Source organism: Thioclava sp. GXIMD2076, assembly GCF_037949795.1.
In the GTDB taxonomy this organism is placed as follows: Bacteria; Pseudomonadota; Alphaproteobacteria; order Rhodobacterales; family Rhodobacteraceae; genus Thioclava; species Thioclava kandeliae.
The window spans coordinates 403701-461371 of the sequence record NZ_CP149934.1; the positions used below are offsets into that span (position 1 = coordinate 403701).

47 protein-coding genes (1 of these 47 only partly in view) are annotated in these 57671 nt (G+C 62.1%); 21 read left to right on the forward strand and 26 right to left on the reverse strand.

Translation table 11 applies throughout. The features are described 5' to 3' along the window. On the reverse strand, positions 1-522 hold the 5' end (the start) of the coding sequence (locus WDB91_RS18870; protein WP_339115209.1) for an ABC transporter permease. Its footprint begins 522 nt before the window's first position; 522 of the gene's 1044 nt are visible here — the first part of the coding sequence; the start codon lies at positions 520-522; its stop codon lies off the left edge, out of view. Positions 523-652: 130 nt separating this feature from the next. Then, on the reverse strand, positions 653-1627 hold the full coding sequence (locus WDB91_RS18875; RefSeq protein WP_339115210.1) for a sugar ABC transporter substrate-binding protein: 975 nt from the start codon (positions 1625-1627) through the stop codon (positions 653-655). Positions 1628-1778: 151 nt separating this feature from the next. Between WDB91_RS18875 and WDB91_RS18880 the strand changes: the two genes are divergently transcribed. Continuing rightward, positions 1779-2816 (forward strand): LacI family DNA-binding transcriptional regulator, encoded by a 1038-nt coding sequence (locus WDB91_RS18880; RefSeq protein ID WP_339115211.1) that lies wholly within the window; start codon positions 1779-1781, stop codon positions 2814-2816. 19 nt (positions 2817-2835) lie between these two features. Here WDB91_RS18880 and WDB91_RS18885 read toward each other — a convergent pair whose 3' ends face one another. From WDB91_RS18885 to WDB91_RS18900, 4 genes are all read right to left on the reverse strand, one after another. Continuing rightward, entirely contained in the window at positions 2836-3792 is a 957-nt protein-coding gene (locus WDB91_RS18885) for a sulfotransferase family 2 domain-containing protein (RefSeq protein WP_339115212.1), read from the reverse strand. Beyond that, positions 3789-6353 carry a glycosyltransferase gene (locus tag WDB91_RS18890; protein ID WP_339115213.1) on the reverse strand — a complete coding sequence of 855 codons (2565 nt, stop codon included), beginning with the start codon at positions 6351-6353 and terminating at the stop codon, positions 3789-3791. The genes WDB91_RS18885 and WDB91_RS18890 overlap by 4 nt, the downstream gene beginning before the upstream one ends. Before the next feature lie 28 nt (positions 6354-6381). After that, complete coding sequence (gmd, locus tag WDB91_RS18895) at positions 6382-7410, reverse strand: GDP-mannose 4,6-dehydratase (RefSeq protein WP_339115214.1); 1029 nt, start codon at positions 7408-7410, stop codon at positions 6382-6384. Between the two features lie 144 nt (positions 7411-7554). Beyond that, the gene (locus WDB91_RS18900) at positions 7555-10239 is read right to left on the reverse strand and encodes a DUF4214 domain-containing protein (protein ID WP_339115215.1); all 2685 of its coding nucleotides are present in this window, start codon (positions 10237-10239) and stop codon (positions 7555-7557) included. A 267-nt stretch (positions 10240-10506) separates the two neighbouring features. Between WDB91_RS18900 and WDB91_RS18905 the strand changes: the two genes are divergently transcribed. After that, a complete protein-coding gene (locus WDB91_RS18905; protein WP_339115216.1) occupies positions 10507-11484 on the forward strand; it encodes a glycosyltransferase in 978 nt (325 codons plus the stop codon). Here the strand turns inward: WDB91_RS18905 and WDB91_RS18910 are convergent. Continuing rightward, the gene (locus WDB91_RS18910; RefSeq protein ID WP_339115217.1) at positions 11481-12524 is read right to left on the reverse strand and encodes a hypothetical protein; all 1044 of its coding nucleotides are present in this window, start codon (positions 12522-12524) and stop codon (positions 11481-11483) included. The genes WDB91_RS18905 and WDB91_RS18910 overlap by 4 nt on opposite strands. A 104-nt stretch (positions 12525-12628) precedes the next feature. Between WDB91_RS18910 and cysD the strand changes: the two genes are divergently transcribed. Together cysD and cysN are read left to right on the forward strand one after the other, a co-directional pair. Then, a complete protein-coding gene (gene cysD, locus WDB91_RS18915; RefSeq protein WP_339115218.1) occupies positions 12629-13534 on the forward strand; it encodes a sulfate adenylyltransferase subunit CysD in 906 nt (301 codons plus the stop codon). Between the two features lie 66 nt (positions 13535-13600). Continuing rightward, positions 13601-15517, forward strand: a complete 1917-nt coding sequence (gene cysN / locus WDB91_RS18920; RefSeq protein ID WP_339115219.1) for a sulfate adenylyltransferase subunit CysN — start codon at positions 13601-13603, stop codon at positions 15515-15517. Positions 15518-15573: 56 nt separating this feature from the next. On the opposite strand, the gene WDB91_RS18925 is transcribed toward cysN, so the two are convergent. Continuing rightward, positions 15574-16587, reverse strand: a complete 1014-nt coding sequence (locus WDB91_RS18925; protein WP_339115220.1) for a LacI family DNA-binding transcriptional regulator — start codon at positions 16585-16587, stop codon at positions 15574-15576. Between the two features lie 346 nt (positions 16588-16933). On the opposite strand from WDB91_RS18925, the gene WDB91_RS18930 reads away from it, so the two are divergent. The 5 genes from WDB91_RS18930 (at position 16934) to WDB91_RS18950 (ending at position 21880) form a co-directional block, all read left to right on the forward strand. Then, positions 16934-17893 (forward strand): substrate-binding domain-containing protein, encoded by a 960-nt coding sequence (locus WDB91_RS18930; RefSeq protein WP_339115221.1) that lies wholly within the window; start codon positions 16934-16936, stop codon positions 17891-17893. Between the two features lie 75 nt (positions 17894-17968). After that, positions 17969-18994, forward strand: coding sequence for an ABC transporter permease (locus tag WDB91_RS18935; protein ID WP_339115222.1), 1026 nt, complete (start codon positions 17969-17971; stop codon positions 18992-18994). Between the two features lie 12 nt (positions 18995-19006). Next, the gene (locus tag WDB91_RS18940; protein WP_339115223.1) at positions 19007-19825 is read left to right on the forward strand and encodes an ATP-binding cassette domain-containing protein; all 819 of its coding nucleotides are present in this window, start codon (positions 19007-19009) and stop codon (positions 19823-19825) included. A gap of 73 nt (positions 19826-19898) precedes the next feature. Continuing rightward, positions 19899-20924: a Gfo/Idh/MocA family oxidoreductase gene (locus WDB91_RS18945; RefSeq protein WP_339115224.1), complete on the forward strand. Its 1026-nt coding sequence runs from the start codon at positions 19899-19901 to the stop codon at positions 20922-20924. Further along, positions 20921-21880 carry a sugar phosphate isomerase/epimerase gene (locus WDB91_RS18950; RefSeq protein WP_339115225.1) on the forward strand — a complete coding sequence of 320 codons (960 nt, stop codon included), beginning with the start codon at positions 20921-20923 and terminating at the stop codon, positions 21878-21880. The genes WDB91_RS18945 and WDB91_RS18950 overlap by 4 nt, the downstream gene beginning before the upstream one ends. 5 nt (positions 21881-21885) lie before the next feature. Here WDB91_RS18950 and WDB91_RS18955 read toward each other — a convergent pair whose 3' ends face one another. Further along, positions 21886-22776 carry a LysR family transcriptional regulator gene (locus tag WDB91_RS18955; RefSeq protein ID WP_339115226.1) on the reverse strand — a complete coding sequence of 297 codons (891 nt, stop codon included), beginning with the start codon at positions 22774-22776 and terminating at the stop codon, positions 21886-21888. 120 nt (positions 22777-22896) lie between these two features. On the opposite strand from WDB91_RS18955, the gene WDB91_RS18960 reads away from it, so the two are divergent. The 9 genes from WDB91_RS18960 to WDB91_RS19000 all read left to right on the forward strand — a co-directional run bounded on the left by WDB91_RS18960 (position 22897) and on the right by WDB91_RS19000 (position 32166). Continuing rightward, positions 22897-23697, forward strand: a complete 801-nt coding sequence (locus tag WDB91_RS18960) for a transporter substrate-binding domain-containing protein (protein ID WP_339115227.1) — start codon at positions 22897-22899, stop codon at positions 23695-23697. After that, entirely contained in the window at positions 23694-24479 is a 786-nt protein-coding gene (locus tag WDB91_RS18965) for an amino acid ABC transporter ATP-binding protein (protein WP_339115228.1), read from the forward strand. Before WDB91_RS18960 ends, WDB91_RS18965 begins: the two co-directional genes overlap by 4 nt. Continuing rightward, entirely contained in the window at positions 24476-25150 is a 675-nt protein-coding gene (locus tag WDB91_RS18970) for an amino acid ABC transporter permease (RefSeq protein WP_339115229.1), read from the forward strand. The genes WDB91_RS18965 and WDB91_RS18970 overlap by 4 nt, the downstream gene beginning before the upstream one ends. A gap of 3 nt (positions 25151-25153) precedes the next feature. Beyond that, on the forward strand, positions 25154-26581 hold the full coding sequence (locus WDB91_RS18975; protein ID WP_339115230.1) for an MmgE/PrpD family protein: 1428 nt from the start codon (positions 25154-25156) through the stop codon (positions 26579-26581). Positions 26582-26917: 336 nt separating this feature from the next. Then, on the forward strand, positions 26918-28519 hold the full coding sequence (locus WDB91_RS18980; protein WP_339115231.1) for an ABC transporter substrate-binding protein: 1602 nt from the start codon (positions 26918-26920) through the stop codon (positions 28517-28519). A gap of 67 nt (positions 28520-28586) precedes the next feature. Beyond that, positions 28587-29594: an ABC transporter permease subunit gene (locus WDB91_RS18985; protein WP_339115232.1), complete on the forward strand. Its 1008-nt coding sequence runs from the start codon at positions 28587-28589 to the stop codon at positions 29592-29594. Continuing rightward, a complete protein-coding gene (locus WDB91_RS18990) occupies positions 29591-30490 on the forward strand; it encodes an ABC transporter permease subunit (protein ID WP_339115233.1) in 900 nt (299 codons plus the stop codon). The genes WDB91_RS18985 and WDB91_RS18990 overlap by 4 nt, the downstream gene beginning before the upstream one ends. 3 nt (positions 30491-30493) lie before the next feature. Further along, entirely contained in the window at positions 30494-31330 is an 837-nt protein-coding gene (locus WDB91_RS18995) for an ABC transporter ATP-binding protein (protein WP_339115234.1), read from the forward strand. Then, entirely contained in the window at positions 31327-32166 is an 840-nt protein-coding gene (locus WDB91_RS19000; protein ID WP_339115235.1) for an ATP-binding cassette domain-containing protein, read from the forward strand. Before WDB91_RS18995 ends, WDB91_RS19000 begins: the two co-directional genes overlap by 4 nt. A gap of 11 nt (positions 32167-32177) precedes the next feature. On the opposite strand, the gene WDB91_RS19005 is transcribed toward WDB91_RS19000, so the two are convergent. The 13 genes from WDB91_RS19005 to WDB91_RS19065 form a co-directional block, all read right to left on the reverse strand. Then, complete coding sequence (locus WDB91_RS19005; protein ID WP_339115236.1) at positions 32178-33527, reverse strand: aspartate aminotransferase family protein; 1350 nt, start codon at positions 33525-33527, stop codon at positions 32178-32180. After that, entirely contained in the window at positions 33524-34594 is a 1071-nt protein-coding gene (locus WDB91_RS19010) for a phosphotransferase (RefSeq protein ID WP_339115237.1), read from the reverse strand. The genes WDB91_RS19005 and WDB91_RS19010 overlap by 4 nt, the downstream gene beginning before the upstream one ends. A 49-nt stretch (positions 34595-34643) precedes the next feature. Continuing rightward, positions 34644-36065 (reverse strand): amidase, encoded by a 1422-nt coding sequence (locus WDB91_RS19015; RefSeq protein ID WP_339115238.1) that lies wholly within the window; start codon positions 36063-36065, stop codon positions 34644-34646. Positions 36066-36069: 4 nt separating this feature from the next. Next, positions 36070-37452 (reverse strand): aspartate aminotransferase family protein, encoded by a 1383-nt coding sequence (locus WDB91_RS19020; RefSeq protein WP_339115239.1) that lies wholly within the window; start codon positions 37450-37452, stop codon positions 36070-36072. Positions 37453-37493: 41 nt separating this feature from the next. Continuing rightward, positions 37494-39104 carry an ABC transporter ATP-binding protein gene (locus WDB91_RS19025; protein WP_339115617.1) on the reverse strand — a complete coding sequence of 537 codons (1611 nt, stop codon included), beginning with the start codon at positions 39102-39104 and terminating at the stop codon, positions 37494-37496. Between the two features lie 14 nt (positions 39105-39118). Beyond that, the gene (locus WDB91_RS19030) at positions 39119-39958 is read right to left on the reverse strand and encodes an ABC transporter permease (protein WP_339115240.1); all 840 of its coding nucleotides are present in this window, start codon (positions 39956-39958) and stop codon (positions 39119-39121) included. An 11-nt stretch (positions 39959-39969) separates the two neighbouring features. Beyond that, on the reverse strand, positions 39970-40938 hold the full coding sequence (locus WDB91_RS19035) for an ABC transporter permease (RefSeq protein WP_339115241.1): 969 nt from the start codon (positions 40936-40938) through the stop codon (positions 39970-39972). A 60-nt stretch (positions 40939-40998) separates the two neighbouring features. Beyond that, positions 40999-42567 (reverse strand): ABC transporter substrate-binding protein, encoded by a 1569-nt coding sequence (locus WDB91_RS19040; protein WP_339115242.1) that lies wholly within the window; start codon positions 42565-42567, stop codon positions 40999-41001. A gap of 233 nt (positions 42568-42800) precedes the next feature. After that, complete coding sequence (locus tag WDB91_RS19045; RefSeq protein ID WP_339115243.1) at positions 42801-43760, reverse strand: LysR family transcriptional regulator; 960 nt, start codon at positions 43758-43760, stop codon at positions 42801-42803. A 176-nt stretch (positions 43761-43936) separates the two neighbouring features. Beyond that, positions 43937-45184: a Zn-dependent hydrolase gene (locus WDB91_RS19050; protein ID WP_339115244.1), complete on the reverse strand. Its 1248-nt coding sequence runs from the start codon at positions 45182-45184 to the stop codon at positions 43937-43939. A 168-nt stretch (positions 45185-45352) separates the two neighbouring features. Then, positions 45353-46666 (reverse strand): c-type cytochrome, encoded by a 1314-nt coding sequence (locus WDB91_RS19055; RefSeq protein ID WP_339115245.1) that lies wholly within the window; start codon positions 46664-46666, stop codon positions 45353-45355. A gap of 3 nt (positions 46667-46669) precedes the next feature. Next, entirely contained in the window at positions 46670-48454 is a 1785-nt protein-coding gene (locus tag WDB91_RS19060) for a GMC family oxidoreductase (protein ID WP_339115246.1), read from the reverse strand. 19 nt (positions 48455-48473) lie between these two features. Then, positions 48474-49211, reverse strand: a complete 738-nt coding sequence (locus WDB91_RS19065) for a gluconate 2-dehydrogenase subunit 3 family protein (protein ID WP_339115247.1) — start codon at positions 49209-49211, stop codon at positions 48474-48476. A gap of 441 nt (positions 49212-49652) precedes the next feature. Between WDB91_RS19065 and WDB91_RS19070 the strand changes: the two genes are divergently transcribed. After that, positions 49653-50681: a LacI family DNA-binding transcriptional regulator gene (locus WDB91_RS19070; protein WP_339115248.1), complete on the forward strand. Its 1029-nt coding sequence runs from the start codon at positions 49653-49655 to the stop codon at positions 50679-50681. Here the strand turns inward: WDB91_RS19070 and WDB91_RS19075 are convergent. Beyond that, complete coding sequence (locus tag WDB91_RS19075; RefSeq protein WP_339115249.1) at positions 50665-51714, reverse strand: LacI family DNA-binding transcriptional regulator; 1050 nt, start codon at positions 51712-51714, stop codon at positions 50665-50667. The genes WDB91_RS19070 and WDB91_RS19075 overlap by 17 nt on opposite strands. 88 nt (positions 51715-51802) lie before the next feature. Here WDB91_RS19075 and WDB91_RS19080 point away from each other — a divergent pair, with 88 nt between their 5' ends. Both WDB91_RS19080 and WDB91_RS19085 read left to right on the forward strand, forming a co-directional pair. Beyond that, entirely contained in the window at positions 51803-52972 is a 1170-nt protein-coding gene (locus tag WDB91_RS19080) for a phytanoyl-CoA dioxygenase family protein (RefSeq protein WP_339115250.1), read from the forward strand. A gap of 55 nt (positions 52973-53027) precedes the next feature. Then, the gene (locus tag WDB91_RS19085; RefSeq protein WP_339115251.1) at positions 53028-53840 is read left to right on the forward strand and encodes an SDR family oxidoreductase; all 813 of its coding nucleotides are present in this window, start codon (positions 53028-53030) and stop codon (positions 53838-53840) included. Positions 53841-53888: 48 nt separating this feature from the next. Here WDB91_RS19085 and WDB91_RS19090 read toward each other — a convergent pair whose 3' ends face one another. From WDB91_RS19090 to iolD, 3 genes are all read right to left on the reverse strand, one after another. Beyond that, positions 53889-54668, reverse strand: coding sequence for a TIM barrel protein (locus WDB91_RS19090; protein ID WP_339115252.1), 780 nt, complete (start codon positions 54666-54668; stop codon positions 53889-53891). Between the two features lie 28 nt (positions 54669-54696). Then, positions 54697-55623, reverse strand: coding sequence for a myo-inosose-2 dehydratase (gene iolE, locus WDB91_RS19095; RefSeq protein ID WP_339115142.1), 927 nt, complete (start codon positions 55621-55623; stop codon positions 54697-54699). Positions 55624-55718: 95 nt separating this feature from the next. Then, on the reverse strand, positions 55719-57581 hold the full coding sequence (gene iolD / locus WDB91_RS19100; RefSeq protein ID WP_339115143.1) for a 3D-(3,5/4)-trihydroxycyclohexane-1,2-dione acylhydrolase (decyclizing): 1863 nt from the start codon (positions 57579-57581) through the stop codon (positions 55719-55721). Positions 57582-57671 lie beyond the last annotated feature (90 nt).

Consider the following 57671-nt stretch of genomic DNA (forward strand, 5'->3'; position numbering starts at 1 on the left):
CAGCGGATCGGGCGACAGCGCGGTCGCGGTCGAGCCGGTCACGAGAACCGAAAGGCCCAGCGTCAGACCCATCACCCCAAACATCGACCCGATGGTCACGATCAGCGAGGGCACGGCGGTGCGGGTCACGACCAGACCGTTGACCAGACCGACCAGCACACCGAAGCCAAGGCCACAAGCGATACCGATAATATCGGGCAGACCGAAATAGCCGGAAACCACGGCGACCGTCAGCGAAGAGGCCGGAATGACCGAGCCGATCGAGAGATCCAGCTCGCCTGCGATCATCAGGATACCGATGGGCAATGCCACGATCCCGATCTCTGCGGCGACGTTCAACCAGCTGGCAAAGCCTGCAGGCGACAGGAAGGCCTGACCGGCGAAAATAGCGAAGAAGATAAACACGGCAAACATGCCGAAAAGCGACCCGGCCTCAGGACGACGAAGATGACGCCCCAACCCCGAAGATTTTGCGCTGCCACCGGACACTGCGGGTGCGGCTCCTTGAGTCTCGGAAACCATTCGATTTTCCCTGTACGAGGTTCGAAAGGAAGGCGGGTGGCCACCATTTTGGTGACGACAGGGCTGTCGCCCTTCCGCCTCTCGGGGTGCCGACCGGACAGTCCGGACGGCACAGTCTCACTGGCTTTGCTTAGCGGACGCCTTGCTTCAGGCCGTCCATGGTCGCATCGACATTTTCCGCGTCGACAATGCCCGGGCCGGTGAGGATCTCACGGGTCGGGATCGACAGGCCGAAATTGACATGCGCGTTCAGGATCGACGCGGCCATGTAACCTTGCATGTAGCCCTGTTGATCGATGGCAAACATCTGCTTGCCGGCCTTGATGTTGTTCAGGATGGTCTCGTTCATGTTCAGGCCACCGACCTGGACTTTGCCCGATTTACCCGACTGCATCACACCGTTGATCGAGGCATTCGCATCCACGTCCGACACAGTATAGATACCGGTAACTTCGGGATTCTGCAGAAGATAGGCTTTGACGGCCTGTGCCACAGCAGTCTGGTTGCCGAAGGAGGTCGCCGGAAGCGGCAGAACCTCACCGCTACCACCTGCTTCGGTGATCCCGTCGGTCAGGCCTTTGCAGTTCGCTTCGATATTTGCAGCACCCGGCAGGGTGTTGATGCAAACAACGTTCTTGATGTCATGTTTGGCAAAATAGCCGCCGGCCGCTTTGCCGTTCTCGTAATCATCCGAGCCGATATAGTTCATCGCGCCGAGCTTGTCGGCGGCGTCCAGACCACCGGCATTGATGATGATCAGCGGGATGCCTGCATCGACCACTGCCTTGAAGGCAGGATCCATCGCTTCCGGAACCCAATCGGGTGCCGCGATTGCATCGGCGCCCTGGCTGATCGCCTGACGGATCAGTTCGGCGGCGTCGACGCCGAGATTGTCATAGTTCTGCGGGCCGAGCCAGGTGACGGAACCGCCCTGCTCTTTAGCCAGCTTGCCGGCATCTTCCGCGCCACGCTTCACGATCGACCAGAAGGGATCGTCAGGCTTGCCACCCACCACGAAAATATCCGCAGCAAAAGCTGCACCAGCATAGCAACCCAAGGTCACGACGGTCGCGACACTTGCCGCGAGACGGCTGAATTTTGTCATAGATTGTCCTCCCTAGACCCCAAACCTCCTCTGGGGCCGAACATCCTTTTCTTACCCTTATCTCCGAGAAGGTGAAATAATATTCTTGAGTAAAAGAAACTTTTGTTTCATAACGTGTCATTCACGATGATATTCAGGCAACGGTGACCCTATGAACAGACCTACGATATCCGATCTGGCCAAAGCTGCGGGCGTTTCCGTGTCGACCGTCAATCGCATTCTGGCGGGCGCCGGAAATGTGCGCGACACCACGATCCAGCGCGTGCAGGAAGCCGCGGTAAATATTGGGTTTTACGGGGTCGAATCGATCAATCAGCAGCTGCGCAGCACCCTGCCCGGTATCCGTCTCGGGTTCCTCCTGCAGCAAGGCAATCGCGAGCTTTACCAGATCTTCGGGCGCGCCATTGTCACGGCCTGTCGCGCGAGGCGTGACGCGATCGTTGAACCGGATGTGGAATTTGTGGATGTGCTCACGCCAGATAATATCTCATCGCGCCTCACGGCTTTGGCAGAAAGATGTGATGCAGTTGCCATCATCGCCGCCGACCATCCCCTGATCGGCCAGACGATTCGAAGCCTGCACGAAAGGGGCAAACCGGTTGTAGCCTATATCACCGACCAGTCCGCACCCGAACGGGCAGGCTATGTCGGGGCGGATAACTGGAAACTCGGACGGACGGCGGGGTTCCTTATTGCCCAGACGACAAAAAACGCAGGCCGGGTTGCCGTCTTCAACGGCAACCACCGCTATCAGTGTCAGGATGTCGCCGATGCCAGCTTCCGCTCCTATATGCGCGAACATGCTCCGCATCTGCATGTCGATGAAAGCCGCGCGACACATGAGGAATCGGATGTCGCCTATCAGATGGTGACCGAGCTTCTGCAAGATAGCGACGAGGATCTGCGGGGGATCTTCATCGTCGGGGGCGGAATTTCCGGCGTTCTGCGGGCGCTGCGCGAGACAGCACCCGAACGACGCGCGAAAATTCAGGTCGTATGCCGCGATATGGGCCCCGAAATCCGAAGGGGATTGTCCGAGCGACTGATTACCGCAGCGCTTTGCCATCCGATCGGACCCATCTCCAACCTTCTGGTGCAGAGCATGCTCGATTCGCTGTCGCAACAAGGGTCCGGCACAACAACGCAATATGTGCTTCCGTTCGAGATCATCACCCCCGAGAACCTCTGACGGGGGCATGGCACGGCCACTACGAAATCGTCTCGGCCATCAGCGCGAAATCGCGCGCGTAATACTGGGAGATTCGTTCCTTAAGATCCTCCGTCAGGAAGGATTCCGCATCGATCATCGGCAGCCGGTCCAGCACTGCGGGCAGAAGCTGCTCGGCGCCGAAATGCGTCACCCCCTCGCCGCTCCCCGAACGGTTGACGGGCGGCTGGCTCAGCTCGATGCCCGACATGGCCTCCAGATCGCGCACGGCCTGCGCGAGATTGTCGAAATCATAGAGCGCGCTCCAGTGATGGTCGCCGAGATAGAGATATTGCGGCCGCCAGTGGGGATCGAGGGTTTCGGGCGGCTGTGCGGTAATATGCAGGATGAAATCCCGAAAACGGATGCCTCGCGCGAAATCCGGCCCGGGTAACCCTTGCGCCTTCTGTACAGCCTCGATGAGCGGGCCGGTGTGATAAGTCAGGTTGGCGCCATCCATGCGGTTCACCACGAATTTCTCGATATAGGCCGATAGCAGCCGCCGGTAGGGGTCGCGCAGGATCGCGAAGCTGTAGAGATCGGGATCGCGCCAGATCGCGGAAATCTCGCTCTCGGTGTAATCCGAAAGCTGCATACCGGTGCGGATATGGTCGGTCAGCTGGTGGATCGAGCGATCAAGGATGTGACGTCTGGGATGATCGGCAAGATGGACCATCGCGCGTTTGAAATAGCTGCAGGCGTTCTTGCCGATCGGACAGTAGAGAATTCCGAGCTGGCGGGCGATAAAATACTGCCGCTCGGGCCAAGCCAGATCGGTTTTCTGTGCCCGCTGCGATGTCAAGAACTCCTGCGAGCCGAACAGCGTCCCGAGCAGGCCACCGAAATCGCCGAATTGCGCCTCGGGATTGGGGTCGCGCGCAAGAAACAGCTGGAATGTGTCGCGCACCAGAGCATGCGGTAGGGCCGCGGGCAGATCGGTCGGAGCGGCAAGGGTCATTCTGCGGCCTCCCGTGAGGGGTGATCAAGCTGGTCAAGGATCTGCTCGAGCCGCACCTTATAGCGCGCAGCAATCGGCGTGATCGAGAAATGCGTCCTGATAAAGTCGAGCGCATAGGCGGTCTTGCGCTCGCGCGCCGCGGGATCCTCATAGACCTGCCGCAAAAGGCGCGCCGCCGTTTCGACATCCGGCTCGGCCCAGACCGCGCCCTTGGGCGTGAAGATATAATCGCCCTTCGAGAGCGCAGCCTCGGTGCAGGGCACGAGCCATGCGGTATCTTCAGTGCAGAATTCAAGATTGCCCGAATAGGCCGAACAGACGACCGGCACACCGAGGCTCATCGCTTCGATCATCCCGAACCCCCAGCCTTCCGAACGATGGAGCGACAGATAGCAATCCGCCCCTTTCTTCAGCCTCAGCAGGTCACGGTAACTGAGCGTCTCGTTCATCAGCAAGATCCGGGGATCGCGGGACATGATCGCCTCCATCTCGTCCCAAATCCGGATCTGCACGGGATCGAAGACCGAATGCCGGTTCTGGGTCTTAACGATCAGGCGTGCCTCCGGCACGCCCTCGAAGGCCTTCTGGAAGCTGCGCAGGGCATTCAGCGGGTTCTTGCGTTGCACGAAGGAGAAACTGTCAAAGGCTACAAGACAAACGAAATGCTTGCCCGACAGCCGGAACCTGCGTTCCACGAAGCGGCGCGCGCTCTGCCGATCGATATCGTCATTGGGCTCAAAACACATCCCCACATTGCGGATAGGGCCATCGAAATGCGGCCGATAGATCTGCACACCATAGTCCGAGGACAGCCAGATCTCGTCGAGCATCTGGAGCGCAAGATAGTGGCAGGCCGCCGGACGGTCGAGCTCCCAGTAGAAATAGCCAATATTATAGCTGTGGGAGAACACATCGGGTTGATAGGCAAAAGCCAGAGGCACCGATTCCGCATTGAGATGGATGAGATTGATCCTGGCCGGACCATAGCTTTCGATCAGCGTGCCATCGGTACTAAATCCTTCCGGTGCAGGATTATCCATATCGAAATCGACGCAGCGCAGATGCGTGCCGGTCTGCGCCAGAATGCTGGCCGAAAGCCGTGCGGCCTGCCCCAGCCCCGAGGCCTTCGCCAGAGGGCCGATCAGCTGGATATCGGCCAGCGCGCCCTTCGGCACCGGAAGCGCGGCCGCTTCCAGCCGGTGCCCGTCCTCCGTCAGGGTCAGGAAACGCAGGCTTTCAAGGTCGAAGCCCTTCTCGCGCAGTGCATGGGCATAGCGCTCACGCGCAAAAGCAACGCTATTGCGCCCCGTCACACGCGCGAGGAACGTCTCGAGTTCCGAACGCCCGCCCGATTCCACCGGTAGAAGCAGTGCATCACACAGCCGCCGCGGCATGTAGCGCAGGATATCGGGCCGCTTCAATGCCCTCACCAAAAGGATGAGATAAAGCTCCTTGCGGCTTTCGGCACTGCGCCCCGGCGCAAGGAAATGCAGAGCCACGCTCGCATTGAAGACCCTCTCGGCAAAGGTCGTCAGCGGCCAGTCGTCAAATTGGCGCGAGGGCGCAATGCTGCGTAACAGGTCAGCCATGCTATCGGTGACCAGACAGTCCTCGACCCCCAGATGCGCCGCGTCCTGCCATGCCCACCAGAACACGAGCCGCGTATATGAGCCGCGGTCATTGAGATCGAGTTCGGCCAGAAGATCGCGCCTCTGGGCAAGGCGCCACCACATCATTCGCGTAAGACGCTGCCGTGCCCCGCCCATCGAGAGCGTGGCATTGAGATAGGCAATATCTGCAGCACTAAGTGGGACGCGCTGGCGGCGGGTCGCGTTATAGGTGGTCAGATAGAAATACAGGAAGCGATCGCGCTCGGAACTGTCGGGCACAACCTGAAACTCTTCCTCGACCCTGTTGCGGTGGCGCGTAAATTCCTGATACGCGGGCAGGCCGCTTGGCACGCAATCAGCCACCGGAACCAGTGGGCGGGTCTCGAATAGAGCCTTATGGGGCACGAGATCCGGCACGCCTTCGGAGAAGGGCTCCGGCACGGGTGCCTCAAGCATCGCGTCGATATCGGCCAGATCCTCTGACAGGAACCGTGCGATGAGGGCGGTCAGATCGACAGGATCGGTGTCAGGCCCCGATTGCACCATCAGACCGAGCTGCCCGATCTCGCGCGGTTCGGGCCCGACGATACGGACGCTGACCACACCGCCCGCCTGCCGGATCGGCGCGATCAGCGCCTCGGACAGAGGAAAGGCAAATCCGCATCCCAAGGCACAGCCATGATGCGCGGCTACATCGGCGCGCGGTTGCTCGACCGTCACCACATCCAGTAACGCGCCTTGCGCATAGAGCCCGACCTGCAACCCTGTCGCACGGGGCGCGCGCTCATCGAAGACCCAGCCCCTGATCGTATCATCCGCGATATGCAGCCCCTCGAGATTGCCGATGAACGGCGCCTGAATGCGGCGGGTCTCGCGCCGGTCACGGAACCGGCGCAGACGGGACAGGATTTTGCGGACAACAAGCCGCAGGATGGAAAACAGGCGACGCATGGGCATCCTCCGCGCGTGAAAGTAAGGCTTAGCGCAGATGCTGCGCCTGTGCGTCGAAATCGGCCCGCGCCATCATCGCGGCCAGCGCCCGCACATCGGTGCGCGCCTCCCAGCCCAGCTCGATGCGGGCCTTGGACGGATCGCCCAGCAGCAGCTCCACCTCGGCCGGCCGGTAGAAGCGGGGATTGACCTGCATCAGCTGACGCCCCGAGCGGCGGTCATAGGCGGCCTCCTCCGCGCCCTCCCCTTCCCAGATCACTTCCATATCCAGCGCCTCGCCGACATAGGTGAAGAAGTCGCGGATCGTGGTGCTGGTCCCCGTCGCCAGCACGAAATCCCCGGGTTTGTCACGCTGCAGCATCCGCCACATCCCCTCGACATAATCGCCCGCAAATCCCCAATCGCGTTTGGCGGCCATATTGCCCAGTTCCACAGGCGCATTGGCCCCATGCGCCAGCGCCGCAAGCCCCATCGAGATCTTGCGCGTCACGAATTCCTTGCCGCGCAGCGGGCTCTCATGGTTGAAGAGAATGCCGGAAGACGCATGCATCCCGAAGCTCTCACGGTAATTCACCGTCATGTAATGGGCAAAGACCTTGGCCACACCATAGGGCGAGCGGGGGTAGAAGGGCGTGCTTTCCAGCTGTGGCACGGCGCGCACCTCGCCGAACATCTCGGAGGTCGAGGCCTGATAGAACCGGCAGTCGGGACGCAGGGTGCGCAGCGCATCGAGCATTCGCACCACCGCCATACCATCCACCTCGGCGGTATAAACCGGCACATCCCATGAGGCTCCCACAAAGCTTTGCGCGGCAAGGTTGTAGAACTCGTCCATTGCCACATCGCGGATCGTGCGGAAGATATTGTTGGCGTCACTCAGATCGAAATCATGCAGATGCAGATGCTGCGTGATTCCCAAAGTGTCGAGACGCATCATGTCCGGCTGTGAGATACGCCGCACACCGCCATGAACTTCATAGCCTTTTTCGAGAAGAAGACGCGCCAGATAGGCCCCGTCCTGCCCTGTGATTCCGGTAATGAAAGCGATCTTTGTCATTCGTCCCTCTTTGAAAAATCAAGGATGTCACACGAAGAATTGGCTTATCGAACGCTAGGGTAAGAATGGTTAACAAAACCTTTCTTAGTAAACACTTTTCTCCTTTTGGTTGTGTAAAAATACCCTCCGTCATAATCGGCCTGCTTAGTAGGAGAAGCTGTCATAGGCGATTTCGTTCACCGATATGTTACGCAGAACCACTTCGACATCTTGGTCGGCAAAGACCGCATCAGCACCGTCCTGCGTGAACTGGGCCTTGATATCGGCCACGCTCGCATAGCCGAACCCCTCGAAGGACAGGGTGTCCCAGGGCTGGTAATCGACCACCAGATGCGAACCGGGTGTCTCGGCCGAGAACACGAACCGGTCGGCCATCATCCCCCCGAACAGGATATTCTCGCCACTGCCGCCATCGAGCTGGTTCCACTCGCCCTGTGCCTTCATCCAGGCCTTCAGTGGCGCGGCCATCTGCGCCACGAATTCGGCACTTTGCGAAAAGCCCTCGACCACCTCGGCGCGGGTCCAGCCCTGATCCATACGGGCACACCAGTCACTCAGCCCCGCCGCATTCGGCGCACGACCCAGAACATTTTGGTAAAGAAGCGTCACGAAGCCCGCATCATCGACATTGCCATAGCTCTGCTGGAACTCGGGCGAGTTGACGAACCCGTCGACGACGTCCCCGAAGGATTTCCCCTGCGAGAGCGCCGTCGTCCAGACCGTCAGGCCGGCCAGATCCGGTGCGCGCCCGAGCGTCGCCTGATAGAGCCGGAACACGTCATCTGCCCAGCTTTCCTGATAGCCCGCGCGCGACATATCCAGCACTTCGGATTGCATATTTCGGCTGAATTCCGTGCTCTCGGAAAAGCCTACGACCACATCGGCACGGCTATTGCCCTCCTGCCCCAGAAACGTGGTCCAGCTTTTCAGACCGGCGGCATCGGGCGCCCGCCCCAACACGTTCTGATAGAGTTGGGTAACAAATTGCGCATTGGTCAGCTCGCCATAGGTGGACTGGAACTCGGCCGAATTCACAAAGCCCTCCGCCACTTCGGTGAGGGTCTTCTCGCCCGTCAGGATCTGGGTCGTCCAGTCCAGATGGCCCGCCACATTGGGCGCACGGTCGAGCGTCGCCTGAAAGATCCGCACCACCTGCGCCGAGGCCGCATCGAATTTCCCATCCTCGATCTCGCCCAGAAGGAGATCATCGCCAGCGCCCCCCAAGAGCGTATCGGCGCCGCGCCCGCCGGTGACCGTATCGGCCCCGCGATCGCCCTCGAGCCACTCGTCCTCCGCCGTGCCCACGATATGTTGCGGCCCGAGCGTGAGATAGCTGATATCGATATGCCAGATATCGCGCAGATCCTCGGCACTGAAATCGGACGCCTTCAGCGACCGCCCGTCCGCAGACATCACCGTCACCGTCTCCTCGCCCAGCGTGATCCTGGCGCCGCCCGTGATGGGGGTGATGGTCAGCGCATCGACCGTGTAGAAGCGCCCGATCTGCGACAGGTCGATCCGGTCGATCCCGACCTCGAAATCCTCGATCCGGTCGGTGGTGCCATCCTTGGTCAGAACAAATGTATCGGCCCCCGCGCCCCCCCACATCCGGTCGCTGCCCGCGCCGTCCATGAGGACATCATCCCCCGCACCGCCGCGCAGCGTGTCATTGCCCGCACCGCCCGAGAGGATGTCATCGACGCCTGCGCCGGTCAGCGCATCCGCCGCCTTGGTGCCGCTCAGGATCGAGCCCGGATCAACATCGATACTGAACAGCGAGAGCGCCGAGAGCCCGTCCTCGCCCTCGCCCTGTCCTGCCACATAGAGGCGCAACTCGCCATCGACCACCGCCAGCTCCAGCGCCGAAGGGTCCTCGAGCGCCATGCCTTCGGTATCGGCGACCGTTTCCAGATGCAGGAGCCGCCCGTCGGGCAATAGCGTCAGGAGCGAGAGCCCGTCATCCCCGCCCCCCGCCACGATATAGGCGCGGCCCTCGTATTCGACCGCCTCCAACACGGTCAGCTGGCCGAAACGCGTCGTCAGGTCATCATTCACCTGATCTGTCACCGTCAGCTGGCCCGCAGCATCGATCCTCGCAACCGTCACCGAGCTGGACCCCTGCGCGCCCACCAGCACATAGACCTGCCCCGCCAGCGTGACCTGCGTCAGCGCGACAGGGTTCGAGATCGCCAGACCATCGGCCAGATCAAGCCCCGCCTGCGCGCTGACCTTGCCCGTGGAGGAGAGCGCATAGCAGCCCAGTTTCGGATCGTCATCCGACAGGGTCAGCACATAGGTCGCACTGCCAACGGTCACCGTCTCGATATCGCGGAGAGTGCCCGCCGCAAGATCCGCCCGCGCCGTCACCGACAGCGCCCCGCTCGTGCCGAGCGTATAGACCGTGAACCCGTTTTCCTCGCGCCCCGCCGTAATCAGAAGATCGGTGCTGCCAATCGACACGGTTTCAAGGATATTGATCGCGTCGAGGCAACTATTCCCGAGCGTGAAGGCCTGATTGAGCGTGCCGTTACTGGCCACCCAATAGCCCGCCACGCCACTGATCAGCGGGCCTGAGGCGAGAAGGGCGAGCTTGCCGCCAACCTCGCAGAGCGCCAGATCGACCGTGCCGTAGAGGCCCGAGCCTGCGGGATAGAGCGCCAGATCGAGTAATTTGGCCCCCGTAGCCGCATCGCGCACGACGACGCCGCCGCCCTCGCCCGAGGCCTGATAGAGCACGCCCCCGTCGAGCGACAGGAGCAGGTCGTCGATCGAACTCATATACTTGGTGGCGCCCGTCGTCGCCATTCCCAGATGTGTCAGATAGCCCATCCGCCTCGCCCCAAACCTCCTTGCAGACGCGCCACCGGTTATCCTGTCCCGATACTTTGCCCGATGGCGCGCTGGCTGTTCCCACATGCGCAAGATGGACACAAAGCCTGCCCGAAAGCGGATCAAAATGGGAACAAAACATGGCTTTTACCGCCGATTTGGCTCAAATGCCAACGGTCGCGCCCTCGGCAGCATGCTGCCGCCCAGCCTTTGGAGATGTCGCAACACCGCTGGACAATCCGGAATGGGGCGCGCAAATATACCGGCATGGAAAACCCTGTTTCGTCCCTGATTTCGGCCACCCAGACGCCCCATATCCGCATCATCATGGCCTGCCGGAACGGCGCCGCACATCTGCCCGACCAGCTGGCCAGTTTCGAGCGCCAGACCCATCGCAACTGGTCACTCGATGCCAGCGATGACGGATCGAGCGATGCCACCACCGATATTCTCGAGGCTTTCCGCAAGCGCCATCCCTCTCGGGTGCGGATCTTTGACGGGCCCCGCGCGGGTGTGGCCCCCGCGTTTCTCACGCTGGCCGCCCGCGCCGCCAAGGATGCCCCCGAGGCGGCCCTTGCGCTCTCCGATCAGGATGATGTCTGGTCGAAGGTAAAGCTCGCGCGCTCGGTGCGCTGGATGAAGCGCGCAGGCGATCCCGCCCGCGACCCGCTCGTCTATGCCAGCAGAACCATCCTGACCGATACGCACCTCAAGAAGCTGGGCCTGTCGCATCTGCATATGCGCGGACCGTCCTTCCGCAACTCGCTGGTGCAGAACATCCTCGGCGGCAATACGATCGTGCTGTCGGCACCGGCTGCCGCCATTCTGGGCCAGTCGGCGCAAGCCGCGATCTCGGCCAGAGTGCCCTATCACGACTGGTGGATCTACATGATGATGGCGGGGGCAGGCGCGCAGATCTTCAACGATCCCAAACCCACGCTCTATTACCGCCAGCACGGTTCGAACCAGCTGGGCCATCACGGACCGGTGCGTGGCCGTCTCAAGCGGCTGGGCACAGTCGCCAAACGCCATTTTTCCGGCTGGCTGGATGCCAATATCGCGGCGCTCTTTGCCAACCGCCTGTCGCTGACCCCCGAGAACGACGCACTGCTGATGCGGTTCCTGTCGGCGCGCAAGATGGGCGGTGGCGCCTACGGGAGAGCACTGCGCGAGCTGGATATCCACCGCCAGACGCTACAGGGCGACCGCGTGCTACAGGTGATGGCGCGCACCGGACGGCTCTAGAGCCAGAGCCCTCCCGACCATAGGAGCCGCACGACAGCGGATTGCCCGGCAACGCCCAGTTTTGCGTAGAGCTGCTTGGAATAGCTACGCGCGGTCTCGCGCTGCCAGCCGAGCGCCTCGCCCGCCTCCGCCAGCGACAGCCCGTCCCCCAGACAGATCGCAAGCCGCGCCTCGCTACGGGCGAGCCCGTAATGCTGCATCAGATGGGTCTCGCCCATCTCCCCGATGGCGCGCGGCTGGCGCAGATAGGCCATGATCGCCCCCTCCTCCATACGCAATACCATCGCAAGCGGGCGCGTGTCGGAGAGATCGAAGGCGGCCCATCCCGCCGCGCTCCCCCCGGCTTCGGGTCTTTCCGCGGCGCCCAGTTCGGCCAGACGTGCACGGAACCGCCGCGCCAGATCGGGCGAGGTGAATGCGAGCCAGCCCTGCTCGGTCAGCGTCATGGCCGTGCCCTCCAGCCGCGCCGGAAGATCCGCAGATTGCGCGACCACCCGCCCCGCCGGAGAGATCTGCATCCAATACCCCCCCAGATCGCGCGCAATCCTGCTATCACGGGCGTGGCGGGCCCGTTCGGCCCGCAGCGCCTGATAGCTTTGCAACGCAGGCCCCAGATAGGGCGCAAGCCGAGACAACCCGACCCCGTCGCGCGCGCGGAAATCCGCAATGCCGTGATCCACACCATTACGCCCGATCCACACAAGCGCGTGGCTTGTCGCATCGATCCGGCTGCGCAGCGCCCGCAAGGGAAGGTCGGGATTTGCCAGATCGGAGAGCTCGCTCTGGCCATAGATCCGCCCGCTGCGCATCCTCTCGATGAGGGCGCGGGAAAAGATTGGCACCGGCCCGCCCCATGACCATGCGCCCGTGACCTCGCCACCCCGCAAGGACAAGAGCCCCGCCGCATCCGCGCCAGTCATCTGCGCCAGACCGCGCAGGAAATCGGACCACAATTCGGAGGGCGCTGCGGCCTCGCCCGCGCCATAGCCGGAGGAGGCAGAAAAAAGTGACGCGATAACAGCTTCTTCGCTGGACGCCATGGCGGAAAATCTCCGAAAAAGCATTTAGCCCCCATTTGGGGGGTGCTGCGACAAACTGACAGGCTTACCTCTGGTGTCAACACGAAGTTTGAACCGAGAGCATCATGACCAAGACATCTCTTACCCACCTTCAGCGGCTGGAAGCCGAGAGCATCCATATCCTGCGTGAAGTCGTGGCCGAGGCGCAGAACCCTGTAATGCTGTATTCCGTGGGCAAGGACTCGGCGGTCATGCTGCATCTGGCAAAGAAGGCCTTCTATCCCGCACCGCCGCCTTTCCCGCTCCTGCATGTCGACACCACCTGGAAATTCCAGGCGATGTATGCGCTGCGTGACAAGGCCGCAAAAGATGCGGGGATGGAGCTGCTGGTCCACCAGAACCCCGAAGCCATCGAAAAGGGCATCAACCCCTTCGATCACGGCTCGCTGCATACAGACATGTGGAAGACCGAGGGCCTGAAACAGGCGCTCGACAAATACGGGTTCGATGCCGCCTTCGGTGGCGCGCGCCGCGACGAGGAGAAATCCCGCGCGAAAGAACGTGTGTTCTCCTTCCGCACCGCCCAGCACCGCTGGGACCCGAAAAACCAGCGCCCCGAGTTGTGGCGTCTGTATAACGCCCGCAAGAACAAGGGCGAGTCGATGCGGGTCTTCCCGATCTCGAACTGGACCGAGCTGGACATCTGGCAATATATCCATCTCGAGGGCATCGAGATCGTGCCGCTCTATTTCGCAGCGCCCCGCCCGACCGTGGAACGCGATGGCATGCTGTTGATGGTGGATGACAACCGCTTCCGCCTGAAAGATGGCGAGGAGCCGGTCATGCGCTCGGTGCGTTTCCGCACGCTGGGCTGCTACCCGCTGACCGGTGCCGTCGAAAGCCAGGCCACCACGCTGCCGGAGGTCATTCAGGAAACCCTTCTGACCACCACCTCCGAGCGTCAGGGCCGTGCGATCGACCACGATCAGGCCGCCTCGATGGAGAAGAAGAAGCAGGAAGGCTACTTCTGATCGCGCGCGCAGGGGCCGCAAACGGCCCCGCTTCTCTCCGGATATATGAATTTCAGGTGCACTCACATGACTGCAAACCAACAAGACCCGATCTACAAGACCGACGCGCTGATCGCGGAAGATATCGACCAGTATCTGAAGGTCCACCAGCACAAGACCATGCTGCGCTTCATCACCTGCGGCTCGGTCGATGACGGGAAATCCACCCTGATCGGCCGCCTGCTCTATGATAGCAAGATGATCTTCGAGGATCAGCTGGCAACGCTCGAAGCCGATTCCAAGCGCGTGGGCACCCAGGGCCAGGAGATCGACTTCGCGCTCTTGGTCGATGGTCTTGCCGCCGAGCGCGAGCAGGGCATCACTATCGACGTGGCTTACCGCTTCTTCGCCACCGAGAAGCGCAAGTTCATTGTCGCCGATACTCCCGGCCACGAGCAATATACCCGCAACATGGTCACCGGCGCCTCGACCGCCGATCTGGCCGTGATCCTGATCGATGCGCGTAAAGGCGTGCTGACCCAGACCAAGCGTCACTCCTATCTGGTGAAACTCTTGGGCATCAAGAATGTGGTGCTTGCGGTCAACAAGATGGATCTCGTGGGCTATTCGCAGGAGACCTTCGACCAGATCGTGGCCGATTACACCGAATTCGGCAAAACCATCGGCCTGACCGATTTCGTGCCGATGCCGATCTCCGGGTATAAGGGCGACAACATCACCACGCCGTCCGAGAACATGCCGTGGTTCACTGGCACGCCGCTGCTGCCGCATCTGGAAACGGTCGAGATCACCTCGTCGCACGAACCCGTCGACGCACCCTTCCGTATGCCGGTGCAATGGGTGAACCGCCCCAATCTCGATTTCCGCGGCTTTGCAGGCCTCGTGGCCTCGGGCCGGATCGCACCGGGCGACGAGATCCGCGTGCTGCCCTCGGGCAAGACCTCCAAAGTGGCGCAGATCGTGACTTTCGAGGGCAATCGCGACGAAGCGATTGCAGGCGAGGCGATCACCATCACGCTCGAAGACGAGATCGACTGCTCGCGCGGTCAGGTCATCGTGGCGGCGCAAAGCCCGCTCGAAGTGGCCGACCAGTTCGAATCGACCATCATCTGGATGGACGAGGAAGAGATGATCCCCGGTCGCGCCTATTGGCTCAAGATCGGCACCCAGACCGTTTCGGCCACCGTTCAGGCGCCGAAATACGAGGTGAACGTCAACACGCAGGAGCATCTTGCGACCAAGACGCTGGATCTGAACGCGATCGGGGTGGCCAATATCACCACCGACCGCGAGATCCCCTTCGCGCCCTATGAGGAGAACCACGATCTTGGTGGCTTCATCCTCATCGACAAAATGACCAACCAGACGGTCGCGGCCGGCATGTTGCATTTCGCGCTGCGCCGCTCGACCAATGTCCATTGGCAGGCCACCGACATCTCGCGCGAGAGCCATGCGTCGATGAAGAACCAGAAGCCAGCCGTGCTCTGGCTCACCGGCCTCTCGGGCTCGGGCAAATCGACCATCGCAAATATCGTCGAGAAGAAACTGGCGCGGATGAACCGCCACACCTTCCTGCTCGATGGCGACAACGTGCGCCACGGCCTGAACAAGGATCTGGGCTTCACCGAGGCCGACCGGATCGAGAATATCCGTCGTGTGGGCGAGGTTGCCAAGCTGATGACCGATGCCGGTCTCATCGTGATCACCGCCTTCATCTCGCCCTTCCGTTCGGAGCGTGACATGGTGCGCGGGATGATGCAGCCGGGCGAGTTCGTCGAGGTCTTCGTGGATACGCCGCTGGAAGTCGCCGAAGAGCGCGATGTGAAAGGCCTTTATAAAAAGGCCCGTTCGGGTCAGCTGAAGAACTTCACGGGCATCGACAGCCCCTATGAAGCCCCTGACAATGCCGAATTGCGCATCGACACGACCGAGATGACGCCGGAAGAAGCTGCCGATCTGATCATCGCGCGTCTGATTCCCTGATCCGGTTCATAGCACCAACAAACGCCCCGCCCGAGAGAGCGGGGCGTTTTGTTGTGTCAGTTGCAGTTGTAACGGGTATGGATCAGGATCGAGGAGGGTGCGGGTTGGCTTTCGATACCGCGCAGACGCTCGTCGATGGCCCGCACGGCCTGGACCAGCTCGGCGGCCGAATCATGCGAGATGACGTAATCCATCGTGCCTGCCTCAAGCAGAACCCGCGTGAATGGCGTCAGCTCGTGACCGATAAAGACCGTTTTGCCACTCAGTCCCGCATGTTCGAGCGCAGCCCCTACGCCGCGATTGGCCCCCGCCACGTTATAGATCGCACCGGGCGGGCGGGCCGATGCCAGATGGCTCGCCAGAAGTTCCTCGGTGCGTTCGACATTGTCATTCGAGATCACCCGCTCCTGAATGCTCAGATGCGGGTAGTCCTGCCGCAGCACCCGGCGGAACCCCATCTCGCGCTCCTGCTGGCAACGGAACGGCACGCTCATCACCAGCAGGATATGTTGCGGAACCGGCGGGAGGATCTGTCCGATCAGCTGCGCGGCCACGCTACCCGCCGCATATTGGTCATTGCCAACATAGACCGTGCGCCGCGAACTGGGCAGATCCGAGGTCAGGCAGACCGTGGGCTTGCCGAGGGCCGCGATCTTGCGCAGCGCGCCGTTGATGGCCGGATGCTCGTAGGCAATGACGATCACCGCATCCAGCTCGCGCCCCGCCTGTTCCAGTGCCGCCGCAAATCGTCCCGGTTCGATCTCCTCGGTGGTAAAGAACTGCCCCGTTAGCTCCACCCCCGCGATAGAGGCATTCACCATCTGCATCGCCTGCATCATCTGTCCGTTGAAGGACGGACCGGAGATACAGAAAAACCCGATCTGACGCAGATCCTGCATCCGGTGATCGGCGGCCAGCTTGTCGAGTGCCGCCATCACGCGGTTTCGGGTCGTTTCTTTGACGCCGGGCCGGTTGTTGAGCACGCGGTCGACGGAGGCCGGCCCCACACCGGCAAGGGCGGCAATCTGCGCGATATTCGGGCCTTTCCAGTTCTTGCCAGCTTTCGGCATCCACAGCGTCCTTAATGATCCGTTTTACATCGCCGGCATACACCGCCCGATAAATAGGCAAATTTCAAACTTACATTGCAAGCGAAACAAACGACTAATTTTGATGTGAATAACATCGTATTATTATCACAAGCCCGCTAGCTTTGATTTAATAAGATCATTTATTACTCAGACAGGGAGATTTCGTTTCAGAAAATGAGCGTTGGCGGTGGAGGTCGCCATCAGCCTCATGGTGCCTAGCACGGGCAATTCTGAGGTGAAGAAAATCAAACTGCCGGAAGAGATGTGGTTTCGGCCACGCATGTCGCGCCGTCGGAGGAGACGGCGTCAGTGGAGGAGTGTCGACATGAAATTCAAATCTGCCCTGCTTGCAGCATCGGTACTGGCGCTAAGCGCCTCGGGCGCCATGGCCGCCAACATCGCGGTGATCGCGGGCTCCATCGAGGACGGGTTCTTCAACCTGATCAAGAAAGGCGTCGATGATGCGACGCTGGTCGTCGAAGCCAATGGCGGTCAGGTCAACTACCTGCGCACGCCCAATTACGACAATTTCGGCCCCGATCTGGTAACGCTCATTAATCAGGCTGTCGCACAGGGTGTGGACGGGATCGCGATCCCCGTCTGGGTACCCGAGGCACAGGTTCCTGCCTTGCAGGCAGCCGCCGATAAAGGCATCAAGATCATGATGTATAACTCGGGCTCGGATGTAAAAGAGGATGTCCACGGCATCAACTATTTCGGCTCGGATGAGTTTGTCGCCGGTGTTGCGGGTGGCGAATACATGGCCGAACATGGTGCCAAGAAGATCCTGTGCCACATCCACACGCCCGGTGCGGTGAACCACGAAGCACGCTGCGCGGGTGTGGTCGAGGGAGCCAAGAAAGGCGGCGCCGAGGTCAATATCCTGCGGACCCCGGCCAATCTTGATGGCGATGTGACCGGCACCGCCGAGTCGATCAAATCGGAACTGGTCGCCGACCAGGGCATCGATGCGGTCATCACCCTTGCCGCGTGGTCGGCAGATGCCGCGGCCAATGCCGTGGGCCAGATCGGCGCGCAGGACCGTGTGAAGATCGGCAGCTTCGACATGAACCCCGCGGTGCTTGACCGCATCAAGGGGGGCACCCAGACCATGGCGATCGACCAGCAGCCCTATCTGCAAGGCTTCCTCGCAACCTCGATGCTGGCGGCGCATATCGATTTCGGCACCGAACTGGCGACCGATCCCGTCCTGACCGGCCCCGCGATCATCGATGCCAGCAACATCGATACCGCCCTGCAAGGCGTCGCCAAAGGCGCGCGTTAATCCGTCTGACACCGCCTGACGGGCACCCCCGCGCGGGGTGCCCGATTGCCGCTTCTGTCGCATGAGGACCTGTCTATGCCCCCGAAACCCGATGCGCCCACATCTACCCCGTTTTCCGTCTCCGGCCTGTTCCGACGCCCCGAAATGGGCGCCTTCATGGGTATGGTGCTTGTTTTTATCTTTTTCAGTATCTTCGGATATGATCGTAACTTCCTCTCGCCCTTCGGCACGTCCAGCTGGATGAACGCGGCTTCGACCATCGGGATCATTGCTATTCCCGTTGGTTTTCTGATGATCGCAGGTGAGCTTGATATCTCCATCGGTGCTATGGTCCCCGCAGCCAAAATGGCGATGGCCATAAGTTGCGGCTATTACGGGCTGCCTTTCGTGGTGGGCCTTGTGCTGACCTTCGCGATTGCCGCAGCGGTGGGCACGGTGAACGGGCTTCTGGTCACTCGCACCAAGGTGCCCTCACTCATCGTGACGCTGGCCACACTGTTTTCCGTAGCCGGCCTGACGCTCTTCCTGTCGCTCTTCCTGACCGACACCACAAGCCAGGCCATGCCTTCGCCCGAATGGGCCAAATTCGTCTTCGGCTCCTATCATATTTGGGGTCTGCAATCCTCGGTCTTCTGGTGGTTTGCACTGGCCGCGATGCTCTATTTCTTCCTGCATCAATCGCCCTGGGGGAACTGGATCTTCGGGATGGGAGGCGACAAGGAAAGCGCACATAATGCGGGCATCCCTACCGACAAGTTGAAAATCGGCCTCTTCGTGCTGACCGCGATGGCCGCCGCCCTCTCGGGTATCTGCGAGGCAACGCTGGCAAACTCGGCCACCACCACCACCAACTTCGCACTGATCTTCAACTGCATTATCGCGGTCGTCGTGGGTGGCGTGCTGCTGACAGGCGGCTTTGGCACCGTCTCCGGGATCTTCTTCGGCACCGCGACCCTGGCCATCGTCCAGCAGGGCATCGGCTACACGCCCTTCGACCGTAATCTCAGCTCGCTGATCATCGGGGTCATGCTGCTGATCGCGGTTCTGATGAATGACAGTTTCCGCCGTATGGCGCTGTCGATGTCCGGCAAGAAGAAATAAGGAGATCCGCTCATGACTGCTCCCGTTCTGGAAATGCGCAAAGTCGACAAAAGCTTCGGGCCGATCGACGTGCTGCACGAGATCTCGCTCAAGGTGCATGCGGGCGAGGTGCTCTGCCTTCTGGGCGATAACGGTGCCGGCAAATCCACGCTGATCAAGACCCTCTCGGGGGTCCACCAGCCCAGCTCCGGCGAGATGCTGATGGATGGCAAGCCGGTTTTGTTCAACACGCCCCGCGAGGCGCAGGATCACGGCATCGCCACCGTCCACCAGTTCGGCGGCACCTATCCGCTGATGTCGGTGGGGCGCAACTTCTTCATGGGCGCCGAGCCCACCAAGGGTTGGGGTCCGTTCCGCCGCTTCGACCGCCATGTGGCCAATAGGATCGCCGTGGAGGCCGTGCAGAATTTCGGCATCACTCGGATCACCGATGGCGACCGTCTGGTGGGCGCGCTCTCGGGCGGCGAGCGCCAATCGCTGGCCATCGCACGCGCGGTGCATTTCGGGGCGCGCGTGCTGATCCTCGACGAACCGACCGCCGCACTGGGCGTCAAACAGGCGGCCCACGTCCTGCGTATCGTCAACGAGGCCAAGCGCCGGGGTCTGGCCGTGATCTTCATCACCCATCAGGTCATGCATGCGATGGCGGTAGGCGACCATTTCGCGGTGTTGATCCGCGGCGCGATTGCCGCAGATTTCCGCAAGGGAGAGAAAACCCGCGAGGAGATTGCCGATCTCATGGCAGGGGGAGAGTCCATGTCGGCTCTGGAGGCCTCGATCGAGGTCTATCAGGACACCCATGACGGGCACAGCCCGCAGACCGCCGGCTGATCTTCCTACTACCTGAACCGACAGGCCCGCCGCTCTGGCGGCCCTGTCCTCTTGCGCCAAGAAGGAGATTTCCATGACCATCCGATTAGGCCTGATCGGCGCGGGCCTCATGGGCGCGGACCACGCCCGCATCATCGCCCTCGATCTGCCTGACGCATCCTTGCAAGTGGTCTGCGACATGGACCCGACCCGTGCGCGCGCTGTGGCCGATGCCTGTGGAGCCGCCGATATCGCCAGCGACCCCGAGGCGATGATCGCCCGCGAGGATGTGGATGCGCTGATCGTGGCGAGCCCCGATTTCACCCACGCGCCCTTGTCGCTCGCCTGTATTCATGCGGGCAAGAAGGTGCTGATGGAAAAGCCTCTCTCGCAATCGCCTGCACAATGTCTGGAAGTGATCGGGGCCGAGACCCGCAGCGGCGCACGCCATGTCATGCTGGGGTTCATGCGGCGCTATGACCGCGCCTATGCAGAGATGCGCGCGGCTCTGGGCGCGGGCCGTCTGGGACGCCCGCTGATGATGCATAATTTCCACCGCAATGTCGAAACCCCGGCGGCGGATTTCACCGGCGCGATGGCGATCACCAATTCCGCCCCGCATGAGTTCGACGTGGTGCGCCATGTGCTGGGGTGCGAGTATACGAGCATCTCGGCTTCGCAACCGCGCCGGTCCGATAGCCGCGTGGCCCCTGTCGTGATGGTGCTGGAAACCGGAGACGGGCAAATCGTCACGATCGAGGTGAACAATAACGCAGCCTATGGCTATGATGTGCGCGCCGAGCTGGTGGGCGAGACGGCCTCCATTTCTATGAACCATGTGGCCTATACCCGCATGGAAGGCGCGCTTGCCAGCAGCGCCGCCTATGACGCCGATTGGCGCGGACGATATCACGAGGCCTATGTGGCACAGAACCGCGCCTTTCTGGGCTTTGTCGAAACCGGCCTCTTCCCCGAGATCGCCGCCGATTGCTGGGATGGCTATTGCGCCGCCCTCGTGGCCGAGACAGGAGCACGGGCTCTGGCCAGCGGTGCCAAAGAACCCGTAAACATGGCTTCCCGTCCTGCCTTTTATGAATCGCGTAAGGGAGACACCCTATGAAACTGGGATTTGTGACCGACAGTCTTGGTGGGATGGCATTCGGGGATGTGCTCGAGCACGCGCAGCGGATGGGGGTCTCGGGCCTCGAGATCAACACCTGCGGCTGGTCCACCGCCCCACATTTCGATCTGGCGCGGATGGCGGGGGATGCGGGCGTCCGCAAGGATTTCCTCAAACAGGTTACCGAACGCGGGCTCGAGGTGATCAGCCTCAATGCCAATGGCAACCCGCTCCACCCGACCGATCCGCGCCAAGGTGAGGATCTGAGGACCACAATCCGGTTGGCGGGTGAAATGGGCATCAAGACCGTCTGCACCATGTCGGGCCTGCCTGCCGGATCGCCCGAGGACCGGATGCCCAACTGGGTGGTGTCTTCATGGCCACCCGAGACCCGGGAAATTCTGCATTATCAGTGGCACGAGAAGCTATTCCCGTTCTGGCATGAAATCGCGGAGCTAGCCCGTGAAAGCGGGGTGGAACGGATCGCGCTCGAGCTGCATGGCAATCAATGCGTCTATAACGTGCCCTCGCTCCTGAGGCTGCGCGCCGAGATAGGGCCGGTGATCGGAGCAAATCTCGATCCTTCCCATCTGTTCTGGATGGGGGCAGATCCGCTTCAGGCCACCGAGGCACTGGGTGAGGCGATCTACCATGTCCATGCCAAGGACACCTTCCTCAATGCGCCGGTTCAGGCCACCACGAGCCTTCTGGAAAACGGTTCCCTGATGGATATTCCGGCACGCAGCTGGTCCTATATCACGCTGGGCTTCGGTCACGGGGAGGAGTGGTGGCGTCAGTTCTGCTACCGGCTTAAAATGGCGGGCTATGATGGCTGGTTATCTATCGAACACGAGGATGTCCTGCTGAACTCTCTGGAAGGGCTCGAGAAATCCGTCGCACTTTTGCAAGGCGTCATGCCGGTCGCTGCCTCGGATTTCAAACCGCAGGCAATCTGAGCCCTCTATCCGGCGGTGCCAAATTCCAGCCCGCCCAGTATGTCCAGCAATGCGCGCATTTCGGGGCGCTGCGCCGTGGTCTCGCCTATCGCCGCCAGAAGGCTGACCTCCATGCTGGGCGTGACAGGCCGCCACGCAAGCCCCTCCCTTGGGAGATCGAACGTAGTAAACCCGTCTACCAGTGTCATCCCCAGCCCCTGACGCACCAGATTGACCGCGATATTGTAACGGTTCGTCTCGAGGCTGCGCGAGCTGCGCCGGTCGAAACCCGGAACATTGCGCATCAGCATCGCCACGATATCGCGGTCGGTGGTGATGGCGACCAGATCCTGACCGGAGATATCTCCGGCCCCGATCTCGGCATGCGCGGCCAGAGGATGATCCTCGGGCATGATACAGATGATGTGGCCCCCTGCGATCTTGAGCGTGCCCGGCAACGGGTCCGCGCCCGCCTGCACCATCAGCCCCAGATCATATTGCCCCCGCTCCACCGCCGCCGTGATATCGTGATTGGGATGCATGTCGAAGATAAACCCCTGATCGCCATGCCTTTCGCGGTAAAGCCGCGCCAGCACCGGTAACAGACCCAGCGAAAGCGAGGGGGTCGCCGCCACGCGGATCAGACCAGGGCGCATCTGGCGGATCGTGTCCACATAGCGATCAAAGCGTGACAGCTCCGCCTCGAGCCGCGACGCCTCTCCCAGAAGCTGACGGGCGGCCTCTGTCGGGGTCAGCCGCCCCTTGTGACGCTCGAACAACGAGATGCCATGGCGACGCTCGATCATGGCGATGGCCTTCGAAACCGAAGGCTGTGCCATGTTCAAAAGGCGCGCCGCCGCAGACACGGATCCGAGTTGCATGACAGTGACGAATACCTCGATCTCGCGCCGGTCCATCTATTCCCTTTGGCTATAGGATACCTAAAATAAAGTATTAGACAGAATGAATTTTGCCGATCCATAGTCAAGCCTAAGAGAACCAAAATCTAAAAAACTGGTCCAACAGAGAGTAAGCACATGAAACTGAACAGACGTGCGGCGCTGATGGCGGCCGCAGCCACTGCCCTATTGCCCAAACAGCTTCTGGCGCAAGGCAAGACCGAATGGGCTGGGATTAAGGCGGCAGGCAAGGTGCGTGCCGGCGCGGTCGAGGCGAAACCCTGGTTCACACAGGATTTCGCAAGCGGTGAATGGAAAGGCCTCGTGCCCGATATCCTCGAGGCGGTGTTCGCGCCCGAAGGCATCTCCGTCGAATATGTCGACACCCAATGGGGCACTGCTGTGGCGGGCCTGCAATCGGGCCGCTTCGACCTGATGGGCGCTTATAATTCCACGCCCGAACGGGCCGAAGCCATCGATTTCACCAAGGCAATCGGCGGGTTGCGCCTGACGATCCTGACGCTGAAAGACAACGCCGCAAGCTTTGCCAGCTGGGACGCGATCGATAGTCCCGATGTCAAACTTGCCGTGATCGACGGCTCGGGGGCGGCCCGCATCCTGCAGCCCAAACTGACCAAGACCACATGGGTCGCCACGCCATCGAGCGATACCATGTTCCTCGAACTGGAAAGCGGGCGCGTCGATGCCATCGTGACCTCGGATGCGCAGGTCGCCGATTACATCGCCAGCCGCGACCGTGGCACTATGGTCATCCCCGAACCGGTCGAGCGTCAGCCCACCAATATCGGCCTGCGCAAATCCGAGGACCACGAGCTTCTTGACTGGCTCGATACCCGCATTGCCGCCCTCGAAGCCGATGGCACAATGGACAAGATCTGGGCGAAATACACCAGCGTCGAGGGTTCGACCAAGTCATGACCGGAACGGACCCCATTCTTCGTATCGAGGATCTCCGTAAATCCTACGGTGTCTTCGAAGTGCTCAAAGGTATCTCGTTTGATGTGTATCCCCGTCAGGTCGTGGGGCTTCTGGGGCGCAGTGGCTCCGGCAAGTCAACCTTGCTGCGCTGTCTGAATTTCCTTGAACAGCCCAATGCCGGACGAATTTTTCTCGAGCAGGAAGAAGTGGGTGTCCGCAGTGCCGCCGGAGGGCGCAAGCCTGTTCCGGCGGCACGCCTTGCCTATCAGCGCCGCCAGATGGCAATGGTGTTTCAGAACTTCAATCTCTGGCCGCATATGACAGTGCTGGAGAATATCACCGAAGGTCCCGTCAAGGTGCTGGGACTGTCCAAGGACGAGGCCGTGGCCGAAGCGCGCAGCCTCCTGGTCAAGGTCGGCATGGAAACGAAGGAAGACCAGTATCCGATCCGCCTGTCGGGTGGTCAGCAGCAGCGTGTGGCCATTGCCCGTGCGCTGGCGATGCGACCCAGGCTGATGCTGTTCGACGAGCCGACCTCCTCGCTTGATCCCGAACTGGTGGCCGAGGTGCTCAAGGTCATGCGCGATCTGGCCGATGCGGGCACCACCATGCTGGTTGTGACCCACGAGATGGCCTTCGCGCGTGACGTCTGCGACCGCGTCCTTTTGCTGCATGAGGGCCAGCTGATCGAGCAGGGCCCGCCCGCCGAGGTCATGCTGCAATCGCAAAACCCTGTCGCCGCGTCCTTCTTCGCCGGACTGCGCGAGGAGGCCGCACAATGAGCTATGATTGGGATTTCGGCGTCTTGTGGGAATATCGCGGACTTCTGGCACAGGGTGTGCTGATGACCGCCAAGATCGTGGCGCTTTCGGTCGTGCTCGGCATCCTGATCGGGATGCTTCTCACACCTCTGCGCATGTCGGAACGGATCTGGTTGCGCTGGCCCGCCACCGCCATGATCGAAGTGTTCCGCTCCTGCCCGCCTCTGGTGCTGGTCGTCTGGACCTATTACTGCCTGCCGATCATCGCAGGGCTGACACTGCCTGCCTACTGGACCTGCGTCTTCGCGATCTCGGTCTATTCGGGCGTCTATTTCGCCGAGATCTTCCGCTCGGGGGTGCAGGCCGTTGATCGCGGGCTGGTCGAGGCCGCACAATCGGTCGGCATGCCGCGCTGGCGTATCCTGCACCGGATCGTGCTGCCGCTTGCTTTCCTGCGCATCATGCCGCCCTTTACCGGCCAGTGCATCATGGCGATCAAGAACTCGGTTCTGGGCAGCTATATCGCGGTGGGCGAGATCCTTTATGAAGGACAGAGGCTCAGCACCCATAGTTTCCGCCCGCTGGAGGTGCTCAGCTTCGTCGCCTTCTTCTTCATCTGCACGATCATGCCGCTCTCACTGATTGCGGGCGCCATAGAGCGCAAGATCCACCGTCGGTATTTCAGGCGCTAAACGATGACCCTTCCCTTCGATCCGCCAACGGGGCTTGCCCCGCGCCTGAGCCTTTTTGCCAGCGAGACGCCCGCCGAGGCGATTCCCGATAGCGTGATGCAGTCATGGGTCCTGCATCTGATCGACACGCTGGCCTGCGCGGCAGCCGGTAGCAGGCTCCCCCTTGCGCAGAGTGTGGCCACCTATGCCCGCCAGCAGGGATCGGGTCGCCCGCTCATCGGTGGCGGATCGAGCGGGCCGATGCTGGCGGCCTTCGCCAATGCCTTCGCGGCCAATCTTCTCGATTTTGATGACGGGTTCGAGCATGATGGCAAAGGTATGGGCCATCCGGGAGCCTCGCTAGTGGCCGCAGGGCTCGCGGCTCTGGGCGATGCGCCGGTGACGGGGCGCGCATTTCTGACCGCTCTCGTATTGGGGGCAGAGATCAACAACCGACTGATCCTCTCGGTCCAGCCGAGTGCCAAACGCTTCGTGGAAGTCTACGGCATCGGACAGCATCAATCGGTGGGTGCTGCGGTGACCTATGCGCGGCTCAAGGGGTTGGGCGCGCCGCAGATGTCCAACGCGCTCAACCTCGCGGCCAGCCTCAGTGCGGTGCCGAGCCTGCACAAATATAACTGGTTCACCCGCCCCATCATCAGTCTGAAGGATTTTGTGGCCCCATCCGCTCAGGCGGGTGTTCAGGGCGTCGACCTTGCGCTGGCGGGTCTGCAAGGCCCTGCGGATATTTTCGAGGGACCGCAAGGGTTCTGGCGGATGGTGGGCTCGGACCACTTTGCGCCCGACCTGCTGACCGAGGGATTGGGCCACGACTGGTATGCTGGGGACGGTGCGGTCAAGACCTATCCCGCCTGCCGCTGGATCGCGCCTGTGCTGGAGGCGTTCGATACAGTTCTGGCCGAAAGCGGCGCGCCTTTTGACCGGATCGCCCGTATCGAGGTCCATTCCTTTGCCGATGTGGCCGCCAAGATGGCTCATACATCGCCTGCAAATGCCATCGATGCCCAGTTTTCCCTACCGCATCTGATGACCTGTCAGGCTCTGGGGCTCGAAGCTGGACTGCCCTGGTTCACGCCAGACGCCCTCGACCAGCCCGAGACCGCCCAACTGGCCACCCGGCTCTCCTTCCATACCGATCCGGAGATGGATGCCGCCATGCGCGGGGTCGGTCGCAGACCACAGGCGCGCGTGGAGCTGACCCTGACCGATGGCGGTCACCATAGCTGCCGGATCGACGCGCCCCTAGGGGGAGCACTACGTCCTGTCAGCGCCGAGACGGTCCATGCAAAGGCCGCGCGTCTCATGGCACAGGCGGGTATACCACATCCCGAAACCCTGCTCACCTCGCTCGCGGACATCTCAGAGGTCGAGGATATTCGCCCGCTCATTGCACCTTTCTTCACCCAGCCAGACGCGCCACGGTTCTCCTAAGCGCCCGACGGATTCTCCGCCATGCGCCGCGTCCTGTGAGCGCGGTTGATCTCCCCCTTCCCGACGCTAACTGGATATCATGCGCATATGGAGAGGTTCCGTTTGAACGGAAATTCCCGAAATCTTGTCAAATTGGCAAGTTTTGTGATGACCTGCTGCAATATGTCGCAATATAAAATTTTCTTTCACAAAATGCCCCTTTGTAAGCAGATACTCCCTTGCCAGCTTCGATCGAGCCGATATTTTTCCATTGTTGACCGGTAAGTCAAAAAACCGCGAGACCGGACCGCCCCCGCCAATGAGGGACAGGTTCGTCAACGACAGAGAGGGGAAATTATGTCGAAGATGACGCGTAGCCTTTTGGCTGCTTCTGCACTCATGCTCGGGCTTTCGGCACCGGCATTCGCAAAAACCTTTGTATATTGCTCGGAAGCCTCGCCCGAAGGCTTCGATCCGGCGCCCTATACCGCCGGCACCACCTTCGATGCCTCGGCGCATCCGGTCTTCAACCGTCTGGTGGAATTCAAGAAGGGCACGACCGAGATCGAGCCGGGTCTTGCGACCTCATGGGATGTCTCCGATGACGGGCTGACCTATACGTTCCACCTGCGTCCCGATGTGAAATGGCAGTCGGTGGATGGTTACGCGCCCACTCGCACGATGAATGCCGATGACGTTATCTTCAGCTTCGACCGTCAGGGCAATCCCGACAATCCGTGGCATGATTACCTGCCCGGCATCACCTATGAATATTACTCGGCGATGGAGATGGCCGATCTGATCAAGTCCATCGAGAAGGTCGATGACATGACGGTCAAGATCACCCTGACCCGCCCCGAGGCCCCCTTCCTTGCAAACCTCGCCATGCCCTTCATGTCGATCGTATCGAAAGAATATGCCGATACGCTGGCCGAAGACGGCAAACAGGCGCAGTTCAACCAGGTGCCCGTCGGCACCGGCCCCTTCCAGTTCGTGGCCTATCAGCAGGATGCCGTCATCCGTTACAAGAAGAACGCCGACTACTGGGGCACCGCGCCCAAGATCGACGATCTTGTCTTTGCCATCACGCCCGAGGCCTCGGTCCGTCTGCAGCGTCTGCAGGCCAATGAATGCCAGCTGATGCCCTATCCCTCGCCTGCCGATCTGGACGCGATCAAGGCCGACAGCAATCTCAAGCTCGACCAGCAACCGGGCCTGAACGTGGCCTATCTGGCCTATAACACCACCATCGCACCTTTCGATAAGCCCGAGGTCCGCAAGGCCCTGAATATGGCGATCAACAAACAGGCGATCATCGATGCCGTCTTCCAGGGCGCGGGCGAAGTGGCCAAAAACCCGATCCCGCCGACCATGTGGTCCTATAATGACAGCATCCAAGACGACCCCTATGACCCCGAAAAAGCCAAGCAGATGCTGGCTGATGCGGGCGTGAGCAATCTGGATATGGAGATCTGGGCGATGCCCGTCCAGCGCCCCTATATGCCCAATGCCCGCCGTACCGCCGAACTGATGCAGTCCGATCTGGAGAAGGTGGGCGTGAAGGCCTCGATCGTCTCCTATGAATGGGGCGAGTATCTGAAACGCTCCACCGATCCGGCGCGCAAAGGGGCGGTCATCATGGGCTGGACCGGCGATAATGGCGATCCCGACAACTTCATGGGCGTGCTCCTGAGCTGTGCGGCCACCGGTGATGGCGGCTCGAACCGCGCACAATGGTGCAACGAGGACTTCTCGGAGCTGCTGACCAAGGCCAAAGCCACCACCGATCAGGCCGAGCGCGCCAAGCTCTACGAGCAGGCGCAGGTGATCTTCAAGGAACAGGCCCCGTGGGACACGCTCGCGCATTCCACCCAATATGTGCCGATGCGCGCCAATGTTGAAGGCTTCCAGATGAGCCCTCTGGGGGATTTCACCTTCGAGACCGTCGACCTGAAATAAGCCTCGCGTAAATCCACATCAGGCGCGCGGGAGACCCCTCTCGCGCGCCTCTTTGCAAGGCGATGACATGATCCGCTTCTTCTTCAACAAGCTTCTCTACCTGATCCCGACCCTGATCGGCATCACCATCGTGGCCTTCGGCTTCGTGCGGGTGCTGCCGGGCGATCCGGTCACCCTTCTGGCGGGCGAGCGCGGGATCACCCCCGAACGCCATGCCGAGCTCGCGGCCCAGCTGGGCTTCGACCGGCCCGTCTGGGCGCAATATCTCGATTTCCTCTGGCGGCTTCTGCATGGCGATTTCGGCAATTCGATCGTCACCAAACAGCCCGTGCTGAGCGAATTCCTGCAGCTCTTCCCTGCCACCGTCGAGCTGTCGCTCTGCGCGATTATCCTTGCCACGCTGATCGGCGTGCCGGTGGGGGTGCTGGCGGCCGTCAAACGCGGCAGCTGGTTCGACCAGATCTCGATGACCACGGCCCTTGTGGGCTTCTCGATGCCGATCTTCTGGTGGGGTCTTCTGCTGATCATCTTCTTCTCGGGAACGCTCGGCTGGACGCCCGTTTCGGGCCGGATGTCGCTGATGTTCTATTTCGACACGCCCACGGGGTTCATGCTGATCGATAGCCTCCTGTCGGGACAGGACGGCGCGTTCACCTCGGCGCTCTCGCATCTGATCCTGCCCTCTGTCGTGCTGGGGACCATTCCGCTGGCGGTCATCGCGCGGCAGACCCGCTCGGCCATGCTCGAGGTGATGGGCGAGGATTATGTCCGCACCGCCCGCGCCAAGGGTATGTCGCGCCGACGCGTTGTCATGGTCCATGCGCTGCGCAATGCGATGGTGCCGGTTGTGACCACGATCGGGCTGCAGATCGGGTTGTTGATGGCCGGTGCCATCCTGACCGAGACGATCTTCAGCTGGCCCGGTGTGGGCAAATGGATGATCGATTCCATCTCGCGGCGCGACTATCCGGTCGTGCAATCGGGTCTGCTGCTGATCGCGGGGATCGTGATGATCGTGAACCTGATCGTCGATCTGACCTATGGCCTCATCAATCCGAGGATCCGTCACAAATGAGCACAACTCTCCAGATGACCGACGGCCAGATCCGTCGGAAAATGATCGCGGATTTCTGGCATGATTTCCGCCGCAACAAGGGCGCGGTGATCGGGCTTTGCGTCTTTGCGCTGATGGTTCTGATTGCCGTCTTCGCGCCGCTGATCGCGCCCCATGACGCAACAATGCAATATCGCGACGCCCTTCTTGTGCCGCCCTCATGGTCCGAAGGCGGCCAGTCCGAATTCCTTCTGGGCACCGATGCCGTGGGACGAGACATGCTCTCGCGCCTGATCTACGGCTCGCGCTATTCGCTGTTCATCGGCGTGGTTGTGGTGCTGGTCGCGCTTTCGGGCGGGATTATTCTTGGCCTTCTGGCCGGCTTCTTCGGCGGTTGGGTCGATACCGTGATCATGCGGATAATGGATATCATCCTGGCCTTCCCCTCGCTTCTGCTGGCACTGGTGCTGGTGGCAATCCTGGGGCCGGGCCTGACCAATGCGATGATCGCCATCGCCATCGTCTACCAACCGCATTTCGCCCGCCTCACTCGCGCCGCGGTCATGGGCGAGAAATCGCGTGATTATGTAGTGGCGGCGCGGATGGCAGGCGCAGGGCCTCTGCGGCTGATGCTGAAAACCATCCTGCCCAATTGCCTCGCGCCCCTCATCGTGCAGGCGACGCTGTCATTTTCGTCCGCCGTGCTCGATGCCGCCGCCCTGGGCTTTCTTGGCATGGGCGCACAGCCGCCCTCGCCCGAATGGGGCACCATGCTGGCCGAGGCGCGCGAGTTCATTTTGCGGGCATGGTGGGTGGTCACCTTCCCCGGTCTGGCGATCCTGATCTCGGTGCTGGCGATCAACCTGATGGGCGACGGGCTGCGCGATGCCCTTGACCCGAAACTGAAACGGAGTTGATCCATGGCACTGCTATCCATCAAGAACCTGACGGTCAGCTTCGCCACCTCATCGGGGCCCTTCAAGGCCGTGGACGGGATCGACGCCTATGTCGATGCCGGCGAGGTTCTGGCCATTGTGGGCGAGAGTGGCTCGGGCAAATCGGTCTCGATGCTGGCAGTGATGGGGCTTTTGCCCGACACCGCCACCGTCACCGCCGACGAGATGACCTATGACGGGCGCGACCTGTTGCATATGTCAAAGGCCGAACGCCGCCGCCTGATCGGGCGCGAAATCACGATGATCTTCCAGGAGCCCATCGCCTCGCTCAACCCCGCCTTTACGGTGGGCTTCCAGATCGAGGAAGTGCTGCGGATCAACAAGGGTCTGGGCAGGCGCGAGGCGCGCGCGCAGGCAATCCACCTGTTCGAACAGGTGGGCATCCCCGAGCCGGAGGTAAAAATCGACGCCTATCCGCACCAGATGTCGGGCGGCCAATGCCAGCGGGTGATGATCGCGATGGCGATCGCCACCGGCCCGAAGCTGCTGATCGCCGATGAGCCGACGACCGCGCTTGATGTGACGATCCAGAAGCAGATCCTCGATCTGTTGATGGAGTTGCAGGAGGCGCATGGGATGGGGCTGATCCTGATCACCCATGATATGGGGGTGGTGGCCGAGACTGCCGACCGCGTGATGGTGCAATATAAGGGGCGCAAGATGGAAGAGGCCGAGGTGCTCTCGCTCTTCGAGGCGCCGCAACATCCCTACACGAAGGCGCTTCTCTCGGCACTGCCGGAACTGGCCACGGGCGACAGGCTGCCCACGGTCTCGGATTATTATACGGAGGCGGGCGCATGAGCACAGTCGTTGCAGGGCGCGGCCTGACACAGGATTACCATGTGTCGGGCGGTCTTCTAGGCCGCGCGAAGACCGTGCGCGCCGTGAAAGGCGTCGATTTCGCCGTCGAGAAGGGCAAGACTCTGGCCATCGTGGGCGAGAGTGGCTCGGGTAAATCCACCTTGGCGCGGATCATCGCGCTGATCGATGCGCAATCGGGTGGCACGCTGGAGATCGGCGGAGAGGCTGTCGACATCTCGAAACGCAAGCCCGATCACCGCCTGCGCTCGATGGTGCAGATGGTCTTCCAGAACCCCTACGGGTCTTTGAACCCGCGCCAGAAGGTAGGCGATTGCCTGACCGAGCCGCTTCTGCTGAACACCAAATTCAGCGGCAAGGAACGGCGCGAGAAGGCCGAGGCGATGCTGGAAAAGGTCGGGCTGCAGGCCGCGCATTTCAACCGCTATCCCCATATGTTCTCGGGCGGACAGCGCCAGCGGATCGCCATTGCGCGGGCGCTCATGCTCAACCCCGAGCTACTGGTGCTGGACGAGGCGGTCTCGGCGCTCGATCTTTCGGTGCAGGCGCAGGTGCTGAACCTGCTCGCCGATCTGCAGGAAGAGCTGGGCCTGACCTATGTCTTCATCAGCCACGATCTGTCGGTCGTGCGCTATATCGCCGATGAGGTGATGGTAATGAACAAGGGGGAGGCGGTCGAGCAGGCCTCGCGCGATGCGATCTTTACCGACCCACAGCATCCCTACACCCGCCAGCTCTTTGCCGCCACGCCCGTCACCGATCTGGAGGCCATTCGGGCACGGGTGGCGCGCAGGAAGGCCCGCGCGCCCGCCCTGTGACCAGATTATGATCAGATCTCCCTCAGCGCGGCCTCGACCGTGCTGAGGAGCCGGTCCACATGGCGCGCATTAAAAATCAGCGGGGGGCGGATCTTGAGGATATTCGCCCCCGGCCCCGTTGAGGAAATCAGCACGCCCTTCTGACGCATCAGATTGACGCAGGCGGTCGCCGTCGCGGCATCGGGGGTCTTGGCCGCGTGATCGGTCACGAACTCGCAGGCCACATACATCCCCGCCCCCCGCACATCACCGATACGCTCGTCCTTCAGGCTGCGCAGGCCATCACGGATGGCGTCCCCCATGGCAACCGCATTGGCCATCAGGTTGTCGTCACGGATCGTGTCGAAGACGGCGCGGGCTGCCGCCACCGCCACGGTATTGCCGCCGAAGGTGTTGAAATAGCGCAGATCCTGCCCGAAGGGGGCCACGACCTCGTGGCGCACGGCAATGCCGGCCACCGGATAGCCATTGCCCATCGGCTTGCCCATGGTGACGATCTCGGGGTCGATGCCAAGGCGCTGATAGCCCCACATCGCCTCGCCCGAGCGGCCAAAGCCCGATTGCACCTCATCGGCGATCATGATGCCGCCATGGGCGCGCACCACCTCGGCCACGGGCGCCAGAAGCCCCTTCGGGTCGGAATAGATGCCATCGGAGGAAAATAGGCTGTCGGCGATGAAACAGGCGATGCCATCGCCATGGCGCTCCAGATCCTCGATCTGCGCCTTCACCTCGGCAGCCATCTGCGCACCCAAGGTTGCCACATCGCGGCGGTAGCTGTCAGGCGCGGCCACGCGGCGCACCCATGTGCCCAAGGGCGATTTCGCGCCCAGCGAGGGCGAATAGCCCGCCGTCAGATGCGAGGTGCCGTGATAGGCCTCGGAGGTGATGATCACCCCGCGCTTGCCGGTTTTGTGCATCGCGATGCGGGTTGCCAGATCATTGGCCTCGGACCCCGTGCAGGTGAACATCATATGGCCGTTCTCCGCGATCTGCCCGCCGAAGCTCGGCAGCATTTCCTCGGCCAGATCAAGGATCCCGTCCTGCACATAGCGCGTATGGGTGCATAGCCGCCCCATCTGGGCCGAGACCGCCTCGACCACGCGGGGATGGGCGTGGCCCAGCGAGACCACATTGTTATAGGCGTCGAGATAATCGCGCCCATCGGGGTCATAGAGATAGGCGCCCTCGCCACGTTCGACCGTCAGGGGATCTTGATAGAACAGCCGGTAGGCCGGGCCCAGCAGGCGCGCGCGGCGCTCGATGCGCTCGGCCAGCGCGGGGGCGAGACCGGCAGCTTTGGACGGGTCGAACCCGTTGACCATGCCGATGGCGGGTTTGGATAGGGTATCGATGCTCATGAGCCTCTCCGGAATTCGGGACGGGCGCGCAGGATCGCTTCAACCTCAGCGGTCGGGCGCGCAAGAAACCATTGGAGCTGCGCCCAGCTGGGCGCGGCATTGCGTAGGATATAGGGGGCATTCTCGGGCATGAGCGCTGCGCGATACTGGGTCATTACCGCCCGCACCAGCACCCGCGCCATGACCATATGCGGGATGATGGCCAGCTCTTCATCGCTCAACGGCGCCCGTTCCAGATAGCCCGCAAGCACCGGATAGGCGTTGGCGAAGATATCCTGATCGGGGGTGAACGCCTTCAGGATCTGCCCCATCAGCGCCACCGCAAGATCAATCGCCACCGCCGATTCCACAACATCTCCGAAATCGATCACCCCCGTCACATGGCCCGTTTCGGGATCGGCCACGATATTGGAGGCGTAGAAATCGTTATGCACCACCTGCCGCGGCAGCGCCGGAATGCGGTGTGCCACCTCGGCCAGCCGCGCGAAGGCCTCACCGGCCAGTGCCTGATGACGGGGCGGCAGGCTGACCTCGCCCAGAAGGGGCCTCAGCCGCATCACATGCTGCACATCCCAAACCAGCTGGCGGCTCTGATGGGGATGGCGGAAGCCACCTAGGGCAAGACGCAGCTCGGCCAGCACCCGCCCGATCTCGGGCAGGGTCTCGGTACGGGTTTCCATCATGTCCAAGGGTGTGCCTTCAACGAAACTGAGCAGCCGGTAGAACCGCCCCGAGGCCGGCTCGCGCAGCATCCCCTCGCCCGTTCTGGCACGGATCACACGCGGCGCGGGCCGGGTAAAATGCTCCGCAAGATGATCCAGTACCGCGTTCTGCAGATCAAGTTCACCCTGCGTCTCGTCGGGATTGGCGATCTTCAGGATATAGCGGGCGTCTGGAGCCGTGATCAGATAGGTATCGTCCTTCTCGGTCTCGAGCCGCTTCATCGCCCCCGAGATCCCGTAAGCCTCTTGGCACAGGCGGGCGGCCTCATGGGGGCCGATACGGGTAAAGCGCGTGGCCAGCCCCCCCTGCCCCGCAAAGCGAAGCGCGTCATTCAGATCTGTCATGTCACTCTCCGGCTCCGGCCCGCCCCGCATCGGGACGGGCCAAGAGCTATCAGCTTCGCGGCGCGCTCACAAATGGTGTCGGATGAGCGGACTGATAGGCAGCCGCCAACGCCAGCACCACCTCGTCCTCGAACCAGCGGCCCACGAATTGCAACCCGATCGGCAGGCCATCGGCATCGAAGCCGCAATTGACCGATACGGCAGGCTGCTCGGTCATGTTGAACGGATAGGTGAAAGGCGACCAGTCGGTCCATTCCGTCATCCCCGAGCCGGGCGGCACATCGACACCCGCCTCAAAGGCGGTCAGCGGCATGGTGGGCAGCATCAGCGCATCATAGCGTTCATGGAACTTGGCCATGGTCACCTTCAGCTGGGCGCGGACCTGATCGGCAGCGATGAAATCGCGCGCGCTCAGGAGGCGGCCCTGTTCGGTGATCGATACGAAACCGGGATCCATTCTGGCGATCTGCTCGGGGCTAGGGTTGACCTGCTCGACCGCCCAGGCCTGAGCGGCATACCACAGATCCAGAAGCGCCTGCTGAGGGCTGGCAAAACCGGGATCGGCTTCTTCGATAATCGCACCCAGATCGGCCATGGCCCTCGCGGCAAGGTCGACGGCCTCGGCCACGGCAGGGGCCACGGGCGCGCCATCCAGCGTGCGGGCATAGGCGATACGCATCCCCTTGATCGAGCGGCGTGTGGCGGCGGCGAAATCGGGCACATCCTTGGGCGAGCGGCCATAAAGCGCATTCACCGAAGGGCCGGACACCGCATTGAGAAACAGCCCGCTATCCTCGACGGTGCGGGTCAGCGGACCACGATGGGCAAGCTCGAAAAGGCCTGTGGGTGCGGTCGAAGGCACCCAGCCGAAGGTCGGCTTGATCCCGAAGACCCCGCAGAAGGACGATGGGATACGGATCGAGCCCGCCCCGTCCGAGCCCTCATGCAGCACGCCCATATTGAGCGCCGCAGCCACGGCCGCACCGCCCGAAGAGCCCCCCGAGGCACGCGCGGTGTTCCACGGGTTGAGCGTATTGCCGCCCTCTGGTCCATGGGTCAGACCTTTCCAGCCGAATTCCGGCGAGGCGGTGGTGCCAAGGATCGGCGTGCCTGCCTGACGCAGCTTGGTGACGATCTCCAGATCGGTCGGAGACGGGTCCTTCTCACCCAGAACCGAGCCCTTGCGGAACGGAATGCCCTTCACGCGGGTGAGTTCCTTGATGGTGGCAGGCACCCCGTCGATGGGCGAGAGCGGCTCGCCTTTGGCCCAGCGGGCCTCCGAGGCGCGCGCCTCGGACAGCGCCTCCTCGGCCACCACATAGACGAAGGCGTTGACGTCGCCGTCAAACCGTTCGATCCGGTCGAGCGCGGCCTGCACCGCCTCGACGGGCGACGCCTCTTTGGCCGCATAAGCGCGGGTCAGTTCGGTGGCGCTCATCTCGCCCAGATCGGTTTTGTCGATCACATCCATAATGTTACGCCTCCTCAAGCACGCTGCGGGCCAGATCGGTCTCGGCCAGCGCATCCAGCGCGCGTTTCATCGCCGCCATCATCTCGTCCACCTGCTCGACGGCAATGATCATCGGCGGGCACAGGCAGATCGCATCCCCGATGGCGCGCACGATCAGCCCTTCTTCCAGCAGGCAGGCCTGCGCCGCCTGACCCATCTGGCCGACCTTGGCCGTGCCCTTCAGCTCGAGCGCACCGATCAGGCCCACACCGCGCGACCAGAGCGCCATCGGATGGCTCTCGAGCGCCTTCAATCCTGCCAGAAACTGGCCTTCAAGGCGGGCGGCATTGCCCACCAGATCGCGCTCCTCGATGATCTTGATATTCTCGAGGCCCACAGCCGTGGCAACGGGGTGGCCCGAGGCGGTATAGCCATGGCCGAACACGCCCAGACGGTGGCTTTCATCCGCGATGGGATTGTAGAACTCATCGCTCATCAGGATCGCGGAAAGCGGCATATAGGACGAGGAGATCTGCTTCGAGGTCACCATCACATCGGGAGTGATCCCGAAGGTCTCGCAGGCAAACATCTTCCCCGTCCGGCCAAAGCCGCAGATGACCTCATCGGCCACCAGCAGGATGTCATATTTGCGCAAAACCGCCTGAATGGCCTCCCAATAGCCTTCGGGCGGCACGATCACGCCACCTGCGCCCATCACCGGCTCGCCAAACATGGCGGCAATCGTCTCGGGGCCTTCTTTCAGGATCAGCTCTTCGAGCGCCTCCGCCATACGGGCAGAGAATTGCTCTTCGGTCTCGCCATCCAGATGGTCGCGCGGATAATCGGGCGTGAGCGTATGGATCATCCGGTCGAGCGGCAGATCGAAGCTGCCGTGATTGGCCGGAATACCGGTGACCGAGCCTGCCGCGATCGTCACCCCGTGATAGCCCTTCACCCGCCCGATGATCTTCTTCTTCTCGGGCAGACCCAGCGCATTCGAGCGATACCAGATCATCTTCACGACCAGATCATTGGCCTCGGACCCCGAGGAGGTGAAATGCACCTTCGTTAGATGCGCGGGCGAGATCTGCACAAGTTTCTCCGCCAGATCGACCGAAGGGCCATGCGCCTTGTAGTTGAAGCTGTGGTAATAGGGCAGTTTCTGCATCTGCGCATAGGCCACATCGGCCAGACGCTTCTCGTTGAAGCCCACAGCCACCGACCAGAGCCCTGCAAGCCCCTCGATATAGCGCTTGCCCGACTGGTCGAAGACATAGATGCCCTCGCCACGGTCGATGATCAGGCCGCCTTTTTCCTCATAGACCCGCAAATCGACCGAGGGGTGGAACTGATAGGCAATATCGCGGGCCTCGATGGAATTGGGCGCAATGGTTTTCGATTGAGACATCTTTGTCGTCCTTGGTTCCGGCGCCTTAGCGCCATAAGAGTTCAGCTGAAGGCCAGATCCCAGTCCTTGCCGGGAATGGCCTCGATCAGAGAGCGTGTGTAGGGGTGCTGGGGGGCGTCGAACACCTGCGCGCCCGGCCCGATCTCGACGCAACGGCCCTTTTGCATGACCATCACCCTATCACAGATCTGGGCGGCCACGCGCAGATCATGGGTGATGAACACAAGGCTGAGGCCCAGCTCGCGTTTGAGCTCTTCCAGCAGCTCCAGCACCTGCGCCTGAATCGACACATCAAGCGCCGAGACCGCCTCATCGGCCACGATAATCTCGGGTTTCAGCGCAAGTGCGCGGGCAATCCCGATCCGCTGGCGCTGCCCGCCCGAGAATTCATGCGGGAAGCGTTTCGCCGATCCGGGAAGGCCCACGCGGGCCAGAAGCGCCTCGGCCTCGGCCAAAGCCTGTTTGGGCGGCGTGCCATGGGCGATGGGGCCATCGGCAATCGTCTGCCCCACGCGGATACGCGGGTTGAGCGAGGAAAACGGGTCCTGAAAGATCATCTGCACACGGGCGCGCAGCTCTTGCAATGCGGGGCCTGTGGCATGGGTCATATCCTGCCCGTCCAGCACCATCCGGCCCGCATCCAGATCCTGCAGCTTCACGAGGCAGCGCCCGAGCGAGGATTTCCCCGAACCGCTTTCGCCCACAATCCCGAGGGTCTCGCCGCGCCCGATGGTGACGGTGATATCCTTTACCGCCTCGACCACGCGGGCCTTGCTGAACATGCCACCGCCTGTGCGATAGGTCTTGCACGCGCCTTCCACCTGCATCAGGGGCGGGCGTTCGGGGCATGCTGCCCGCCCTGCGCGCAGCTTCGGGATCGCATCGATCAGCCCGATCGTATAGGGGTGCTCGGGGTGGTGGAGAACCTTCTCGGCGGGGCCTTCCTCGACCACGCGGCCCAGTTTCATCACCGTCACATAATCGGCGATCTCCGCCACCACGCCAAAATCATGGGTGATGAACATCACCGCCATGTTGCGGCTTTTCTGGAGATTGCGGATGAGTTCCAAGATCTGCGCCTGTGTGGTCACATCGAGCGCGGTGGTCGGCTCGTCAGCCACCAGAACCTCCGGCTCGAGGGCCAGCGCCATGGCGATCACCACCCGCTGGCGTTGCCCGCCCGAGAGCTGGTGCGGATAGGCCCTCGCTGCGCGTTTGGGGTCGGGCAGACCCACCTCGGTCAGCAGATCCAGCGCACGGGCGCGGCGTTCGGAAGGGCGCAAGAGGCCATGAGCCTCGAAGACCTCGGCGATCTGATCCTCGATCCGCATGAGCGGATTGAGCGCCGACATCGGTTCCTGAAAGATCATCGCGACGCGCTTACCGCGCAGGGCGCGCATCTCGGCCTCGGTGACACCCACAAGATCCTGATCGCCCAGCCGGATGCGACCATCATTGACGCGCAGCCCCTCGGGCAGGAGCCCCATCAGCGCATTGGCCGACATCGATTTGCCAGAACCGCTTTCGCCCACCACGCACAGGATCTTGCCGGGCCAGAGATCGAAGCTCACGCGGTCCACCGCATAGAGACGGTCGGCCCCTTCGGGCAGCGCGATCTTCAGCCCCTCGATGCGCACCGCAGGTTTGGTCATGGTTGCATCCAGCATCACGCTCTCCTTTTGGCAAGGCGCGGGTTGAGGGCGTCGTTGAGGCCCTCGCCGATCAAGTTGAAGGCAAGAACCGTCAGCAGGATTGCCACTCCGGGGAAGAAGCTGATCCACCAAGCCTGATTGAGCACGGTCCGCCCCGCGCCGATGATATAGCCCCAGCTCATGATATTCGGATCTCCCAAGCCCATGAAATCCAGAGCGCTTTCCGTCAGGATCGCGGTGGCCACCATCATCGAGGCCAGCACGATTACCGGAGAGATGGTGTTGGGCAGAATCTGGCGGCGGATGATGGTCAGACCCGACTGGCCCGAAAGCTGCGCGGCCTCGATAAACTCCCGGTGGCGCAGCGCCATGACCTCGCCGCGCAAGAGACGCGCCACGGGCGGCCAGCTGACAAGGGCGATGGCGGTGATGATCGACCAGATCGAGGGCTCGAAGATCGCCACAAGCACAACGGCAAAGGCGAAGGACGGGATCACTTGGAAGAACTCGGTGATACGCGAGAGGACATCATCCACCCAGCCGCCGAAATAGCCTGCCAGCGCCCCGATCGGGATGCCGATGGCGAGGCTAACTACCGTCGAGATCACGCCCACGAGGAGCGACACATAGGCCCCATGGGCCAGCCCTGCGGCGATATCGCGGCCCAGAGTATCGGTGCCCAGAGGCGTCATCTGGTCCTGGAACGGCGCCACGAAGGGCATGTTGACCATATCCCAGGGCGAGGTCGGAAAGAGGAAGGGCGCAAGGATCGAGCCCAGCAGCACCACGGCCAGAATGACGAGCCCCACAACCGCGCCGCGATTGCTTGCATAGGCTTTCCAGAAATCTTTCATCGCATGCTCCTTCAGGCCAGCCGGATACGCGGATCGACCACGCGGTAGACGAGATCGGTGAAGAGGTTGAACAGCAGCACCAGCGCCGCCGAGACGGTGAACACGCCCAGAAGCAGGTTGTAATCGCGGCTCTGGAGCGCCTCGAACATCAGCCGCCCGATGCCGGGCCAGGCAAAGACCGTCTCGATCAGCACGGCGCCACCGACCAACTGGCCCGCATGCAGACCCGCGAGTGTCACCACCGGCAGGATCGCGTTGCGCAGCACATGGCGGCGCTGGATCACCGAGGACTTCAGCCCCTTGGCGCGGGCGGTTTTCACGAAATCGAGCCGGTTGACCTCGAGCATCGAGGCGCGGGTGATACGCACATAGGTCGCCATGAAGAACAGCCCCAGCGTCACCGCAGGCAGCACGAGGTGTTGGGCGATATCCCATGCGCGGGCGAGACCCGTGTAGCTTGATGCCGCCGTCTCGTAACCGAAGGCCGGAAACCAGCCGAAATTAACAGAGAAAAGCAGCACCGCCATCAGCGCCATCCAGAAGAGCGGCGTGGCATAGAACAAAAGCGCGACGGTGGAGATGATGCTGTCGGACCAGCGACCCTGACGGGCTGCGGCCACCACACCTGCCAACACACCGAAGGCCAGCGAAATGACGAAGGCCGAGATCGACAGGATCAGCGTGGCCGGCAGCCGATCGAGGATCAGCGAGGCAACGCTCGCCTGCTGGCGGTAGGAATAGCCCAGATCGCCTTGCGCGAAATGCGCCAGATAGGTCCAGAGCTGCACATAGAACGGCTGGTCCAGCCCGAACTGGCGGCGCAGATCCTCGATGAATTGCGGGTCGGCGTCACCGGCCTCGCCCGCCATCACCAGCGCGGGATCGCCGGGGGCCATATGGATCAGACAGAAATTCAGGACGGTAATGGCGAAGAGGATGATCACGATCTTCACCACGCGCCCGATCAGGAAACGTAGCATGAGAGGGAGGCTCGTTTTGGTCGGGGGAGGTCCGGGCGCGCGCGGCGCCCGGAAAATGCGTTACTTCTCGATCCAGGTATCGCCCAGCGAATTGCCGATACCGAGGCCGGTATTCACCAGATCATGGACCTTGCAATCATAAAGCGTGGGGAAGCTGAGCTCCTGCAGCCATGCCACCGGCACATCTTCCTGCAGCTTGGTCTGGATCTTGGTGTAAAGCGCCTGACGCTCGTCGTCACTTGCCGCGACCGCCGCCTCATCGAACCATTTGTCGATATCGGCATTGGAATAGCCCTCGACATTGGCAAAGGGATTGCCCTTTGTGATCTGGCTCGTGATGTAGTTACGCGCAACCCCCAGAGCCGGATCGCCATTCTCGTAGAGATAGGTAAAGGCGATATCGTAATCCCATTGCGAGGTCTTCTGGTTCCAGCCCGCCACATCGGTGGATTCGATCTCGACCGGAATACCGACCGCCGAGAGGTTCTGTTTCACCACCTCGGCCCAGCGTTGCCACGTCTCACCGTAAGGCAGCGGCAACAGGCGCAGCGGCTTGCCGTCATAGCCGATCTCCTTCAGGAGCTCTTTGGCCTTTTTCGGATCGTAGTCATATTGCGGATCGACCTTGTCATAGAAGGGGATCGTCGAGGTGATCGGGCCGCTGGCCACCTTGCCATAGCCGTTCCAGACGACTTTCTGCATCAGGGGGCGGTTGAGCGCATACATGACCGCCTGACGGAACTTCACGTTATCCATCGGCGCGGTTCGATTATTGAGCCACAGGAAGGACATGGGCGCGTTATATTCCCACCCCTTCTCGGTGGTGCACACGCCCTCTTCCTTGGCCAGACGCGGAATGTCGAAGTTTTCCACCGAGCCCCCCGGCAGGACCGAAACGGTGCGGGTCTCGAAGGCCGTCGCACGCGAGGCGGCATCGGGGACAACGTGATAGACGACCTCATCCAGATGCGGCTTGCCCGCCGCCCAGTAATCGGGGTTTTTCACCAGATCGATATAGGCGCCCTTTTTCCATTCCTTCAGCTCGAACGGACCGGTGCCCACGGGGTTGTCGTTATTGGGGTTCTTGGCGAAATCGGTGCCCTCGTAGAGATGGGCAGGGATCATCGGCGCCAGCGTATAGGCGAAGGACCGTATGAACGGACCATAGGGCGCATTCAGCTTGAAGACCACCGTATGGTCATCGGGAGCATCGATAGTCTCGACATGGCGCATGACCTCGCGCCATTTCGGGTTGGTCTCGGGGAGAAGCTTGGTGAAGGTGAACATCGCGTCCTTCGACGAGAAGGGTTCGCCATCCGAGAATTTCACGCCCTGACGCAGATGGAACGTATAGGTCAACGCGTCATCGGAGACCTCCCAGCTCTCGGCCAGAGAGGGCATCGGCTCGAGTTTGTCATTATAACGCAAGAGGCCTTCATAGATCGAACCCGCCACCAGAAGGCTCGGACCATTGGTAGTAATGCCGATAAAGAGGCTGGGCGGTTCGGGCTGCACGACCAGATCGAGACGTCCACCCTCGACGGGGGTATCCTGCGCGGTAGCAACACCGGCGCTCAGGCAAAGCAATAGCGCCAACGCTCCTCGGCGGAGCGCAGTAGAATAAATCATGGTTTGGACCTTCCTGTTGATATGGCCGTGTGGTCCGGCCTTAAATAGGGGCGGCACATACGCACCTGTCCCCGAGGGTCATTCCCGAATTGCTGTCAGGGCGATGGGCGTCACCCTGGAAGAAAGCTTGCGATGGCCCATCCGCGTTGTCGAATTATATCGGGCGATCCGTCCCATTAGTCTGCGCTATGGGGGATCGGATGCGGTTATGGGCCGGTCGTAAAAGGCCCCGATCACAGGACGGAACGGCCATAGACACGATCCTCGGGAGGACGGGTCTCGACCTGTTCGGTGAAGATGCGGTGCAATTCCTCGGCGATGCGTGAACGCAGCGGGGCTGGCTGTGTTACAAAATAGACCCCCGCCTGCGGGGTGCTTTCATAGGGCGGCAGCCGCCAGAGCCTGCCTGCCGCGCAGTCGCGCTCGACCACATGCACGGGCAACGGGCCGATACCGAAGCCCGCAATCACCATGCGCTTGATCTCCTCGAGATTATGCGAGCGCCCTACCAGATCGAGGTTGAGCCCGCAGCGCTGGCGCAGCGCCGTCAGTTCGTGGAGCGCACGGTTGCTGCTTTCGGCAAGATAGCCCACCGAGGAAAACCCCTCGAGATCGCTGACCGACAGGCCCTCGCGCCCGAAAAGCGGATGGGTCGGACCGCAATAGAGCCCGAAATGTTCCTGAAAGAGCAATGTATAATCGAGCTGCATATTATTACTATCACCCACGACACAAACGCCCATATCAGCGCGTTTGGCCGCGACCATGGCCAGCCCCTCGCGCGAGGCCTCGACCTGAAGCGTCAGCCGCACTTGAGGGTGGCGCTGATGGAAGGTTGCCAGGGCTGCATCGAAATCGGGGCTTTCCACATGCGAGGCCAGAACGATGGTCGCGTCTCCACTCAGCACTTTCTCGGCCTCGCCCAGAGAGGCAGGCAGCCGCGAGACGGTGGCTGTGATCTCGAGCGCCTCGCCCAATAGCGCACGGCCGGCCTCGGTCAGCTCGAACATGGTCGAGGACCGCTCGATCAGCCGGTAGCCCACCTGTTCCTCGAGCCGCTTGAGGCTGCCCGAGACGGCGGGCTGGGTCAGGCACAGCCGCTGCGCGGCATCGGTAATCGAACTGGATTGCGCGATGGTGACGAAACTGCGCAGCAGGTTCCAGTCGAGATGCGAAAAGCCGATATCTTTCATCCGGAAAATCCCCTTCTGCTCCGGCGCGGTAGCACCAGAGCCTGCAATATGCTCAAGGGCGCCAAAGAGCGGCACTCCGGTCAAGGGGATCCTGTATACAACCCGAGGGCAATCAGCGCCGAAAACGGATCTGCTTAACGAAGAGGCAGCGCTCGGGGCTGACTGCGCTTAATCCATCACTCGGACTCAGCCGCCTCCTGCACCAGATCCAGCAGGATATCCGCCCCCTTCGCCGCCTGATCGGGGCTGCACCATTCGGCCTCGCTATGCGAGATCCCGCCCCTGCAGGGCACAAAGACCAGCGCGGTCGGGCAAAGCGCGCAGAAACTCAGCGCATCATGGGCGGTCAGTGTGGGCATCCGGGTGGCGGCATATCCGCGGGTCGCGGCGGCGGCCAGCCCCTTGCCGATCAGAGCCTCGTCAAAGAGGCAGGGCTCGCGGTAATGGCGGTGATCCAGTTCGATCACCAGCCCCGTCTCGGTCGCGATCCCGGCGCAGGCGGCCTCGATCCGCGCAACGGTTGCCTCGCGGATTGCCGGATCAAACCCCACGATCGCCCATGACAGCTTGCTCAGATGCGGGATATTCACACGGTTATTGGGCCAGTTCTCGATAACCGAGGCGCTGACCATCCCATGAGGTTCGATACTGGCACCGATCGCATCAATCGCCAGCACCAGCTTCGCTGCCGCGGTCAGCGCATTACGCCGTTTGGACATGGCTAGCGTCTGGGTATGGCCGTTCTCGCCACGGATCGTGGCATAGCCCGAGCACATGGCCGAGGAGCGCGTGACCATCGCGATGTCGAGGCCCGCCTCTTCCAGCTCCGGCCCCTGCTCGATATGCAGCTCGAAATAGCTGTGCGGCACAGCGCCCGGCACGGGGGTCGTGCCTGCCGCGCCGATCCGTGCCAGTTCGCCCTCAACGCTCGCACCCGTCGGATCGGTCCGCGAGAGCGCCTGCGTCAGATCCAGCGCGCCGGTATAGACCGCCGATCCCATCACGCCCGGCTGGAACCGCGCGCCTTCCTCATTGGTCCAGTTCACCACCTCGATCGGGCGGGCCGTGACAGTCCCTGCCGCATCGAGCGCACGACACACCGCAAGCCCCGCAAGCACCCCCAGAGGCCCGTCGAACTTCCCCCCCGGAAGCTGGGTGTCGAGATGGCTGCCAATCACGACAGGGGCCGCCTGCGGATTGCGCCCCTCGCGGCGGGCAAACATATTGCCGATCCGGTCCACACGCAGCGCGAGCCCCGCCTCCCTTGCCCAATGGGCAAAGAGTGCGCGCCCCTCGCGGTCAGCCGAGCTGAGCGCACCGCGCATCGAGCCACCCGCCGCTGTGCCACCGATGGCACCCAAGGTCATCAGATCCGCCCAGAGGCGCTCCTTGTCGATCCCGCCTAGCTGTGTCCTGCCATCCATATCCGCGCCTTTCCGCTAGCTTTCGCCAAAGGGAAACACGGAATGCGGCACAGCGCCAATCAGGACGCGCGATAGGGGCCATCGGCCAGATCTATGCGAAGGCCGGAGCACCAATGAGAAAGGCGCGGAGACATGCTCCGCGCCTTTCAACGTTCTGGTGCTGGTCGCTTAGTTGGCGCGACGCGGCTGGGCGGCATCCAGCTCCTTGCGCATCTCGGTCACCTGATCGACCGAGACGGGCTTGGCGCCATTGCCCCAGCTATTGCGGACATAGTTCAGGATATCCGCGATCTGCTGGTCGTTGAACTTCCACGCGAAGGAGGGCATGCCCGCCGCTGTCTGACGATACTGGGTATAGGGCGCGCGGGCCCCCACCAGCATCGCGTGGATCATGCTGGCCGCATCATCCGACTGGAAGCCGGTATTGCTTGCAAAGGCGGGGATCATCCCGTCGATGCCTTCACCGTCAAGACCATGGCAGGCCGAGCAGTTGACTTCATATGTGTCGGCCAACGCGGATTTGGCATCGCCCAGATCCATCGGTTCGGCGGCTTTGTTGGTCGAGGCCGGAACCGATTTCAGATAGGTGGCCATCGCCATCGCATCATCTTCGGTCATGTATTGCAGCGAATGCTCGACCGCTTCGGCCATCGGACCACCGGCAGCCCCGAGGCTGTTGATGCCCGTGCGCAGATATTCGGCGATCTCCTCGGGCGAATGCTGCCCAAGGCCGACCGCGTCATTCGAGGTCAGATCGGCTGCATGGTAGCCTTCCAGCGGCGCACCCCAGAGATACTCGTCCGATTTCTCGGCGCTCAGGAGGTTACGCGGGCTGTGGCAGGCCGAGCAGTGGCCGGGGCCATCCACAAGGTATTTGCCGCGGTTCCATGCCTCGTCCTTGGACGTATCCGGCTCGAAGCCGTTATTGTCGAAGAACAGCATATCCCAGCCAGCCATCGCTAGGCGGATATTGAACGGGAAGCTCATACCGCCATTCTCGTCGATATCATTCTTCACCGGCTTGATCGTGGACATATAGGCCCAGAGATCATGCATGTCCGCATCGCTCAGCTTGGCATAGGCGGTATAGGGCATGGCCGGATAGAGGAGACCGTGCGAGCCGATGCCCTGACGGACGGCGTTGAAGAAATCCCGCTCGGTCATCTTGCCGATACCGGTATCGGCATCGGGGGTGATGTTCGAGGAGACGAGCGTGCCGAAGGGCGTCTCGATCTTGTAGCCACCGGCGAAATCGCCCTGGCCTTTGGTGTGGCAGGCCGCGCAATCGCCCATACGCATGACATACTCACCACGCGTGATGGCGTCTTTGTCATCCGAATGGAAATCGGCCAGTGCCACTTTGTCATCCGCCACCGAGGAGCGCTGCGTGTTGAGCGTATTATACGCCCAACCGCCTGCAACTACCGCGCCGACCACGACGATCGCGCCAATCGTGACGCCAATTTTCTTGCATTTCGACATGGATCAGCCCTCCACCAGCGGTGCGGGATTGTTGACATATTTCTCGTGGATTGCCTGTGCGGCACGCACGGCAAGTGCACCCACGGTCACGGTCGGGTTGTAGCCGCCATTGTTCGGGAAGGCAGAGGCGCCGACGACGAACAGGTTATGGCAGTCCCAGCTTTGCAGATAGGGGTTGAGCGCCGAGGTCGAGCGATCCGCACCCATGACCGCACCACCGATGGTGTGCGAGCTGTGCTGCTTATAGGGATTCCAGCTTTCGGCCGCCTGGTTATCGGTCGAGATGCCTTCGGCACCCGCCTCGATCATGATCTCCTTGGCCTTTGCGGTCATATAGGCAGCCATGTCACGGTCGTTGCGGTTCCAGTCGAAGGTCGTGCGCAGAAGCGGCTGACCATGACGGTCCTTATAGGTCGGATCGAGCGACAGATAGGCATCGCGGGTCGATTGCGAGGTGCCCTGAACGAAGATGTTGCCCGCTTCCTGATAGTCGCGCGCATAGGCCTCTTTCCACTCCGAACCCCAACGCTTGGACCCGGGACGCAGACCGTTCATCTTGGCGATCGGACGCCCGTCGGTCGAATAGCCCATGATGCCCGCACCGCCGATGAAGTTCAGACCGGTATGGTCGAAGTTATCGCCGTTGAAGTCATCGATCTGCACGCCAAGCGCACCGGCACCGACAAACGGGTTCATTTTCGCGCCCGGGAAGAAGCCCGAGACAGAAGCGCAGGTCTGGTAGTTGTAGTTACGACCGATGGTGCCCGTCTGGGTCTCGGGGTCGTATTGGGTGCCGACCTGGCTCAGCAGCATCAGGCGGACGTTGTCCATCTGATAGGCGGTGAAGACCACGATATCGGCCTCCTGGAAGCCTTCCTCGCCCTCGCGGGTGACGAAGTTCACGCCCTTCAGGGTCTTGCCGTCTTCGTGTTTCACACCATGCAGCACTTCGGTCTCGGTCAGAACGGTGAAGTTCGGACGACGCATCAGCACCGGCAGGATACAGGCCTGCGGCGAGGATTTCGAGAAGTTGCCACAGCCGTGGAAGTCGCAGAAGCCGCAATAGGTGCACGGCCCCATGGTGACGCCCAGCGGGTTCACATAGGCCTGGCTGAGGTTACCGGCGGGAATGGTGAAGGGATGGTAGCCCATGCCGTTCACGGTCTCGCGGTATTTTGCCATCCATGCGCTGTCTTTCAGCGCAGGCGTCGGATACTCGCGCGAACGCGGACCTTCGAAGACGTTACCACCCTCGAATTTCTGGCCCTTGATATTGCCAGCCTTGCCCGAGGTGCCCGCGATCCGCTCGAAACGGTCGTAATAGGGTTCCATATCCTCATAGGTGACACCCCAGTCCTGCAGGTGCAGGCCCTCGGCGCGCAGGCTTTCCAGCTTGGCCGAACCGTAACGCTCTGCGGTCTGGGTCGCGACCTGGAAGTCCCACGGCGTGAAGCGCCAGGACATCCCTGCCCAGTGGGTGCCGGCACCGCCGACATTCCATCCGAACTGGTAGGCGTTCCAGTTACGCACCGGAGCCGCGGTCTGGCCCGAGTTGTTGCGGAAGGTGGTGGTTTCCACGCTCATCGGCTGCAGCATGGAACGGCGGGTATGCCATTTCAGCTCGTCAGGATCGACGGCGGGAGGGAAGTCGGTCGAGGTATCGCGCCATGCGCCACGCTCGATGGCAACCACGTTCAGACCTGCGCGGGTGAGCTCTTCGGCCATAACCGAACCTGCCCAGCCGAGGCCCACGATGACCACATCGGCCTTAGGACGTTCAATCGTCATAATAGTATACCTTCCGAGATCAGTTCGACGGGATCAGGGAGACGGTGGTCAGCCCCAGATCCTCGTTGTGGCGGTCGATATAGGGGCGGTAGTCATAGCGCGCGCCGGGGAAGCCGATCATCTTCCAGCCTGCCATGTCCTTGTTGCCACCGTAGATCGGGTCCGCCAGATAGCCTTCGCGGGCGTTCTGCAACATCAGCTCGAAGAAAGCCTGACCGTTGACGTCATCGCCAAGATCGATCTCTCCGGCTTCCAGACCGCTCAGGATCTCGTCGATCCGGTCGGGCGAGAGCGCATGGAAGGCTGCGTTATCATTGGCCTGAGCATAGGCTTCGAGTGCCTTCAGACCCGTCTCGTAACGCTCGCGGGGCGAGGTCAGGAATTGCGGCGAGCCCATCAGCATCTCTTCGTTCTCGGGGCGCAGCGGGCCCTGAAGATAGAGTGCCTTGCCCGAACCGTAATCTCCTGCAAGCTGGGCATCCAGGAAATCAACGCAACCTGCGTCGCTTGCCGAGGGGCCGTTATCATCTGCGGGGATCAGGCGGTCGAAGACAGCAGTGACGGTCTTGCGGTCGGTCTCATTCGTAAGGACCTGCATAGCACCACCGCGACGCACAGGCGTCGTCAGGTGATCCGCACTTTGTGCAGTCTGGGCGGGAAAGCCCGAGAGTTCGGCAGCGGAGGATTTGCCTGCCAGAACCGTGGTCGTACCGGCGGCCAGTGCGCCAAGAGACCAGAGCGCTTCACGACGATTCATTCGGTTGGCTCCTGTTATAGGTTGCATCGTTCAAGCCAGATAGCGCACATTCACCGAAGATCACGCAGGCGTGAGGTGCGGTTTTGGCGTGGCAGACCGGAGCCAGAGGTCCAAAGCCATGAGGGGCTTGCGCTTCCGTCGGGGGGAGCCGACAGTGGGGAAGACAAGTGGTGCAGGCGACTGGACCCGCAACACCGGATATCCAAGCTTTGGCCGCTCTGTAGAAAGCGGAAGAGCGTTCAACAAGGTCTCAACTGTATAGTTTTGTATACCGCCGTCATTTCACTTCTTCGGGCCATCTAAACATCTAACGCTGACACATCATTTTGAGGCGAAAAATGATGTATACGCAGCTTATCAATTCTGATGTCGCCGAAACATTGACATATCGCGCGTATTTTTACTACTTGCTCGATTGATCCATCACATGGCCGAGTCACAATGAAACGCGCAACGATTGCAGATCTCGCACGCGAGTCGAATGTCAGTAAATCCACCATTGACCGGATCCTGAGCGGTCGGGGGTCGGTGAAATCGACCACCGTCGAACATGTTCTAGCTGTCGCCGAACGGATCAATTTCCATGCGACCGGCGCGATCCGGACGCAGCTCAATGACGGCACCGAGCCACGCGTTCTGGGGTTCGTCCTCAACGCGCGCGAGCGGGGCTTCTACCGCGATCTGGCCGAACATGCCCTGCGCCGCGTCGCGCGTCAGCCACGGATGCGTGCTGTGGTGCGTCATGTGCCCTCGCCCGACCCGGACCTGATGGTTTCGGCACTGATGGAACTGGCCCAAGAATGCGATGCCATCGCCTGTGCCTCGGTCGATGATCCGGTGATCAGCGAGGCGATCTCCGAGCTTGCGAGCCGCGGCATTCCGGTCTTTGCCCTGATCACCGATCTCTCGGCGCCCGAACGCGCGGGATTTGTGGGAGCCAATGAATGGCAGCTGGGGCGTAGCGCGGGATGGTTCATGTCGCTCCTTGCCCCCGAGGGTGGCACCATCGCGGTGCTCGACGGCTCGCATCGCTATACCAGCCAGCAATCCCAGAATGTCAGTTTCCGCGCCTTCCTGAACGGCGCACCCGCACAGTATCGCATTCTCGACAGCCGCTCGACGCAGGAGAATGACGGCATGGCACAGCGCATCATGACCGAGTTGCTGGAAGAATATGGCGCCGATCTGACCGGTCTGTTCGTGACAGGCGGCGGCATAGACGGGGTGATCGCCGCCCTTGAAGCGGCAGGTCCGCGCGGCCCCCGCCTGCGCGTCATCGCCAACGAACTGACCGAGCGCTCGCGCTCCGCGCTTCGGCGCGGACTGATCGATGTGCTTCTGGTCCATCCGGTGCAGGATATGATCGATGCCTCGATCGATGTGATGGACGAGGCGATCCGTGCGCCCGACAACGCACGCCAGATCCAGCGCACCCTGCCCTTCCGGATCATGATCAGCGAGAGCTGCTGACCTCCGGCCCGCCGAGATCCAGATAATCGCTGGGCAGCGCGATCTGGATCGCCGTCTCCTCGATCTCCACACCTTTCGGCAGGATCCGGTGATGACGGGCGAAATGCTGTGCCACCCGCCGCGCATCGAGACGGAAGTTGTGATGGAGCACGAAACTCAACCGACCCTGACGCAGGAGCGTCTCGTTGGTACGGTCCAGATCATGCGCCGCAAAGACCTGCGGACTGCGCCCCGCCTCGTCGAACGCCTCCAGTATCGCGCGGTTGGCGCCGCCAGTGGAATAGACGCATGAAATGTCGGGATGCGCGGCCAGCGTCTGCGCCACGAGCGTCCTGGTGGTCCGGTTGACGCCCTGCCCGTCCGACAGCGTGACGCAGCGCATCTGTGGCGCGATCTGCGCCAGACAGGCCAGAAACCCCGTCCGGCGGCTTTCCTCGCCCTCGAACATCTGGCTCGATTGCGAGATCAGCACCCGTGCGGGCCCCGGCCCCATCATCTTCGCCATCAACCACGCAGCCCTGGCTCCCGCGCGGCCATTCTCCATGCCCACATAGGCCAGACGGCGGGCGGGCGCGAGATCGGTGACATAGCTCACCACCGGAATGCGCTTGGCGGCCAACAGATCCAGCTGTGCCTCGATGGCAGGCGTGGCCGGTAGCTTCACCATCACCCCATGGCTGCCACGCTTGGCGATGGCCGCGATCTTGGCGAGGATCTCGCGCTCGGTCATCACCTCGGCCAGATGGAAGCGCGCACGGATGGCGGCAGGCTTGGTCAGCGGCAGCTCGCTCTCGAAGGCCGCACGCACCGGATTGGTAAAGCGCAGCGGCGCCTGCATCACGATATCGATGGTCAGCCGCGTGCCCAGAGCCTGCGCCTCATGGGCCTGCGCCTCCAGCTCCTCGATGGCCTGCGCGACCCGCTGCGCGGTCTGCGCGCGCAGATGCGCCCGCCCATGCAGGGCACGGTCGACGGTGGCGGCGCTGAGCCCCGACTGAAGCGCGATTTCCTTGACGGTAAAACGATGGGCCATCTTCCGATTTGAGGTGATTTTGAGGTGAATGGCAACTACCCGTTGCACCTTTTGCACGACACTCTGGGGCCATCAGGAGGAGGACCCCATGACCATTCACCACGCCACCCGCCAACCCCCCGTCTGGATTAGCGCAAAGGATGCCGATTTCGCGACCTTCAGGGCGCAGGTCGAGCAGAGCACCGATCCCGCCACCGTGCCCCGTGCCAGCGAGGTGGTCTGCAACATACCGATCTATGAGGGCGCATTCGTTGAGACCTGCGCCACCAGCACCGATGCCGGACGCGATCTGATGGCCGAATGGGCGCGGGTCTTTGCACACGGGGCGGGGATCATCGTGATCCGGCAGGCTGTGCACGACCACGCCGTCATCGACCGCGCGAGCGACGTTTTCGATGCGGTCATCGCGCACGAAAAGGCGGCGGCCATGGGCGGCGGCGACCATTTCGCCAAACCCGGCGCCAATGACCGGATCTGGAACAGCCTCGAGAAACACTGCCTTGCCGACCCCGAGAATTTCGCCCGCTATTACGGCGCGAGCGCGCTCGCCATGGCGGCGCTGGCATGGATCGGGCCCGATTACCAGATGACCGCGCAGGTCAACCGCGTCAATCCGGGCGGGGCGGCGCAGACGGCGCATCGCGATTACCATCTGGGTTTCATGACGCCCTCGCGCATGGAGGACTATCCCTCGCATATCCATCACGTCTCGCCGATGCTGACGCTGCAGGGGGCGCTGGCGCATTGCGATATGCCGCTCGAGACGGGGCCCACCCTGTTCCTGCCCTTCTCGCAGCTCTTCTTCGAGGGCTATCTGGCCTATACCGAGGCCCCCTATCAGGACTATTTCGCGCAGCATCACGTCCAGCTGCCCTTGAAGAAAGGCGATGCGGTCTTCTTCAATCCGGCTGTGATGCACGGGGCGGGCCGCAATGTGACCGAAGACAGGTTCCGGCTCGTGAACCTGTTCCAGATCTCCTCGGCCTTTGGTCGTGCGATGGAAAGCGTCAATCGCGACGCGATGGTGCGCGCGCTCTATCCCGCACTCTCGGGCATGGCCCCCGATATCCGCCGCAATGCGGTGGCTGCCGCGGCCGAGGGCTATGCCTTCCCCACCAATCTCGACAGAAATCCTCCGATTGGCGGGCTTGCGCCGAAATCACAGGCCGCGCTCATGCTGCATGCCCTGGAGGAGGATCTGGACACGGCGCGCTTTGCCGCGATGATGGACGATCTGGTATGGAAGAACAAAAGCTGAGCCATAACGGGCCATGTGAAGCGCATGGCCCGTTCCATGGGGGGGGGAGAAAACGATGAACAGAATTGACGGAGCGATCGCGCTGGTGACAGGCGGCACGCAGGGACTGGGCGCTGCGATCGCGCGCTGCTTTGCCCATGCAGGAGCATCAGGGATTGCCATTGTCGGGCGCGATCAGGCCAAGGGCGAGGCCGTGGCCGCTTGTATCACACAAGAGACCGGCATTCCGGTGCTGATGATCGCGGCGGACCTGTCGGACCCGCAAACGCCCGCGCGGATCGTCAAGGAAGCACGCGCGCGGTTCGGGCGTGTGGACATTTTGGTGAATGCCGCAGCCCTCACCGATCGCGGCACGATCCTGTCGACCGATGTCGCACTTTTCGATGCGATCTTTGCCACCAATGTGCGTGCGCCCTTCTTCCTGATGCAGGAGGTCGTGCGCCAGATGATCGATCAGGGGATCGAAGGCCGGATCGTGAATATCGGCTCCACCTCGGAACATGCGGGCCAGCCCAATCTGTCGGCCTACTCCACCTCGAAAGGTGCACTGGCCACGCTCACACGCAACACGGCCTTCGCGCTGATGCGCAACCGGATCCGCGTCAACCAGCTCGATATCGGCTGGATGGCCTCCGATCACGAGCGCGCGCTCCAGATCGCCGAAACAGGAGATCCCGACTGGGAAGAGAAAGCCCGTGCCAACCTGCCCTTCGGTCGACTGGTCGATCCCGAGGAGGTCGCGCGTGCCGCACTCTATCTGGCCTCCCCCGATAGCGGTCTCATGAGCGGGGCTGTGATCCATTTCGACCAGTCGGTCTGGGGTGGCTATGACGGGCAGGCACCAGTCCCCGCGCAGCCACTGCAATAAAAAGAGCGCGCGGGGTGACCCGCGCGCCAGTCAGGGGATGGCGGACTGTCAGAGCGTGAAGGCTGCGACAAAGGCGTCGACGGCCGCATCGCTCTCGCCCTTGGCCCAGGCCTCCATTGCGACAGGCCCGCGATACCCCATCGCCTGCAACCCTCTGGCCACGCCTGCATAATTGATCTCGCCGGTTCCCGGCTCGCAGCGGCCCGGATTATCGGCCACCTGCACCTCGCCGATCCATGGCAGGCATTTCTCGCACCAGCGGATCAGGTCGCCCTCGCCGATCTGGGTATGATAGAGATCGAGATTGATCTTCAGCTGCGGCCGGTTTACCGCAGAGACAAGCGCCAGAACATCCGCCGTCGATCCGAACGGACAGCCCGGATGGTCCATCGGATTGAGGTTCTCGAGCGTGAAGACGACACCCTCCTCCTCCGCCATATCGCAGATCCGCTCGAGCGTCTCACGCGCCTTCAGCCACATCGCGCCCGTGACGACCTCGTGCTTCCAGATCGGAATGCCGCCATCGCCCAGACCGGTGCCGTGCAGGTTGAGGCGGCTGACCCCCAGCCGCTTGCCGACCTGCACCGTCTCGCGCGCCGAGGCAAGCAGCCTGTCGGCCCCCTCGCCATCGGCCAGACGGCCCTCGATATAGCCATTCATGATGGTGTAATTGGCGCCGACCTTCTCGAGCTTGGCCAGATCATGTTCCGGCCAGTTCCAGAGCCCGACGCCCAATCCGCGCTCGGTCAGGCGCGCCGCCCGCCACTCGATGGGCTTGTCGAGCCAGAGCATCTCGGCGCAGGCTGCAAGCTGGAAATCCTGTGTCATTCTGTATCCTCCCTGAAGTCTACGGCCCTCAGGCCTCGACCGGTTGTTTTTGAGTGTTTGTCAGGCCGACCTCGTTTGCGATGCGTTTGAGGGTGTGGAGGCCGAGGGTCTGGTAGAGGAGCGGGTTTCGGATATGGGGGTCCTGCTCTGCCTCGATGACGATCCATCCGTCATAGCCGTTCTGCGCGAGGATCGTGAGAAGCGGCGTGAAGTCGACGGCACCCTCCTGATCGCCGGGCACGGTGAAGGCGCCGGCCAGCACGCCCTGCAGGAAGGACAGGTTCTCGGCACGGACCTTCGCGGTGATCTCGGGGCGGATATTCTTGGCGTGGAAATGGGCCACGCGCGTGATGTGGCGGGCAAGCACTTCCTCGGGATTGCCGCCGCCGAAGGTGCAATGGCCCGCATCGAAGAGAAGATGCGTGGCGGGGCCCGTCGCGGCCATGAAGGCGTCGATCTCGGCGGGGCTCTCGACCACGGTCCCCATATGGTGGTGATAGGCAAGCCGGATGCCCTGGGTTGCGAGATAGGCGGCGAAGGCTTCCATCTTGGCGCCGAAAGCGCTCATCTCGGCGGCGCTGAGTTTGGGGCGGTCATTGACCGGCACATCGGGGCGCCCATGGACGGTGTTGGAGCATTCGCAGACGATGCAGACCTTGCAGCCATTATGTTTGAGCTTGGCCAGATGGGGCTGGACGGCCTCGATCTCCGCCTCGACCGAGCGGGTCAGGAGTTCGGTCGAATACCAGCCGGAGATGAAGGCGAGGCCATATCCGGCCAGCAGGGCGCGCAGGGCCTCCGCGTCGTCCTGTGGCCAGCGGTGGCCGTTCTCGATACCGTCGAAGCCGATGAGGCGGCCCGCCTCCTCGAGGATGCGCGCGGTGGGGATATCCGCGCCGATGGACTGGTCGTCGTCATTGGCCCAGGCGATGGGGTTGGTGCCGAATTTGATCATGGGGATCTCCTTATGGGTAGGGGCCGCGCTCGGGGGCATCGAACCCCCTCGCGCGGCGCAGGCGTCCCCATCGGGTCCGCCTGCCGCGCCGGTGGTTAGTTCACGAGCCGTTGTTTGGCGGTATTTTCGAGGTAGCGCTGGTAGGCTGCGGGGCGGTTCGGGGCGTGGCCTGTGGCGGGGACGGCGACGTCCCAGAAGTGGCCGGCCTCACCGGCTGTGGTCTCGATGCCGGTGCCGGGGAAGTCTTTCGCGGTGGTGTCGATCACGATGACGGTGGGGATATCGCGCGTGCGGGCGGCCGCCAGCTGCGCTTCCAGATCCTTGATATCTTTCGCCTTCACCGCATGGGCGCCCATCGAGGCCGCATGCATCACATAATCGATCTGCGGCTGCGCCTCGATATTGCAGTTCACATACATGTTGTTGAACGGGTTGCCGCCACAGCCCAGCGTCTGCAGCCGGTTGATGCAGCCATAGCCCGCATTATCGGTCAGCACCACGGTGAAGGGGATGCGGCGCATGACGGCAGTGGCCAGCTCGGAATTGGCCAGCATATAGGAGCCATCGCCCACAAAGCAGATCACCTCGCGGTCGGGGTTCGCGAGCTTCAGCCCCATCCCGCCCGCGACCTCGTAGCCCATGCAGCTATAGCCGTATTCCATGTGATAGCCGCCTTGAGTGGGCTGCCAGAGGAGCTTCAGCGCGCCCGGCATGGTGCCAGCGGCACACATCACAACGGCCTCGGGGGCCGCGCGCTGCACCGCGCCGATCACCTCCGCATCGAGCGGCAGCTCGCCCGCGCCCCGCTCCTCCGAGCGGTCGCGGCAGTGATGGGTCACGGCCTTCAGCCAATCCTCGCGCGCGCCCTGATCGGCATCCTCGGCGCGGTAGGCGCCGAGGCCTTCGGTCAGCGCTTCGAGCGCCACTTTCGCATCGGCCATCAGGGGCTCGGCGCCGTGCTTCATGGCATCATAAGCGGCCACGTTGATCGAGAGGAGTTTCGCTTGCGGGTTCGCAAAGAGCGTGCGCGAGCCGGTGGTGAAGTCCTGCAGGCGCGTGCCCACACCGATCACCAGATCGGCGCGCTGGCTTGCGGCATTGGCCGCCGCCGAGCCGTCGACGCCGCTCGCCCCGAAGTTCATCGGGTGGAATTGCGAGAGCGCCGATTTGCCCGCCTGCGTCTCGACCACGGGGATGTTGTGGCGGCTGGCGAATTCGGCCAGCGTGGCCTCGGCCTGCGAGTAGATCACCCCGCCACCGGCCACGATCACCGGGGCCTTGGCCGCACGGATCATCGCGATGGCCTGCTCCAGCTCGCGCGCATCGGGCGCGGGGCGGCGGATATGCCAGGTGCGGGGCGTGAAGAACGCTTCGGGGTAATCGAAGGCTTCCGATTGCACATCCTGACAGAAGGCCAGCGTGACAGGGCCTGCCGAGGCAGGATCGGTCATCGTGGCCAATGCGCGGGGCAGCGCCGTCAGGAGATGCTCGGGCCGCGTGATCCGGTCATAATAGCGCGAGACAGGGCGCAGGCAGTCATTGGCCGAGATCGTGCCATCCTCGAAGCCCTCGACCTGCTGGAGCACCGGATCGGGGCGGCGATTGGCGAAGACATCGCCCGGGATCAGAAGGATCGGCAGACGGTTCACATGCGCCAGCGCCGCCGCGGTGACGAGGTTCGTCGAGCCCGGCCCGATCGAGGAGGTCACCGCATGCGCGCGGGTGCGGCCCATGCCCTTGGTATAGGCCAGACCCGCATGCGCCATGGTCTGCTCGTTCTGGCCGCGCCAGGTCGGGAAGGCCTCGCCGATCTCCTCGAGCGCCTGACCCAGACCCGCCACATTGCCATGGCCGAAGATCGCCCAGATCCCCTCGATATACCGTTCGCCCTCGGGCGTCAGCTGAACGCTCAGCCATTTTACCATGGCCTGTGCGGCCGTCATGCGGATCGTGCCCATACTCTTCTTCCTTTGTTATACGCCCCGCCCTGTGGGGGGCCGCGCCCTTGGCGGCATCGAGCCACCTGCGGGCGCGCATCGCGGGCTGCG

Coding starts and splice junctions, on each gene's coding strand:
- WDB91_RS18980 (WP_339115231.1), top strand. CDS start 26,918: ATGTCGAAGATGACGCGTAGCCTTTTGGCTGCTTCTGCACTCATGCTC.
- WDB91_RS19005 (WP_339115236.1), bottom strand. CDS start 33,527: ATGAGCATCGATACCCTATCCAAACCCGCCATCGGCATGGTCAACGGG.
- WDB91_RS19075 (WP_339115249.1), bottom strand. CDS start 51,714: ATGGCCCATCGTTTTACCGTCAAGGAAATCGCGCTTCAGTCGGGGCTC.
- WDB91_RS18975 (WP_339115230.1), top strand. CDS start 25,154: ATGACCCTTCCCTTCGATCCGCCAACGGGGCTTGCCCCGCGCCTGAGC.
- WDB91_RS18935 (WP_339115222.1), top strand. CDS start 17,969: ATGCCCCCGAAACCCGATGCGCCCACATCTACCCCGTTTTCCGTCTCC.
- iolE (WP_339115142.1), bottom strand. CDS start 55,623: ATGATCAAATTCGGCACCAACCCCATCGCCTGGGCCAATGACGACGAC.
- WDB91_RS18885 (WP_339115212.1), bottom strand. CDS start 3,792: ATGACCCTTGCCGCTCCGACCGATCTGCCCGCGGCCCTACCGCATGCT.
- WDB91_RS18985 (WP_339115232.1), top strand. CDS start 28,587: ATGATCCGCTTCTTCTTCAACAAGCTTCTCTACCTGATCCCGACCCTG.
- WDB91_RS18925 (WP_339115220.1), bottom strand. CDS start 16,587: ATGCCGAAAGCTGGCAAGAACTGGAAAGGCCCGAATATCGCGCAGATT.
- WDB91_RS18875 (WP_339115210.1), bottom strand. CDS start 1,627: ATGACAAAATTCAGCCGTCTCGCGGCAAGTGTCGCGACCGTCGTGACC.
- WDB91_RS19000 (WP_339115235.1), top strand. CDS start 31,327: ATGAGCACAGTCGTTGCAGGGCGCGGCCTGACACAGGATTACCATGTG.
- WDB91_RS19045 (WP_339115243.1), bottom strand. CDS start 43,760: ATGAAAGATATCGGCTTTTCGCATCTCGACTGGAACCTGCTGCGCAGT.
- WDB91_RS18965 (WP_339115228.1), top strand. CDS start 23,694: ATGACCGGAACGGACCCCATTCTTCGTATCGAGGATCTCCGTAAATCC.
- WDB91_RS18905 (WP_339115216.1), top strand. CDS start 10,507: ATGGAAAACCCTGTTTCGTCCCTGATTTCGGCCACCCAGACGCCCCAT.
- WDB91_RS19080 (WP_339115250.1), top strand. CDS start 51,803: ATGACCATTCACCACGCCACCCGCCAACCCCCCGTCTGGATTAGCGCA.
- WDB91_RS18900 (WP_339115215.1), bottom strand. CDS start 10,239: ATGGGCTATCTGACACATCTGGGAATGGCGACGACGGGCGCCACCAAG.
- WDB91_RS19015 (WP_339115238.1), bottom strand. CDS start 36,065: ATGGATGTGATCGACAAAACCGATCTGGGCGAGATGAGCGCCACCGAA.
- iolD (WP_339115143.1), bottom strand. CDS start 57,581: ATGGGCACGATCCGCATGACGGCCGCACAGGCCATGGTAAAATGGCTG.
- WDB91_RS18910 (WP_339115217.1), bottom strand. CDS start 12,524: ATGGCGTCCAGCGAAGAAGCTGTTATCGCGTCACTTTTTTCTGCCTCC.
- cysD (WP_339115218.1), top strand. CDS start 12,629: ATGACCAAGACATCTCTTACCCACCTTCAGCGGCTGGAAGCCGAGAGC.
- WDB91_RS18940 (WP_339115223.1), top strand. CDS start 19,007: ATGACTGCTCCCGTTCTGGAAATGCGCAAAGTCGACAAAAGCTTCGGG.
- WDB91_RS19070 (WP_339115248.1), top strand. CDS start 49,653: ATGAAACGCGCAACGATTGCAGATCTCGCACGCGAGTCGAATGTCAGT.
- WDB91_RS19035 (WP_339115241.1), bottom strand. CDS start 40,938: ATGCTACGTTTCCTGATCGGGCGCGTGGTGAAGATCGTGATCATCCTC.
- WDB91_RS19055 (WP_339115245.1), bottom strand. CDS start 46,666: ATGTCGAAATGCAAGAAAATTGGCGTCACGATTGGCGCGATCGTCGTG.
- WDB91_RS19090 (WP_339115252.1), bottom strand. CDS start 54,668: ATGACACAGGATTTCCAGCTTGCAGCCTGCGCCGAGATGCTCTGGCTC.
- WDB91_RS18945 (WP_339115224.1), top strand. CDS start 19,899: ATGACCATCCGATTAGGCCTGATCGGCGCGGGCCTCATGGGCGCGGAC.
- WDB91_RS18950 (WP_339115225.1), top strand. CDS start 20,921: ATGAAACTGGGATTTGTGACCGACAGTCTTGGTGGGATGGCATTCGGG.
- WDB91_RS18890 (WP_339115213.1), bottom strand. CDS start 6,353: ATGCGTCGCCTGTTTTCCATCCTGCGGCTTGTTGTCCGCAAAATCCTG.
- WDB91_RS19085 (WP_339115251.1), top strand. CDS start 53,028: ATGAACAGAATTGACGGAGCGATCGCGCTGGTGACAGGCGGCACGCAG.
- WDB91_RS19050 (WP_339115244.1), bottom strand. CDS start 45,184: ATGGATGGCAGGACACAGCTAGGCGGGATCGACAAGGAGCGCCTCTGG.
- WDB91_RS19065 (WP_339115247.1), bottom strand. CDS start 49,211: ATGAATCGTCGTGAAGCGCTCTGGTCTCTTGGCGCACTGGCCGCCGGT.
- WDB91_RS18970 (WP_339115229.1), top strand. CDS start 24,476: ATGAGCTATGATTGGGATTTCGGCGTCTTGTGGGAATATCGCGGACTT.
- WDB91_RS18930 (WP_339115221.1), top strand. CDS start 16,934: ATGAAATTCAAATCTGCCCTGCTTGCAGCATCGGTACTGGCGCTAAGC.
- cysN (WP_339115219.1), top strand. CDS start 13,601: ATGACTGCAAACCAACAAGACCCGATCTACAAGACCGACGCGCTGATC.
- WDB91_RS19025 (WP_339115617.1), bottom strand. CDS start 39,104: ATGACCAAACCTGCGGTGCGCATCGAGGGGCTGAAGATCGCGCTGCCC.
- WDB91_RS19020 (WP_339115239.1), bottom strand. CDS start 37,452: ATGTCTCAATCGAAAACCATTGCGCCCAATTCCATCGAGGCCCGCGAT.
- WDB91_RS18880 (WP_339115211.1), top strand. CDS start 1,779: ATGAACAGACCTACGATATCCGATCTGGCCAAAGCTGCGGGCGTTTCC.
- WDB91_RS19060 (WP_339115246.1), bottom strand. CDS start 48,454: ATGACGATTGAACGTCCTAAGGCCGATGTGGTCATCGTGGGCCTCGGC.
- WDB91_RS19010 (WP_339115237.1), bottom strand. CDS start 34,594: ATGACAGATCTGAATGACGCGCTTCGCTTTGCGGGGCAGGGGGGGCTG.
- WDB91_RS18995 (WP_339115234.1), top strand. CDS start 30,494: ATGGCACTGCTATCCATCAAGAACCTGACGGTCAGCTTCGCCACCTCA.
- WDB91_RS18955 (WP_339115226.1), bottom strand. CDS start 22,776: ATGGACCGGCGCGAGATCGAGGTATTCGTCACTGTCATGCAACTCGGA.
- WDB91_RS18960 (WP_339115227.1), top strand. CDS start 22,897: ATGAAACTGAACAGACGTGCGGCGCTGATGGCGGCCGCAGCCACTGCC.
- WDB91_RS19030 (WP_339115240.1), bottom strand. CDS start 39,958: ATGAAAGATTTCTGGAAAGCCTATGCAAGCAATCGCGGCGCGGTTGTG.
- WDB91_RS19040 (WP_339115242.1), bottom strand. CDS start 42,567: ATGATTTATTCTACTGCGCTCCGCCGAGGAGCGTTGGCGCTATTGCTT.
- WDB91_RS18990 (WP_339115233.1), top strand. CDS start 29,591: ATGAGCACAACTCTCCAGATGACCGACGGCCAGATCCGTCGGAAAATG.
- gmd (WP_339115214.1), bottom strand. CDS start 7,410: ATGACAAAGATCGCTTTCATTACCGGAATCACAGGGCAGGACGGGGCC.